Origin of the sequence: Cyanobium usitatum str. Tous (assembly GCF_963920485.1) — a bacterium.
Taxonomy (GTDB): Bacteria; Cyanobacteriota; Cyanobacteriia; order PCC-6307; family Cyanobiaceae; genus Cyanobium_A; species Cyanobium_A usitatum_A.
Map to the genome: position 1 here is coordinate 2047571 of NZ_OY986431.1, position 54097 is coordinate 2101667.

The following is a 54097-nucleotide window of genomic DNA, read 5'->3' on the forward strand; positions in this document are numbered from 1 at the left end:
CCCAAGCTCTGCAGCGTTGTCGCGGGCAAAATCCTGGGCTTGGTAGGGGCCGTAGAAGTCTTCGCCGCTGAGGGAGCTTTTGCAGCCGGCCATGTCGCGGCCAATGATGAAGTGGGTGCAGCCGTAGTTCTTGCGGATGATCATGTGCTGCAGAGCCTCCCGTGGGCCGGCCATGTGCATCGAGTAGGGCAAGTAGGCCCAGCGAATTCGGGCGTTATTCACCTCAGCCGCCAGCCGCTCGTAGGTCTGGAAGCGCACCTCGCCGGCAATGTCGTCGTCCTGGGTGGGGCCGCAGGTGGGGTGCACCAGCACCACACCCTGCTCACTGACGTTGGCCGCGTCCAATGCCCGGGTAAACAGCTCGTAGTGGGCGCGGTGAATGGGGTTGCGGCACTGGAAAGCCACGACGCTCTGGCCAGAGGGGAGGGTGGCGCGCACTTCAGCGGGCGTTTTGCAAGGGAAAACCCGGCTGGGCAGCTCCAGGCCCTGAATGCTGCCGCCGAGGTAGATGCGACCCCGCTCGGTGGCGATCATCTTCACCGCCGGATGCTCAATAGAGGTGGTGCCGTAGCAGCCCTGAGCCTCACGCGCCTTATCAGGCTCCCAGCGACTCTCCACCGTCAGCACTGCCAGCTCCTGACCGCGATAGGTGAGCAGCAGCTGGTCGCCCACAGCAATCGAAGCGTCATCGGTGTCGAAGACGATCGGCAGGCCAAACAACAGGCCGCTGGTGGTGCGGTGGCCAGCCACCACAGCTTCGTAGTCCTGCTGATGCATGAAGCCACGCAGGGGCGAGAACCCGCCCACCACCAGCAACTCAACGTCGCAGGCATTGCGATCGCTGCACTCGATCCTGCGGCTCACCCCGGCTAGCAGCGACTCGCGCTCAGCCGCTGGCACCGCCAAATTCACTAATGACCCACCGTGAGGCGCGATCAAGCCAGCGGATTCAGCAGCGGTCATGGGGGCCAATCAGACAGGGCTGGATTCTCCCAGACCGGGGAGTCAAGGCTCAAGTGCCAATAAAAAGCTCTGGCTCCCAATAAAAAAGGCCCCGGTGGGGCCTTGAAGAGGCAGGCAGGACCTGCTAGCTAGCGCCTAGGGCTCAAGACTGCTCTAGGCGGCCATAGAGCTGGCCGACGATCTTGACATCGACAACCGCCTTGGTGCCCATGTCGGAGTCGGAAGGCTGGATTGCAGTAAACACACCGGCAAACTCGCCAGTGCTGGCGTCGACCTTGGTAATGGAGAGGTTCATGGTGCCGGAGCCATCCACATAGCGCTTCACGGTTTCGCCAGTGAACTCATCTCCAGCAGGCACCAGGCCTACAGCGCTGCTGTAGCCGGTGGTTAGGCCCCGGCCCTTGGGGTCGAGGAAGTTGCTGGTGCGGTAGCTAGGAGCCCGGTAGGGACCTTCAAAGTCGGTGCTGGTGGTTAGAGATGAACCATCAGACGTGGCCAACAACTCCTTGCTGGAGAAGGTGAAGGGCACTTCCTCACCACCGGGTAGCAGCACGGTGATCGGCTGGAAGTCGATGCCGCCGAGCTCCTTGAAGCTGAGGCCATCGGCTGTCACGGCCAGATCGCCGTACACCTGATCAAGGCTGGAGGTAAAGCGCGTGAGAATTTTGCCGGCAACGAACTGTGCCTCCTGGCGCTTGTTGGCAGGCTCGCCCTTCACGTACACCTCGGCGGGGTGCATGCAGATTTCACGGAGCTGATATTTAGCTGCGGGATCGAGGGAGATCGAGCCGCGGGCCGAATCCGGCAGCGACGGGCAGTCGTTCGCCAAGCCGGTGTTGTGGATGTCTTCGTAGGTGAGATTGGCGCGATCCACGGCCTTGGCACCACCGCTGCACGCGGTCACCAGGGTCAGGCACAGCGCCAGCACAAGAGCCAGCAGAGGACGAAAACTCATGGGGAAACGCCGCAGAGACGGTGGATGGGAACTGGGCTGTCGCCGATCCTACCGGTGCAAATCTGCCATTCCCCGTACGATGTCGCGGCTCTCAACAACCTGTATGCGAGAGCCCGACGCGAGCGCAAAGCAAGAGCAGTCATGAGCCTCACCCCATCCCAGCAAGGCCGTCTCGCCAACCAGCTGCAGAAATTAGACGAGTTGGCAAGTGAGCTCGAAGGCCAGCCTGAAGCCCTGCTGACCCTGCTGCGCCAGCTCGAGCAGCTGCATCGCTCCGTCCAAGACGGCCCCTTCCGGGGCAGCCTTCCAGCCGACCGCAGCCAGTTGTTCAGCCTGCTGCAAAGTGTCGAGCGCAGTGGCGGCTGGCCCTACATCCCGAGGTTGCAACTGCGCACCTTTATGGATCTGCTCCAGAACGAAGCTGCTGCAGACGAGACCCTGCCCGCCGAAGAGACACTGGTGGCTTAGGGCCGCAAGGCGGTAAGCAACTGCTGGGCAATCGCCAGCTTTGAACCCGGCTCGATGCGTTGCTCGCCGCCCTGCCCTCCCAGCAGCCAACCGTGGTTGCTGTTCACGCCAAAGCCCGCATCGGCTTGATCGATCGGATTGGCGAACAGCAGGTCGCAGCCTTTACGGGCCCACTTGGCACGGGCCTGCGCCAATACATCGCCCGATTGGGCCGCGAAACCCAAAATCCGCTGACCGGGGTGCCGGCGGCTCACCAGGCCAGCCAAAAGATCGGGCACCGGCTGCCAGCCGGAGGCGAGCTCAAGGGCTAGCTCCTCCTTGCTCAGTTTGTGAGGGAGCGGTTGCTGGCGGCGGTGGTCGGCCACAGCCGCAGCCATGGCAATGGCATCGGCACAGGGCTGAAGACGCACCAAGGCCTGCTCCATATCGGCCGCCGTCTGGACGGGCACACAAGCCAAGCCATCCAGCAACTGGGAATCCGCGCTCAACGGACCATGCACCAAAGTCACCGCCGCCCCACGCAGCCGGGCGGCCTGGGCTAGCAGCACACCCATCAGCCCGCTGCTGGGGTTGGTGAGAAAGCGAGCCGGATCCAGTGGTTCGCGGGTGGGACCGGCAGTGACCAAAAGCCGCAAGCCAGCCCAGTCCCGCTGCCAGCCCCACAGCTGCAGACACTGCAAGGCCAGGAGCAGCTGTTGCGGCTCAGCCATGCGGCCGTCCCCCTGCCGGTCGCAGGCCAACAATCCCGCCGTAGGTCCCAGGGGCAACACCCGCTCAAAGCCCTGCAGCAGCTCCCAGTTGCGGCGCACTCCCGGGGAGGTCCACATCGATGTATTCATGGCCGCAGCAGCCAGCACCGGCGCCTCGGTAGCCAACAGGGTGCTGGCCAGCAGGCTGTCAGCCAACCCATGCACCCAACGACCCAGGCTGGTGGCACTCAAGGGCGCCACCAACACCAACTCAGCCCACTCCGCCAGCTCCACATGCAGGGGCCTGGCAGCACGATGACTCCACTGATCCGCGTCGAGGTTGCAGGGATTGCGGCTGAGGCTGGCAAGGGCAACCGGACTGACCAAATGGGCAGCCGACGGCGTAACCAGGCAGCGCACCTCGGCGCCGCACTGGACCAGGGAGCTCACCACCTGGGGCAGCTTGACCGCAGCGATGCTGCCGCTGATACCCACCAACACGCGGCGACCCGCCAGCGGGTGCGCCGGATCAGTCCTCATCAAAGGGTTCCTGATCCACCAGATGCACGTAGGGGCGAGCCAACTCCGGTTGGTGGATCGCCAGGGCACGCATCAGGTGCCAATCGGCTAAGCCGTCAAAGGCACTGGGGTAGTCGTCTTCCTCCAGTCGACGGGCGAGCTCGGCGATCGAAGCTTCATCGAAAGCGGCGAGCCGTTCGGGAGTGATCGACGCGTTCATGGAAGTTGCTGGGGTGGTGGGGTCGGGGATAATGGCCATCTAGGGACAAAGGAGGGCCCTAACCCGGGGATTTAGCTCAGCTGGTAGAGCGCTGCGATCGCACCGCAGAGGTCAGGGGTTCGAGTCCCCTATTCTCCATTTCTACTCAAAGAAGCGCTGCTGGTCAGCCCTATGGATTGGCATCCAGACGCCGAAGCCAAACTTAAGGAAGTGCCCTTTTTTGTACGTCCAGCGGTGCGGCGCCGCATCGAAACCATGGCACAGGAGGCCGGCCTTAATGCCATCGATGCCCCCTTCTATGAGCAGGCCAAGGCAAGGTTTGGCCAGAAGTGAACCGGCGATGCGGTAAAAGGGTGCATCAGTAGAACACCCATCGATGTCGCAGTCGAAACGCGAACAGGTGGTTAGCCACCTGCGGTACATCCGTCAGGAGCTCCGAGAAATGCACCAGGGCGTCATGGACGACGGCTTACTTCCAGAAGCCGGTGAGGTTCGAGGGGTTATGGCTCAGATGGAAGCTCTGCTTGAGCTCCTCGAGGGCAAATCCTCCCGCAAGAAGGACAGCGACGGCTGAGACCCAGTTCGGGAAGCACTTGGGAGACGTCAAGCCCCTGGGGACGCTCTGGCAAACGTCTGCGGGCGGTTGATCATTAGCCAGCCAGGCGCTTTGGTTGCTCAGTCCCCATCACCCAGCCCGAGCCATTGGCCTCGGGCTTTTTTATTGGAATCCCCTATAGGTAGCGTTAAAAGGCTGCACACACGCCAGAGATGGTGTATACAGGCTTTGGCAGGGCTCGGGCCGGGTGATGGGGATCACCGCCGTCAGCATCCCTGCCTCCCCTTTTGGCCCTCGCTGATAACCCTTCAGCCGTGATGGCCTCACCTCCCGGAAGTCGATATCAACAGACCGGCTTCCAGGAACGGGTTGCCCAGGCTCGGGCGGCCCTAGAGAGTTGGGCAGCCAATCCCTGGCGGCGACTATCGCTGTTGCTGATCGTGTTGCTGATCAGCTTCAGCATTGGCGGAGCCGTCGGCTCGATCACCGGCACCCTGGCCAAGCTCGACCCGGTGGGGGCCCTGATCTGCGTGGCGGCCATCGAGCTGGCCATTCGCGCCAGGGGCCCGCTGATACGTCGTGGTGGTGATGCACTCGTGCTGCAGTTGCTCGACATGACTCGGATCGGCTTGCTCTACGGCTTGCTGCTTGACGGCTTCAAGTTGCTCTAATTCAACTGCTGCAAAGCTTTTCAGGCCAACGGTTCTGCCGCAGCCAGCAGATAGAGCAGGGCCATGCGCACTGGGATGCCATTGCGCACCTGCTCCTCTACCAGTGAAACGGCGGGATCATCGAGCACATCTCCCGCCAGCTCCACGCCCCGATTCACCGGGCCCGGATGCAGCAGGGGCACGGACGGGCCGCAGAGGGCTAGGCGCGCTCGGGTGATGCCGAATTGCCGGTGATAGGTGTCGAGGCTGGTGAGCAGGTGCTGATGCATGCGCTCCTTCTGAAGTCTCAGAGTCATCACCGCATCGGCCCCCCCGACCAGGGCCTGCTCCAGGCTGCGCTCAATCCGCACCGGGCCCCGCGCCGCCACCGGATCGGCCGCCTGGCCTGGCGGGGGGGCGGCCACAAAGTCAGCGAAGGCATCCGGCAGCAGGGTGGGCGGGCCGCAGAGCACCACCTCGGCGCCGCAGGCGGTGAGGGCCCAGAGGTTGGAGCGGGCCACGCGGGAGTGGAGCACATCGCCCACGATCACGATGCGCTTGCCCCGCAGGGCCGCAGGCGTGGGGGCTTCAGGGGCGAAGTGGCGCGCCAGGGTGAACAAATCCAGCAATCCCTGGCTGGGGTGGCTGTGCAGGCCATCGCCGGCATTGAGCACCGCGACCCGCTCACCGGCCCGGTCGAGGTCGGCCGCCAGGCTCTGGGGCACCCCGGCGCAGCGATGGCGCACCACCAGCACGTTGGCGCCCATGGCCACGTAGGTGCGGGCCGTATCGAGCAGGCTCTCGCCCTTGCTCAAGGAGCTTGAGGAAGGAGAGAAGCTCTGCACATCGGCCGAGAGCCGCTTGGCCGCCAGCTCAAAGCTGCTGCGGGTGCGGGTGCTGGGCTCAAAGAACAGGCTGGTCATCAACCGCCCCTGCAGGGCCGGCAGCTTGCGAGCACCGGCCACCGGCAGGGCTCGAAAGCGCTGGGCCAGTGTCAGCACGGTGGTGAAATCATCCAGCGAAAAGGCCGCCAGATCCAGCACGTGGCGGTGGCTCCAGCTGCTCAAGGGGTGCGGCGGCTCACAGGATCAGGGTAGAGGCTGACTTGCGCTGGCGACACTGGACAGGTGCACGGGGCGGCCGATCACCCCTGACCCGCCTGCTGACGCTGCGGCTCGCCCGCCAATACCAGCGCCAGGGGAGGTCTTGGCCCTGGCTGATGCCGATGCGGCTGGTTTGCACCAGGTCGGCGGCGGCCAAAGCTGCCAACTCTGGCCGCCGCGGGGCTATCCACAGGCCCTGATCGGGATGCACCTGCTGGGCGTCGCGGGAGCGATCGATGCCAAAGCAGCGTGCCAATAGGGCAGGACCCGCCGCCAACCGCTCCGGCTTACCAGGAATAGCCACGGCGCGCAGCAACACCCCATTGGCCCAGTCGGGACGGTGCGTCACCACATTCACGCAGTGGTGAATGCCATAGCTCACATAGACATAAAACCGCCCAGGCTCACCAAACAGGGTTTCGTTGCTGGGGGAGCGGCGGCGGTAGCCGTGACAGGCGGGCTCGTCTTGCGAATACGCCTCCGTTTCCACAATCACGCCCCACAGCAACTCGCCATCCGCTTGGCGCTTCACCAGCAGGCAGCCGATGAGCTCGGGGGCAACCAGCTCAGCGGGACGGCAGAAGAAGGCCTTCGGCAATGGATTCACCACAAGATCAACGCCTTGCTCGCCACTGGGAGCAACCGCCAGCAGACTGAAATCCTTAATACCCAGACTTGGGTTCGCCATGCACACCGCCGGTTTCTCCCTCGCCACCGTGCTGATCTTTGGCAGCGGCTTATTCGTGCTTGCCACCCTGTTTTTTGGCACCAAAGGTGGCTACTACGACACCGACGACTACGACGGCAACGGCACGGCTCACTGACCCTGACTAGGCAGCCGCTCGGCCTCGGGGCAGTCTTCCGAGGTGATCACGTCATCAGGGCTGCCGCTGCGGCAGACGTAGGCCAGCCTGGTGCTGACTGCCCCGATCGAGTCGAGCCGCACGCTCTCCTCCCAGCTGTGGGTTTCGTCGTCGTCTTCAGCGTCGTAGCGCAGGGTGACGAGATCCCCCTCGACCTCCACCACCGTGGCCTCCTCAATCCAGCGCTGCTGGTCACGCAAAAACACCCACACCGGGCGCTGTTCGGCACAAAACTGATAAAGCTTGCGGTGCAGCATGGGCCGAGGCACTGCTGGCCTACAAACACTAGCCAGTCTCCCGGGTCTTCCTGCTGTTCACCATGATCCAATCCGCCAGCTCCAATGACGCCATTCGCCTGCAACTGCGCAGCTGGCCTGAGGTGGAGACCTATCTGGAAAATTGCAAGGGAGTAATCGTGCCCCTGGGCTCCACCGAGCAGCACGGCCCCACCGGCGCCATCGGCACCGATGCGCTCACCGCCGAAGCCGTGGCCCTGGAAGTGGGCCGCCGCACCGGCGTGCTGGTGACTCCGGCCCAGGCCTTCGGCATGGCCGAGCACCACTTGGGCTTTGCTGGCACCGTGAGCCTGCAACCCTCCACCCTGCTGGCGGTGCTGCACGACGTAGTGCTGTCGCTTGCCCGCCACGGCTTCGAGCGCATCTACGTGATCAATGGCCATGGCGGCAACATCGCCACCAGCAAGGCCGCTTTCGCCCAGGCCTATGCCAGCGCCACCGATCGGTGCCTGGCGGTGGCGCCGCGGCTGCGCTGCAAGCTGGCCAATTGGTTCATGGCTGGCCCGGTAATGCAGGAGGCGCGCAACCTTTATGGCTCGGAAGAAGGTCACCACGCCACCCCCAGCGAAATCGCCCTCACGTTGCACTTGGAGCCCAGCCTGCAGACCAAGCAGAGGCCCCTGCCTGATCCAGCCCCGGCCGGCCCCATCCACGGCCCTGAAGATTTCCGCCGCCGCCACCCAGATGGCCGCATGGGCTCCAACCCCTACCTGGCCCAGGCCAGCCACGGCGAGCGCTTCTTGGAGCTGGCCGCCACCGCCCTTGCCTCAGACCTGGAAGCCTTCCTGACCTGAGCGCTAGCGTCGGATTAGCTGGTAAATCCCGATGAGCAAGATCACCGCAGACGACGTGCGCAAGGTGGCCAAGCTGGCCCGCCTAGACCTGCCCGAGGCCAAGATCGCCACTTACACCGGCCAGCTCGAGCGCATCCTCGACTACGTAGCCCACCTTGAAACAGTTGACACCGAAGGAGTGCCAGCCACCACTCGAGCGGTGGAAGTGGTGAATGTATGCCGCGAAGATATGGTAACCCCTACGGAAGTGCGCGAAGAGCTACTAAATGAAGCCCCCCAACGGGAAGGGGATTTCATCCGCGTGCCCAAAATCGTGGCTAGCTGAGCAAGGTCAACTCTCCGGTTAACGCACTGGCGAAATCGCAGTGCGGTGAAGCAACTCCAGCACTCGCCTGCGGGCATGGCGGGTAGGCATTAAAGCTGCAATAGGCCTGAGCTTGCTGCGCTTCTTGCGATGGCTGCGAACGCCGAGGAAAATATCGTAAAGGAAATTAAATCCATCATTCTTGGTTTCAAACAAGCCAAGGCGCTGGGGCGAGCCTTTGGCGTCAAGCATTGGTTTAGTGGCGTGATAGGCAGGGCGGTATTCAAACCAGGGTATGGATGGCCACAGGTGATGAATAAGGTGATAATTCTGACCCATGATCAGCCAATTCATCAGTCTGCCCGGATAAACACGGGCGTTATGCCAGCGGTTGCGAGACTGGAAGGGGCGGTGGGGCAGGTAGTCGAAGAACAAGCCCAACGTCACTCCCACCATTAGGGCCGGAGCAAACCAGCAGTTGAAAATAAATTCGAGAAAGCCAAATTTCGCTGCAGCCACCACGATCGCCACGAAGATGGCCCGGGCTAGGCCCCACTCAAACAGTTCATAACGACGCCACAAACGGCGACGGAAGAAAAACAGCTCGTGATAGAAAAATCGTGGTGCAATCAACCACAGCGGACCAAAAGTGCTGACGATGTGATCAGGATCGTTCTTGGGATCATTGACGTGGGCGTGGTGCTGCAGGTGCACCCGGGTAAAAACGGGAAAGCTGAAGCCAAGCAGTAGGGCAGCGCCATGACCCATCACCGCATTCCAGAAGCGGTGCGGATGGGCCGCGTTGTGGCAGGCGTCGTGAATCACCGTGCCCTCTAAGTGCAGGGCCAGAAATCCGGTAGCCAGCAGCACGGGCAGGGGCCAACCAGCCACAAACCAGCCCCAAATCGTGAGAGCAGCTAAGCCATAGCCAGCCAAAAACAGCCCAACGGTGGGGTTCCAAGGCGCAGGCGGGTCAAGAAATTCCCTCGGCACAAGCCGCGAGGGAGATGCCATTGCCCCTTCGGAGACCACGGCAGTTGCAGAGGCGGCCAGAACCTGTGTCATCTCAGCTGAACCAGATCCCAGAACGTTGCATCAAGGCAACTTAAGAAAGTGATGATGCCCACCGGGGGACTTGAACCCCCACGACCAAAGCCACTGGTACCTAAAACCAGCGCGTCTACCAATTCCGCCAGGTGGGCAGAACGCGACTGTAGGGACAGATGCTGGGCGGCGCCCACAATGGGGGACTCCATGCCTTCTGGCCATGCTCGCCACCCTGGGCGGACTCCTGGCGCTGCTGCTGGGTCTCGCCATCCTGCTGCTGCCGCTGCTGGCCACCGAACTGAGCCGGCCGCGGGATTCGGCCTGGGGCGCCGTAGTGCTGCTGCTGGGACTGGTGCTTGTAACCAGTGCCGACCGGCTCACGGGCGCCCCGATGTTGGGCGTGCTTTGCGGTGGCCTGCTGATCGGCAGGCTCGCAGGCGAGGTGTCCCAGGGCCGCTGGCGGCAACTCACCGCTGAGGAGCAGCAGAGGCTTTGGTCGACGGAACGCTGGCAGACCAGCCTGCAACAGGCGGGCGCCAGCCTGGCCCATCTGCTCGCCGTGCTGACCACTGCCACTGCAGGTGTGAGCCAATGGCTGACCCAGCAACGCCAGCCCAAAACCAGTGGCAAGCGCTGGGTGCGCCCGGAAGAGCCAAGCGCCGTCAGCGAGATCGACAGCCTGGTCACGGCCGATATCCCGGAACCGCAACCGCTGGCCGAGCCCTCCAGCAGCCAGGCGGGATAATCAGTTCTGCTGCCCCCAGGCGACGTGACCGCCAGCCCTGCGCCCGTCTCCTACCCCCTCTCCTACAAGGAGACGCTCAACCTCCTGCAGACGCCCTTTGCGATGAGGGCCAATGCCAAGGTGCGCGAGCCGGAAATCCAAGCGTTCTGGGCCCAGCAACGGCTCTACGAGCGCCTGAGCCAGCAGAACCCGGGCGAGGCCTTCACCTTGCACGACGGCCCTCCCTACGCCAATGGGGCCCTGCATGTGGGCCATGCCCTCAACAAAATTCTTAAGGACATCATCAACAAAACCGCCCTGCTGCAGGGCAAGCGGGCGCGGTTTGTGCCTGGCTGGGATTGCCACGGCCTACCAATCGAACTCAAGGTGCTGCAGGGGCTGAGCAGCAGCGAACGGGCCGAGCTCACCCCGGTAACGCTGCGCCAGAAGGCCCACGCCTACGCCCTCGAGCAAGTGGAGGGCCAAAAGAGCGGCTTCCGCCGCTGGGGCATCTGGGCCGACTGGGAAACGCCCTATCTCACCCTGCACAAGAGCTACGAGGCCGCCCAGATCGGCGTTTTCGGCGCCATGGTGCTGGCCGGCCACATCTATCGAGGCCTCAAACCGGTGCACTGGAGCCCCAGCTCCCGCACCGCCCTGGCCGAAGCCGAACTCGAATATCCCGACGGCCACACCTCCCCCAGCGTTTTCGCGGCCTTCCCGGTGGTGGCGCTACCGGTGGCCCTGGCCGCCCAATTAGAAACCGCTGGCCTGGCTGCCGAAGCGGCCACAGGGGCCGGCGGCCTGGCAGTGGCTATCTGGACCACCACCCCCTGGACGCTGCCGGCCAACCTGGCGGTGTCGGTGAACGGGCGACTGGACTACGCAATCTGCGCAGTGGCTGCCCGGGGCGACGCCCCCAACCCAGCCGCCAGCCACCTAGTGGTAGCCGCTGAGCTGATTGAGAGCCTGCAAACCAGTCTGGGACTGGAGCTCACACCCCTTTTAAGCGTTAAGGGCAGCGAGCTGGAAGGAATCACTTACCGCCATCCACTGCTGGAGCGCACCAGCCCTGTGGTGATCGGCGGCGACTACATCACCACCGAGGCCGGCACAGGCCTGGTGCACACCGCCCCAGGCCACGGCGTAGACGACTTCAACACCGGCAAAAAATACGGCCTGCCGGTGCTCTGCCCGGTGGATGAGGCCGGCAACCTCACCGCCGAAGCCGGGCCCTTTGCCGGCACCAACGTGCTCAAGGACGCCAACCCCGCGATCCTTAGCGCCCTCGAAGCCACCGGCCTGCTGCTCAAGCAAGAGCGCTACGAACACCGCTACCCCTACGACTGGCGCACCAAAAAACCGACGATCTTCCGCGCCACCGAGCAGTGGTTTGCCTCAGTGGAGGGCTTCCGCGCCGCCGCTCTTGGCGCCATCGCCGAGGTGGAATGGCTGCCGGCCAGCGGCCGCAACCGGATTGAAGCGATGGTGAGCGAACGGGGCGACTGGTGCATCAGCCGCCAGCGCACCTGGGGCGTGCCGATCCCCGTTTTTTATCACCGCGAAACGGGCGAGGTGCTGCTCAACGAAGCCACCCTGGCCCACATCCAGGCCCTGATCGCCGAGCACGGCGCCGACGTGTGGTGGCAGCGCGATGAAGCCGGCCTGCTGCCTGAGGCATACGCCGCCGAAGCCAGCCAGTGGCGCAAGGGCAGCGACACCATGGACGTGTGGTTTGACTCCGGCTCCTCCTGGGCCGGCGTGCTCCAGGAGCGGGGCCTGCACTACCCAGCCGATCTCTACCTAGAAGGCAGCGATCAGCACCGCGGCTGGTTCCAGAGCAGCTTGCTCACCTCGGTGGCGGTTAACGGCCACGCCCCCTACAAGCGGGTGCTCACCCACGGCTTCACCCTCGATGAGAAGGGCCGCAAGATGAGCAAATCGCTGGGCAACGTCGTCGATCCGGCGGTACTGGTGGAGGGAGGCAAGAACGAAAAGCAGGAGCCGGCCTACGGCGCCGATGTGCTGCGGCTGTGGGTGAGCTCGGTGGATTACTCCGCCGACGTGCCACTGGGCCCGGGGATCGTCAAGCAGCTGGCGGATGTGTACCGCAAGGTGCGCAACACGGCCCGCTACCTGCTGGGCAACCTGCACGATTTTGCGCCCGAGCGCGATGCCGTGCCCTACGACCAGCTGCCCCTGCTGGATCAGTGGATGCTGCAGCGCACCGCCGCCCTGATCGACAGCGTGACGGGAGACTTCGAGCGCTATGAGTTTTACCGCTTCTTCCAGGCCCTGCAGAACTTCTGCGTCGTCGACCTCTCCAACGTCTACCTCGACATCGCCAAGGACCGCCTCTATGTGAGCGGCGCCGATGAGTTCCGCCGCCGCAGCTGCCAAACGGTGCTGAGCCTGGTGCTGGAGCGTCTCGCTGGACTGATCGCACCGGTGCTCTGCCATATGGCCGAGGACATCTGGCAAAACCTGCCTTACCCGGTAGCCGAAGCCTCGGTGTTCGAACGGGGCTGGCCCACGGCCCCCGCTGGGTGGCGCCAAGCGCAACTGGAGGCGCCGATGGAGCGAATCCTGGAGTTGCGATCTTTGGTGAATCGCCAACTGGAGAGCTGCCGCTCTAGCGGCCAGCTGGGTGCTTCGCTGGAGGCCCAGGTGCAATTGGAGCTGGAAGCAGGCAGCAGCGCAGACGAGGCCCTGGGCTGGCTGGCCAGCTCAAGCCACCCCAGCGTCGACAACCTGGCCGACTGGCTGCTGGTGTCGGGCCTGAAGAAAGGCGGCGTAGCCCCTGCCGAGCTATTGGCCGAAGCCAGCGCAAACGGCATCACGGTGCGCATTGCCAAGGCCGAAGGCCAAAAATGCGAGCGCTGCTGGCACTACGAAACCGACATCGGTCAGCACAGCGCCCATCCCAGCCTCTGCGGCCGCTGCGTGGAGGTTCTGTGTTGAACGCCAAGGCACTGATTGAGCAGCTGAAACTCCAGCCCCATCCGGAGGGTGGCTACTACCGCGAGACCTACCGGGCCAGCCAAATAGTCGACACATCCCGCGGACCCAGGGTTGCCAGCTCGGCGATCCTCTACTTACTAGCTGAAGGCGAGTGGTCGAGCTGGCATCGGATCTGCTCCGATGAGGCTTGGCACCACCATGGCGGCAGCGGCCTACTGATCTATCAACTCCGCCCGGATGGCCGGGCTTGCGTCAGCAAGCTTGGGCTTGATCTTGGCGTTGGAGAACTACCCCAGATCGTGGTGCCTGCCGGCAGCTGGTTCGCAGCTGAACCAGTGGCTGGGCACACCCCATGGAGCTTGGTGGGGTGCACGGTGGCCCCAGGCTTTGATTTCGTCGATTTCGAACTAGCCAGCCAGAGCCAGCTGCAACACCACGCCACCCAGCTGGAATCTTGTTGCCGTGATTGGCGCCGCCTAATTGCGATGGGCTGATCAGAGGACTCAAGCCCAACCGCCAGGCTCAAGGAAAACCTCAGGGGAAGCGGGCCCAACCAACAGCTGCTCAGCAGCAGGATTCAGGGGGGCCTGAAGTAGTTCAGCTGTTTCGATCACCGCCCCATCAGGCAGCACTGGCTGGTCGGGATCGAAATCGGTGGGATGGGTAGTGCTGCTCGAAAAACCCCGAAAAATCAGCAGCTCGTAGGGCTCAAGAGGGCCTGCCGCCAACTGAAGCTGGCCCCTGAGCCGCAGCACCCGATCAGGCCGCTCCCGGCTCAACTCTTCCAACCTGGCCAGCAGGGCCATCACAGATGCAGCGGAGAGGGTCATGGCGAGAGAGAAAGCAAGGGGCTGATCCTTAGAAATCGCCAGCGATTCGCCCCTGCTTGGGCAAGCGCACCAGCAGCCATTGCAACAGTCCCACCACATAGGCAACCAAACCCACGTATCCGATGAAGGCAGCCACGGCAGGGGTCCATTCGCCGCCAAAAATGAAGGCAAACAGCCCCTCGACATGCCGGTGCAGACCAAGGGGCGGCTGAATCCAAACGGCGCAACGGGGCTGGGCCAGGGCGCCAGGGCCCATACAGCCCAGGGCCGTGGCACTAAGCAAGGCGCCAAGTAGGGCCCACACCGTGAGACTCCAGCGCCAGATGCGCAGGGTCAGGGGTAAGGGACGCCAGGGCGGCAGGTCGGCCAGCTCCTCGTTGAGATCCACCCAGAACCAGACGCTCAGCACCACCAGCAGCTGGGCCAGCAGCAAAACCACAAAGCCGAGGGGCCGCCGGTCGGTGAGCAGCAGGGTTGCAAGCAGGAACAGGCTGGCCACCTTCCAATAAATCCCCAGCAGGCGCACCAAGGATCCCTCCTTGCGTACCGACGCCCAGATCAGGAGCACTAGGGGCAAGCCGACGCTGAACAGCATCGCCAGGCGGACATCGAGCCACACCAAGGAGCGGTAAAGAGGTTCTGGCAGGGCGGCGAGCACGCGTGTGGTTCGGTAAGGCGCCATTATCCGCGTCCCCGGCAAGCGATAGGGTCCGAGTTATGGCCGCCTTCTCCCTGCCCAGCTGGCTCTCCCGCACCTTCGGGGCCCGTCCTGCCCAGGCCTGGTGTCGCACCGCCCTAGCCAGCGAAACCTCGCTGCAGGCCTCGGTTGAAGACATAGCAACCCAGCTGCGGGGGGCCGGTCCAGCGGATCTGGCCTTGGTCTTCGCCGCAGCTAGCTACGCCAGCGACCTGCCCCGGCTGCTACCCCTATTGCAAGAGAAAGTCCAGGCCAGCCACTGGCTTGGCTGCCTGGGCGGTGGGGTGGTGGGCACCGATGCTGGCGGCAGCCCCCATGAGCTGGAGAACAAACCAGCCCTGAGTGTCACCCTGCTGCGCCTACCCGGCGCCGAGCTCCACCCTTTTGCGATTGATACCGACTGCCTGCCCGACCTCGACGGCCCGGCTGATCCCTGGCGCGCCCTGCTCAATGCGTCAGCAGCTCCCAGCCCCTCGATGCTGCTGTTGGTGGATCCCAGCTGCTCCCGCATCAACGATCTGATCAGTGGCCTGGATTACGCCTGTCCAGGGGCGGCGAAAGTTGGTGGGGTCGCCGGCCCCCACAGTGCCGGCCATGGCTCTCTGCTGTTTGGAGATCAGGTGGTTCGCGGTGCCGTCGGCTGCCTCATTGGTGGGGCCTGGCAACTCGATCCGGTGGTGGCCCAGGGCTGCCGGCCGATCGGTCCGGTTTTTGATGTGGAGCAAGTTCAGCGCAACGTGGTGCTGGAGGTAAGCCAGGGCCAGGCCCGCCGCAGCCCTGTGGCAGCGCTTCAGTCGATCCTCACGGATCTGAGTGCCGAGGAGCGGGAGCTGGTGAAGCACTCGCTATTTCTGGGCGTGGGCCGTAGCAACTTCAGCCTCAGCGCCGCAGACCCAGATGGCCCCACCTCTTTTCTGGTGCGCAACCTGCTTGGTGTCGACCCCCGCAACGGCGCCGTAGCCGTGGCTGAACGGATGCGGGTGGGGCAACAGGTGCAGTTCCAACTGCGCGATGCCAGCGCCTCCAGGCTGGAACTGCGCCAACTGCTGACCAGACAGCAACGGCGCAACCCGGAGCCCCTAGCCGCCCTGCTGTTTGCCTGCCTAGGCCGTGGCGTTGGGCTCTACGGCAGTGCCGACGGCGACGTGGAGCTGTGCCGGGAAGTGTTTGATCAGGTGCCCATCGCAGGATCGTTCTGCAACGGCGAAATCGGCCCGGTCGATGGCAGCACCTATCTGCACGGCTACACCGCCAGCCTGGCCTTCTTGGTGCCGCGCGCAGAGGGCTGATGGTGCGCCAGCACGTCAATCCACTCAGCCGCTTTTTCCAGCTACCCCGGCCCCTGCCGCCGCCAGCCGAGCTTTTCAGTCAGCCGGAGCTGCCTCTTCATCTCGACATTGGCTGCGCCCGCGGCCGCTTCCTGCTGGCCCTGGCCCAGCACCAGCCCAACTGCAACCATCTAGGTGTGGAAATCCGCCGGCCATTGGTGGATGGCGCCGAAGCCGACCGCCAGGCCCTGGGGCTCGGCAACCTCCACTACCTGTTCTGCAACGCCAACATCAGCCTGCAGGACTGGCTGGCGGCCCTACCCGCCGGGCTGCTGCAGCGGGTGACGATCCAGTTTCCGGATCCCTGGTTTAAGCAAAAGCATCAAAAGCGGCGGGTGCTGCAGCCCGCCCTGCTGCTGGCCCTGGCCGAGGCGCTGGGGCCGGGCCGTGAGCTGTTTATTCAGAGCGATGTGCTGGCGGTGATCACACCGATGGTGCAGCTGATCGAGGCCAGCGGCGGCTTCGATCGCCCGGCCGCAGATGGGCGCCCCTGGCGTGCCGGCAACCCCCTGGCGGTGCCAACCGAGCGCGAAACCTACGTGCTGAGCCAAGGGTTGCCTGTCTACCGAGTTCTCTACCAACGCAACGACCGCAACCTGGAAGATCAGCTCGAAGCGGTTGATAATCGGGCCTGAAGCCAGGCTGCACCCCCTTGAGCGCCCCCCCAATGCCAATTTTGCTGCGCTGGCAGGGCTGCCTGCAGCGCGCTGACAGTGGTCCGCTGGGGCGCCAGCTAACCCTGATAGCCGGCCTGGTGCTCTGCGCCCTGATGGCTGGCCTGCCCCTGGTAACCCGCAGCGGCCTCAGCCTGCTGGTGCTGGCAAGTGGCCTTCTATGGCTACTGCTGGCCCTAACCACTACCCCAGGCCCTCTGGTGGAGATCGACCGCTGGATTCTGGGAATCCTGGCCATCGCCCTGCTGGCCACAGGTTTCTCACCGGTGCCCCTGGCCGCCGCCAAGGGGCTGGTCAAACTTGTGAGCTACCTGGGCGTCTACGCCCTGATGCGCCAACTGCTAATCCTGGCTCCGGTCTGGTGGGACCGGATCGTGGCGGCGCTGCTGGCTGGAAACCTGGTCACCTGCGTGATCGGCATCCGCCAGCTCTACGGCGATAGCGGCGAACTAGCCCGCTGGGCTGACCCGAACTCCGTGGCCGATGGCACGGTGCGCATCTACAGCACCCTCGAAAACCCCAACCTGCTGGCGGGGTACCTGCTGCCGGTGCTGCCCCTAGCCCTCGTGGCCCTGCTGCGCTGGCCGGGGCGAGCCGGCAAGCTCTTTGCCCTCACTGCCCTGGTGCTGGGGGTAGTCGCCCTGGTGCTCACCTTCAGCCGCGGCGCCTGGATGGGTTTGGTGGCCGAGGCGGCAGTGATCTCACTGCTGCTTGCCGTGCGCGCCACCCGGGCCTGGCCCCTGCTCTGGCGGCGCCTGTTTCCCCTGCTGCTGCTAATTGGCGGCGCTGCCCTCTTAGTAGTTCTGGTTACCCAGGTGGAGCCGCTGCGGGTGCGGGTGATGAGCCTGGTAGCCGGCCGGCAAGACAGCTCCAACAACTTCCGCATCAACGTCTGGCTTGCAGCACTGGATATGGTCCAGGCCCGCCCGTGGCTTGGCATCGGCCCCGGCAACGACGCTTTTAACCAGATCTATCCACTGTTTCAGCAACCCAAGTTCAACGCACTCAGCGCCTACTCCATCCCCCTGGAGCTGGCGGTGGAAGCTGGCATTCCTGGCTTGCTGGCCGGGATTGGACTGCTGCTGGCCAGCCTGCGCAGCGCCACCAGCCTCTGGCGCAGTGATAGCTGCTTCAGCCTGCCGGCCCTGGCGGCGATCGCCGTAATTGTGGGGCTCACGGTGCAGGGACTCACCGACACGATCTTTTTCCGGCCGGAGGTACAACTGAGCGGCTGGTTTTGCATCGCCACCCTGGCTGCCGGAGCTAGCCGCGCCGAAGGCCGTGGCTGAACCAGGCCTGATTGCCGGCTTCGATGCCGGCCAAACCCACACCAGCTGTCGCGTCAGCGATGCCTGCAGTGGTGAAATGCTGGGTGAAGGCCAGGGGCCAGGGGTGTGCCATCTGGCCGCAGCCGACGGCCCCGCCCGCTTCTGCCAGGCCCTTCAAGTCAGCCTGGCGCAGGCGCGCCTGCACCTGCCACACACCGGCACGCCCCTGCTAGCCGCCGGCATTGGCGCCAGTGGCATCGAAGTGGGCAGCTCCGTCCAGGAGCTGGGCCGGCAGCTGGCGGCCGCGGCCCTGCAACTACCCCTTGAGCGCCTAGTAGTCACGGGAGATGAGCGCACTGCCCTGCGCGGAGCCATGGGCAACCAGCAGGGCGGTGCAGGCATCCTGGTGATCAGCGGCACCGGCTCGATTGCCGTGGGTCGCAACGGCGAGAATCGGGAGCACCGCTGCGGTGGCTGGGGCTGGCTGCTCGATGGCAGCGGTTCGGCGATGGATATCGGCCACGACGCCCTGATGGCAAGCGTACGCATGTCAGATGGCCGGGATCGGGACACCGCCCTGCGGCACACCCTCTGGAGCGCGCTGGCTGTAGGCAGCGCCCAGGAGCTGAAAGCGCTGGTGGTGCAGGCAGACTTCGGCCCAGCCGGCTTCGCCCGCCTGGCTCCCTATGTGGATCAGCTCGCCGAGGCCGGAGACGCCGAGGCGATGACGATCATCGAGCGATCCGGGGCCGGCCTGGCTGACCTGGTGGCCGGTGTGGCCGCAGCCCTAGGCCTATCGAGCCCCCGAGTGGCTGCGGTGGGGGGCGCGATCACCCATCTGGGCATGCTCCAGCGAGCCTGGTGCGCTGAGCTGGCCGCGCGACTGCCAGAGGCCACGCTCGTGGCGCCCCACCGGGACGCGTGCCACGGAGCTCTGCTGATGGCGGGCGACCTGTTGACGAACTCGGCAGACGCTCCAGGGGGTTCAGCCCGGTGCGCTTGAGGAATCGGTCCGCACCACTTGGCCTGAATCCTTTGGGCCCCGCATAATTCGACTAACGGCAGGGCTGGGCGGGATCGCATGGGAATGCACAACCTGCTTAAGTCACGCACAGGCAGACGTTGGCGCTGGCGCCGCTGCCTCCGGGATTTACGCCGTCAGCGGCCACCGCGCGGACTGGTTCCTGCCCTGCTGGGCACGACCTTAATTAGCAGTGGAGTAATCCTAAGCGCCGCCCTGAACAGCGAGCGCTTCAAGAATGATCTGCTTCGTCAGTTCGTCGAGGAAAAAATCAATCAGATTGCTCGCAATCTTGAGGCTGAAACCCTCGATTGGGCCGTCTGGAACGAGACCCACGATCATCTCCTAAATCGCAATCCCGACTACTACAAGGATCAATACAACCAGTACAGCTTTGCCCGCACACCGTTTGTGGTGTCCCTGAGCCGGCAAGGGAGCATTCACTCAAGCACCACCTGGGATTTCAAAACAAAGCAGCCTGTTCCACTTTCGTCTACCCAAGAAAAAGCGGTTCAGCAACAGATTCCCAGCAGAACGCCCCTGCAGGCGAGCACCTTCCTGGGGCGCTTCGAGGGGCGCCCCTTTCTGTTCTCAGCCCAGCCGGTGCGCTCCACCGACAGCAGCGCACCCCCGGCCGGCCGGCTGCTGTTCGTGCGCCCCCTTGACACCAATGATGTGTCCTTCAAGGACAGCGCCACCCTGAACCGGGCCCTAGGCGTGACCCGGGAGTTCTACGGCAAGCCCCCAGGCCGACAGCTAAATCCCCTGGCTCCGCTATACGTCACCGTGCCCCTACAGCGCTGGCAGGCCACCACGCCGATGCAGCTGGTGATCGAACGCCAGCCACGGGAACGCCTCCAGGCCCTGCGCACCATCGCCGGCCTGATCCTGATCGCCACCGTGCTGCTGGTGCTGGTGATGCTGCGCACCTATGCCCAAGGCCGACGCTTCCGGCTTCTCGAACTGCGCAATCAACGCACCCGCCTGCAGACCAGCCGCGATCTGAAAAAGCGCCGCAACCACGACGAGCTCACCGGACTGCTCAGTGAATCCGGACTGCTGCAGGCCACGGTCAGCCAAGCCAGCAGATTCACCGGGTTCACGCAGGCGATCGCCCATATCAATCTCGACCATTTCTCCCTGATCACCAACGGACTCGGCAAAAGCCAGGGGGATCAGGTGCTCCTCACCTTTGCCAGCCGCCTGAAGGAAACCATCCATCCCAGCGGGGCCATCTCCCGGATCGGCGGCGACAAATTCGCCTGCAGCCTCATCGGCACCAGCGTCTCGGCGCTGCGCACGGAAGTGTCGAGCCTCAGCCAGCACCTCAACGACCTCAAGATCGATATCAACGGCCAACCCCTCAACATCACCGTCAGCATCGGCGCCTCGTTGATCGAAGACTCCAACCATGCCCGGGCCATGCATGAAGCGAGCGTGGCCTGCTCCGTGGTCAAGGTGGAAGGGGGCCACGGCTATCAGTTCTATGGCGATGCCAAAGGAAGCACCAGCAGCTATCTGGCGATCCAGCAGGCCAACCAGGAACTGATCACAGCCATCCATGACAGGAGACTGGCGCTACACGCCCAACATGCCTGGCAACTCAATCAGGGCTCAGAACTGTCAGCCACCTATGTGGAACTGCTCTGCCGAATTCAGCACCCGGACACCGGCAAACCCTACTGGCGTGAAAATATCATCGATGCAGCACAGTTCTGTGGCAGCCTCCCGCTCTTCGATCAGACGATCATCGAGCTGGCCTGCAGCAATCTCAGCAACTTGAAGCAGCAGGGTGTTGGACCGGGCGCCCATTCCCAGATCGTCTATGCCATCAACATCACACCAGACACGCTGATCTCACCCTCCTTCGTGCAGTCGCTGGACCAGCTGGTCGACAGCCATGACCTCGACCCCAGCATGATCTGCCTAGAGATCACAGAACAGGCAGCATTGCGCAACCCGGGCGAAGCAGTTGTAGCGATGAAAAAATTGCGCCAACTTGGATTCCGGCTGGCCCTGGATGATTTCGGCACGGGCATGACATCCCTGGGCTATCTGCGCGACCTCCCCCTCGACTACGTGAAGATCGACAAGAGTTTCATCCGCAAGTCCTCCCAGGACAAAGCCAGCAACCTTGTTGTGCAGTTCGTGGTGGAACTCAGCAAGGAGATTGGTTTCCAGACCATCGCCGAAGGCGTGGAGGACATGGAGCAACTTCTGGAACTCCAGGCGGCGGGAATCTCGATTGCCCAGGGCTACCTGATCACCCGGCCCAGGCCATTTCTGTGCAAGCCCCAGGAGTGGATCTTCGCCCAGTCCGGGGCGCAGATCCTGACCGATCATCGCGAACCTACCTCGGTGGTCTGAACCAGATGGCGGCGGAGTGGATACCCCCCCATCCCGCCCAGCCACAGGTGATCGTGCGACCGTGTGACCTCGGCTTTGGCCTGTTCGCCGGGCGCCCCTTCGCCGCGGAGGAACACATTCTGGTCTTCACAGGACCGGAGCTCAGTTTCGAGTCGATGGTCGCCCGAGGGGAAGCCGAGGCCAATGCCCTCCAAATCGACGACTGCCTCTATCTCGACATCGGAGCCCCTGGGGTCTACGCCAACCACTCCTGCTGCCCCAACGCGGGCATCCGCCAGGACCGTCAGCTAGTTGCGCTGCGGCCTATCCAGGCCGGGGAGGAGATCCGCTACGACTACTCCACCACGATGTGGGAGGACCACTGGACCATGGACTGCCGCTGCGGCCAGGTGAACTGCCGTCGGCTGATTGCCGACTTTCATACCCTGCCGCCCCTGCTGCAGCGCCGCTACCTGCACCTGCAGGTGGTGCAGACCTTCATTGTCAGACGCCTACGGCGGCAGGTCAGGCCCCATTGAGGTGCTGCTCCGCTGCGGCGGCCAGCTGGCTTGACCAGTGGTCCACCAGCTGCTGATCGGCGGCCTCAACCATCACCCGCAGCAGCGGTTCGGTGCCGCTAGCGCGCACCAGCACCCGGCCCTGTCCCTCCATCGCAATCTCCGCCTGCTCCACGGCGAGCCGTAGCGGCTCGCAGGAGTGCCACTGCTGGCGCCGTTGCCGGTCTGGCACCGTCACATTCACCAGGGTCTGGGGGTAGGGCTTGAAACTGCTATCCATCCAGTCGGCCAGTGATTGGCCACTGCGGTGCAACAACGTGGCCACCTGCAAAGCGGTGAGCAGCCCATCGCCGCTCATGCCATGGCGGGCCGACAAAATATGGCCCGACTGCTCGCCACCGAGGCCAGAGCCCAACTGCTCCATCGCCTGGTGGACGTATTGATCACCAACGGCGGTGCGCTCGAGCACCCCTCCCTTGGCCTGCCAGGCACGCTCAAAGCCGAGGTTGGACATCACCGTGGCGACGATGCGATTGGCCGGTAACTGGCCCGCATCAAGCAGAGACGATCCCCACAGATAAAGGATCTGGTCGCCGTCGACCACCCGGCCCCGGCCATCCACCGCCAGCATCCGATCTGCATCGCCATCGAAACCAAAACCCATGCTGGCTCCGCTCTCCAGCACCGCGCGCCTGAGAGGCTCGAGGTGGGTGCTGCCGCAATCCACGTTGATGCGCGTTCCATCCGGCTTGCCGTGCAACACGGTGAGTTCTGCGCCTAAGGCCCGAAACACCGCCTCGCCACAGGCAGCAGCCGAGCCCCAACAGAGGTCCAGCACAATCTTGCAACCTTCCAGGCGCCGACCCATGACGCTCGCCACCAAGGACCGCTGGTAGTCGGCCAGTAAATCGGGGCGGTCCTGCACCACTCCTGTGCCCAAGAAGCCGCCGGAAGCACCTATTGCCGGGCCAGCCCCAACCCCCTGCAGCCCAGCCTCGATCGCCTGCTGCTGGCCGCGGCTCAGCTTGGCGCCGGAGGCGCCAAACACCTTGATGCCGTTGTCTTCAGGGGGGTTGTGGCTGGCGGACACCATCAGACCTCCAGCCGCGCCAAGACGGCGAATGGCGCCAGGAATCGCTGGCGTAGGGCATAGACCCAGGGTCCATACCTGCCTACCTGCAGCCGTGAGCCCGGCGGTGAGCGCCGCCACCAGCATCGGGCCACTGCTGCGGGAATCCATGCCGATCAGCACCGGCGCCCCCTGGGGCAACACCTGGCCGCACCAGAAGCCAACCTGCAAAGCCAAAGCCGGGCTCACCTGGGTTCCCACCCGGCCACGGATGCCATCGGTTCCGAAACCGGCCACACCACCCCGCAGGGGCAAGCCAACGGGATGGGGAGCCAGATCGGCCATGGGCAGCGGCAGATGCCTAGGTGGTACTCAGGTTACGTGGGCTGCTGCAAAGCGCTCGCCATGGCTGGCCTGGGCCATGTAGGGGCCGAAGCCCCTTCAGCGCCAGCGGCGGGGCCACCAGATCCAGAGCACCAGTTCGCCAATCGTCCAGAGCAGTAGCCCACCCACCACCCAGCCGGGCAACCAGCTCAATGGCCAAAAAGGGCGCAGCAGCAGCACCAGGCCCGATACCGCCAACACCCGCAGGGCCCGCAACCGCTGCTCAGCTCCAGGCAAGGTGGAGAGATAGGGGGGTAGGGAGGGCAGGCGCACCAGCTAAGCGGGATTCACACCTCCCCAGAATGGCGAAGCCGCGCCGCTATTGCCCTTGGCTCGCCTCCCCCTGCTGCTGGCCATCACCTGCTTGGGCAGCGGCGCCGCCTTAGGGGGCGGCAGGGCACTGCTGACCCTGATTCCCGCGCCAGACCCCAACACACCCACCCCAACCCTGGAGCGCCTGCGGCGGTTCTCGCCCGATCCGGAGCGGCGGCGCGAGGCCAGCTTGCTGCTGCAGCCGCGCCAGGCAAAAGGCGACTTAGCCGGCGAGCGCCGGTTGCTGCGCGGCCAGGGCTGGGGTGGCGATGAGCTAGCAGCCCTGGTGCTTAAACGCGATGCCCTGGCCGCCGAAGCCCTGGGTGATCAGGCAGCCGCCCAGCAACGCTGGCAGCAGCTGGTGCGGCGCTTCCCCGACACGCCCGCCGCGGCCGATGGGCTTTATGCCCTGGGCCGGCAGCAACCCCAGCTGCGGCAGAAACTACGCAGCCGCTTCGCCGCCCATCCCGCGGCCCTAGCGGCGGCCGTGGAGGCGGGCCCGAGCGACGCAGATCGCCTCCAGGCAGCCCTGCACCTGGCCCGGCACGGTGTGCGCTGGCCCGGTGCGGGGCCACGCTTGCGCCAGGCCTGCCAGAGCACGGCCGCAGCAGCCACCCCTAACCAGCGGGACCAATTGGCAAGGGGCCTGGCCCAGCTAGGCGACTCGGCCGCCGCCCTGAGCTGCCTCAAGGGCACTCCGCCCAGCCCAGAAACCCAGCTAGCCATCGGCCGAGCCCTGCTCAGTGGCGGCAGCGAGCAGCAGGCCCGGGCAGAAAGCCTGCTGCTGCAACTGGCCAAAGCCGCGCCGCGCTCCAGCCAGGCCAGCGAGGCCGCGGCCCTGCTGAGCGACCAGCCCGGGCCCAGGGCTCTCCAGGCCCTGAACGGGCTGCCCTCTGCTCTGCAAGACACGGCCCCGGTGCGGGCGCGGCGGGCGATGGAGAGTGGCGACATCGGCGCGACGCTGGCGGTGCTGCAGCGCTGGCCCAACGATCCAGCCAGCTGGGAACTGCAGTGGCAGCAAGCCCGTCAGGCCCTGCTCAAGCGCCAATGGGCAACGGCCACAACGCTGCTGAGTGCCCCGATCGGTCGTGAATTGCCGGTGGGGCTGGTGGGACGCCAGCGCTTCTGGCTGGGTTTCAGCCAGAAGCAGCAAGGGGCCACCGCCAAAGCAGAACGCACCTGGAGTGATCTGACCAAACAGCATCCCGGCGGCTACTACGGCTGGCGGGCGGCGGTGCGCCTAGGCCGCGGCGATCTCAACCTCGATCCCCGCAGCAGCCCGGCCCTTGTGCAACCCCGATGGCACCCCCTAGGCAGCGGCGACTGGCAGATCGACCGGCTCTGGCGCCTGGGCCAACCCCTGGAAGCCTGGGAGCACTGGCGCACGGGGCGGAGCTCCCCCCCCGCCAGTCCCCAGGAGCTGCTTGCGGAAGGCCGGCTACGCCGGGCCGTGGGAGACCACTGGATGGGACTCGGCCAACTCGAGCAAGCCAGCCTGCGCCTACCGCTGAATGCAAACTGCGCCCTGGTCCAACAGCTGGAGCGCGACCTGCAAACCGCCAGCTTCGTGGCGGAGCTCGAGCAGGCTGGCGCAACCGCCGGGGTGCCGGCAAACCTGCTGGCAGCCGTAGCCAAACAGGAATCGCGCTTCAGCCCGGGGGTGAGCTCCGGCGCCGGTGCCGTTGGCTTGTTGCAACTGATGCCTGCCACCGCCGCCGAACTAGCCGGCACGCCCCTGACAACCGATGCCCTCACCGACCCAGCCCGCAATGCCCAGCTAGGCGCGCTCTACCTAAAGCAACTGCTGGGCCAGTGGCAGGGCAACCCCGTGCTGATGGCTGCCAGCTACAACGCCGGCCCCGGTGCCACCTCTGGCTGGGTGACGCCCCAACTGCAACAGGAACCGGAGCTATGGATAGAAGCAATCCCCTACCCGGAAACCCGGCTTTACGTCAAAAAAGTGCTTGGCAACCTTTGGAGCTTCCAGCAGAGACCCCTAACTAGCTGCTAGCCACCGCTGGCCAGCCAGCGGCCCACCCATGCCCCTGACAACACCAGCACCCCCAGCACCCCTGCCAGCAGCACCGGCGGGGGTGCCACCCGAATCCGGGCAAGATCGAGGCGTGCCAACAACACGGTGGTGCCCAGGATCAGCACATTGGTAAGCACTTTGAGGTGGAGCAGATAGAGGCCCCCCACCGTGACGATCAACAGGCTGATCACCAGGCTCATCACCCGACTGGCGGCCATCAAATTGGAAATCCGCTGCAGCAGCAGGTCGGGCATGGTGCACACCACCACCACCAGCAAGGCGTGGAGACAGTCAAGTGACCAGAACAAGCTGGATAGCTGCCCCATCCCCGACGCTGCCGCACCCTCGAGCGGCTGGCTCCACTGCAGCCCCTCGTAAACGGATATCACCACCAGCACCAGCAGCATCGGCGCCCGCAAGGGCAGCAACAGCAGACGCAACATCGCCATCACGGGGGAGCCAGCACCAGGGAAATCGCATCCAGAGGGCAACTCGGAATGCACTGTTCGCACACCAAGCAGCGTTGCGCATCGAATTGCAGCTGCCAAGCCGGCTGGCTCAAGCTGAGGGCACCGCTGGGGCAAACGCTCGAGCAGATGCCGCAGTCGACACAGAGACTGCTGTCTACGGCTATCTGACCAGGCGCCCGGTTGATGCCAAGCCCCTGACTTTCTAGCCAGGCCTCCGCCGCCGTCAGTTCGTCTATGTCACCGGAGAGCTCCACCACCATGGTGCCGCTCTGGTTGGGGGAAATCTGGGCCCGCAGGATCTTGGCGGCGATATCGAAATCCACCGCCAGCCGATAGGTGATCGGCTGATGCACCGCTTCGCGGGGAAAGTGCAGGGTGAGGCGCCGTTTCACGAGGATCCGGTTCGCGAGAACAGCACGCTTACCTCCGCAAAACGCTAGCAAGCACTGGCAAAGTGCAGTCATGACCAACTCCACCCCGAATTCCGGCCTGGGGCCAAGCGAAAGGCTGCTGCTAGTCGTGCTGGCGGCCCTACTGGCAGCGGGCCTGCTGTGGTTCCGGGGCGGCCTGAATCCGGAGGCTCCCCTGGAGCGCTTGGCGCGCCAATCCCTGGATCTACCCGTGGCCTTGCGCAATGGCAAGCCAACGCTTGTGGAGTTCTACGCCGACTGGTGCGACGCCTGCCGCACCATGGCTCCGGCGATGGAAACGATCGAAGCCCAACACCGCGGCCAGCTCGATGTGGTGCTGCTCAACGTTGACAATCCGCGCTGGCAGCCGGAGCTGGAGCGCTACGAGGTCAACGGCATTCCCCAACTTGAGCTGTTCAATGCTGCCGGTGAAGCGGTGGGCCGCTCGATTGGCGCTCGCAGCCTGAGCGAATTGCGCGCCCTCAGCAGCGCCCTGATCGCCGGCGAACCCCTGCCACCCCTAGCCGGAGTGGGTGCCGTCAGCAACCTCAGCCAAGCCGCTGGCGAAGTTGCGGCAGCGGAGCCAGGTACTGCCACGATGGCCGGACCCCGCAGCCACGGTTGACGCCTGCCATGGATTCCCGTTTCCGCGTTGCCCTGATCGCCGCCACGCCCAACCCCCAGCAGTGCGTTTATGCGGGCATGCATCAGGACTACAGCGAGGGCTTTGTGGCGGCAGATCCCAGCAGCTGGCCCGAGGAGAGCAAGGCAGGGGAGGTCTGCATCAAACGACTTCTCGCCGGCGAGCGCGGTCACTACGGCCCCTTAGAACACGCCCAGATCGTGCTCAACGTTGGCTGGTTTCCCCACTCGGTGATGCAGCAGGCGCGTACCCACCGGGTGGGGGTGAGCTTTGACGTGCAATCGATGCGCTACACCGGCGATCGCATCTGCAAGGCCGCCAATGGTGAACTGGAACTGGAGGAGGTGTTCTATCTACGGCCCGTAGGTAGCTATAGCGACCGGCAAGGCAAAAAATACGCCTATAGCGAAGAGCAGCGCTGCATAGATTTAGAGCTCTGCAGTGCGGCGGCGGCTCGCTACCGCGACCTTTTGGCGGCTGGCTTCGCCGAGGAGCACGCCCGCGGCATCCTGCCCTTCGACTACCGCCAGCACTTCGTGGTGAGCTTCACCTTGCGGGCATTTCTGCACTTCCTTGACCTGCGGGCCAAGCTCGACGCCCAGCTCGAAATTCGCGAACTTTGTGAATTGATGTGGCCCCACCTCCAGGCTTGGACCCCCCAATTTGCTGACTGGTATGAAAAGAGCCGCTTGCATAAGGCCAGGCTCGCCCCATAGGGCAAGCCATTTGGCGCACCTCTCGGTGCGACGCCCAGGCTCGCCCCATAGGGCGAACCATTTGCGGGAAACTAGATGCGCGCCAGGGTCACCCGCTCAGGTTGGTGTTGGTACTTGCCAGCCCGATCTTGATAGGTGGTCTCGCAGGGATCGCCCTCAAAAAAGAGCAGCTGGCAAATTCCCTCATTTGCGTAAATTCGGCAGTCAGCACCCGAAGAATTACTGAACTCCAGGGTTAGGTGACCTTCCCAGCCGGCTTCCGCTGGCGTCGTATTAACAATGATGCCTAGCCGGGCGTATGTGCTCTTACCCAGGCAGATCACCGTGATATTTGATGGCACCTTCATCTTCTCCAGTGCTACTCCCAAGCCATAGGAATGGGCTGGCAAGATGAAATAGGAGCCATCCTCGTCATCGCGCAGGGGAGCGGGTTCGAGGTTTGCCGGGTTGAACCGCTTGGGGTTCATCACGGTGCCAGGCACATGCCGAAAGATCAAAAATTCCTTAGCCGACAACCGCAAGTCGTAGCCATAGGAAGAGCAGCCGTAGCTGAGCACCGGCGAGCCCGCCGTCTCGGGATCGAGGTGGCGCACCAGGCTCGACTGAAACGGCTGCAACATGCCTGCCGCAGCCTGCTCATTGATCCAGCGGTCGTTCTTCAGCATCAGAGACCTCGGCGCAACTGGGTGACTTGATCAGCCATGGCCATCAACTCAGGAGTCATGGCTGGCCCTGTCAAAATGACATCTAAATGGGCCGGTCGGCGCTCCAAGGTTGCTAGCACTTCAGCCTGATCGATGTAGCCCAACTCCACAGCCAAGCCCAGCTCGTCGAGCACCATCAGATCGACCGCACCACTGAGCAGCTGCTCGCGGCTGAAGGCCCACACCTGGCGCACCGCCTCCAACAACTCGAGCTCCTGGTGGGCAGCTGGCTCTGACAGACAGGCAGGCACGCCGGGCCGCAGCCATTGCAGACGCCCGCACAGCCAGACGCTGCTGCCGAGGCCCTGATCTACGCCGCCCTTAAGAAACTGAGTAACCAGCACCCGGCTGCCCAAGCCGGCACTACGCAGGGCCTGGCTGAGCACGGCACCGAAACTGCCGCGGAAAGGCGCCGTATGGATTTGCAATAAGCCCTCCGACTGGGCCACGAGCCGCAATGCCGGCGCAGCCGCCACGGCCAAAGGGCGATGGCCAGAGCGCTGAGGTTGGTGCTGGACCGCCGGAAAACCAGCTCCAGAGGAGGAGGTGAGGCCTGAGACGGGCAAGCTCGCGGTCATGAACAACCTGAATAAAAACCTGGAAAATCGAAAAACAGACCTGGAGCGCCGCGAGCAGCCCATGGCCCCGCGGAGCTGAATGTAGCGGGATCGGGCCGCTCCACAAGCAAACGACACCATCCCTAGCGGAAACATACGTACTGGTGCGCCGGTGGCGCCGGCGGTGTCATCTCAAACCGTGTGTATTGCTACAAGCCACCCCCCGGGTGATCCTTAAGGTCCCGGCACTTGCCCATACCTTGATGGTTGGCGCTACCCACGGATTTAGCCGTACCGCCAACACCCCATCGACGGGTGCCCCTGGCGTGGTGGCAGGCATGGGCAGCGCCGGCCAGGGCAACCCCACCCTGCTGGAAGTGATCCGGGGCCTGGCCGGCAGCAGTGTCGAGACGATCGAACGGGGCAAGACGATCTTTTTCCCCGGCGATCCAGCCGAGCGGGTCTATCTGCTGCGGCGCGGAGCGGTCCGGCTTTCGCGGGTATATGAATCCGGCGAGGAGATCACCGTGGCCCTGTTGCGTGAAAACAGCCTATTTGGTGTGCTGTCGCTGCTTACCGGCCAGCGCTCCGACCGCTTTTATCACGCTGTGGCCTTCACAAGGGTCGAGATGGTGACCGCACCAGCCACCTCGGTGCGCCGGGCGATCGAGCAGGACGCCAGCGTGGGCTTGCTGCTGCTGCAGGGCCTGTCTTCGCGGATCCTGCAGACCGAAACGATGATCGAAACCCTCACCCACCGCGACATGAGCTCGCGGCTGGTGAGCTTTCTGCTGGTGCTGTGCCGCGATTTCGGCGTTCCCAGCTCGGAAGGGATCACGATTGATCTGCGCCTCTCCCACCAGGCGATTGCCGAAGCGATTGGCTCCACCCGGGTCACAATCACTCGCCTGCTGGGCGACCTGCGCAACGACGGGCTGGTTCAGATCGACCGCAAAAAGATCACTGTGTTTGATCCAATCGCCCTAGCCAAGCGCTTCAGCTGAACGCCAGAGATACTGGGGCCCTTCGCGGACGTATGTGACGGGCTGGCTGCTGATCCTCGCTCTGCTCGCCCTGGGGGGAGTGCTCTCCACCCTGGGCGACCGACTCGGCAGCCTGGTGGGCAAGGCGCGCTTGAGCTTGTTGGGGATGCGGCCCCGCCGCACCGCCGTGTTGATCACGGTGCTCACCGGCAGCCTGATCAGTGCCATCTCCCTCGGCCTGATGCTGCTGGTGAGCGAGCGGCTGCGCACGGGCCTGTTTGAACTCGATCGACTGGAGCAACGGCTGCAAACCAGCCGCAGCCAACTGAGCCGCAGCAACAGCCAACTAGCCAGCAGCCGCCTGGAGGTGGCTCGGGCTGAACAGGGCAAACGCGAGGCCCAGACGCGCTTTGAGCAGGCCCAAGCCCGGGCCAGCAAATTGCGCCAGGAGCTGGCGCCACTTTTAGCCCAGCGCAACCAGCTGGAGCTGGAGCGCAGCCGTCTCAGCCAGGAGGTGAAGGGGCGGGATGCGGAAATCCGCCGCACCGAAGCGGAACTGGCCCAGGTGCGCCGCCGGATCAGCGCCGGTGCCAAAGAACTTAAGGACCTGGAGAGCAACCTGATTGCCCTGCGTCGCGGCGACGTGGTGCTCAGCAGCGGTCAGACCCTGGCCAGCGCCAAGGTGACCCTTGAGCGCCCCGAGCAGGCCACGGAGGTGATCACCGCCTTGCTGCAGCAGGCCAATCTCAACGCCTTCAGGCGGGTGCTGCCCGGCCAGCCCCCCGATCGCCAGATCCTGCTGGTACCAAAGAGCGACATCAGCAAGCTGGAGGGCCTGCTCGCCAAGCCCGGCAGCTGGGTGGTGAGCATTCTCTCGGCCGCCAACGTGCTGAGGGGCGAGCGCCAGGTGCTTGCCTTCCCAGACCTACGCCCCAACCGCCCAGTAGTTAAGGCAGGTGAAGTGCTGGCCAGCACCACGATCGAGGGCGACCTCACAGCCCTGGAGCCAGTTTCGCGGCGACTCAACCTGCTGCTGGCCGCTGCCTATGCCCGAGCCCAGCGCCAGGGCACGTTGGTGGAAGGGCTGCAGTTCGATGCGGCCAGCTTCAAACAGCTGGCCCGGGAGCTGAGCGAGCGCCAGTCCGGCCAGGTTGCCCAACTAGAAGCCCTCGCCATCAACAGCGCCAGCACCGCCGACCCAATTGCGGTGGAATTGCGCTGGTTGGCGGCCCCAGCTCCCGCCCAATCGGGGCCGGGCCCTCGCCGCCCATGACGGGCGCTGCGACGGGCCTGGTGGCAGGACTCGATCCCGGGCGCAGCAAATGCGGTCTAGTGCTGGCGGATCCTGCCGCTCGCCAGATCCGGCAGGCTGCCATCCTGCCCCCGCAAGCCTGCCTCGCCCTGCTCAAAAGCTGGCAGCAAGTGGGGCTTGGCCAGGTCGTGCTCGGCAATGGCACCGGTAGCCAAGACTGGCGCAGCCGGCTTGGCCAGCAGCGGCTGGCGCTAGCGGTGGTGAATGAAAGCGGCAGCACCCTGGCAGCCCGCGAGCGCTACTGGCAGCTGTGGCCCCCTAGGGGCTGGCGGCGGCTACTGCCGGCGGGCTTGCGCTTGCCCCCCCGGGATATCGACGATGTGGTGGCCCAGCTGCTGATTGAGCGCTATTGCGGGATGACCCTGAAGCGCAGCAACCAGGAGCTGCTGAGGCAATGGCCGCTGCCGGTCGCCGGCGGCTAAATCGGTTTAAAAACGGGCCCGAACCGTGAAGACGTAGTCACCGCCAGGCTCAAGCTGGTAGTCGACCTTGAGCAGGTAGCGCAGCAGGGCGTCCTGGATCAGAGCCCTGCCCAAAGAAGGCTCAACGCTGAGTTCACCGCGGTCAAAGGCCCAGCGGAAACTCCATTTGTAGCCGCCGGCACTCACCTCCCCCTCCAGCAGCCGCTGGCTGAAGCTCTGATGCAGCACCCGCAACTGGGCAGTGGTGGAGGGAAGACGTGCCATCGGCTCAGGCTGCCGTGCCCTGGGGCAGAAAACCGTTAATTCGGTTGCCAGCCCGCTCCAGGCCGAGGCGCTGGATCAGGCCAATACCTGCCTCCACCTCGCGCAGCACCTCCTCGAGCAGGGGCTGCTCGGCAGGCGTGAAGCGTCCAAGCACGTGACCAACGGTGCGGGCGCGGCGCTCGCCGGGATCTTGGGCGGGGGCGCCAATACCGATACGAAGCCGCGGAAAGTCCTGGGTACCTAGGTGGCTGATGGTGCTGCGCAGGCCGTTATGCCCGCCGGCACTGCCCGTAGCCCGCAGCCTCAACTTGCCGAGGGGCAGATCCATGTCGTCAACCACCACCAGCAACTGGGCGGGCTCGAAACCAAACCAGTCAAGGGCTGCGCGGATCGAGCGCCCACTTTCGTTCATATAGGTCTGGGGCATCAACAGCCTAAGCCGGGCAGGCCCCGAACCCACCTCCGCCACCAAGCCCTGAAGCTTTGGCTGCTGACGAAAAGATGACCCACCAGCGCAACTGGCTAGACGCTCAAGCGCCATAAAGCCCACGTTGTGGCGAGTACCTACGTACTTGGCTCCCGGGTTACCCAGGCCCACCACCAATTGCAACGACAACTCAGGCCGCGGGACCATCGAGAGGCTGCTCAATCAGCTCTGGAGCATCAGCCCCGGAGGCGTCAGCTGAAACCGGTTCGGCGGTGGTGATCGCCGTGCGCAGCTCCTTTTCGAACTCAGAAGAGGCCGATTGAAAACCCTTCAGAGTGCGCCCCAGGGTTTTACCGAGCTCAGGCAGCCGCTTTGGACCGAACACCAGCAGCCCGATGGCGGCAATTACCGCCAGCTCAGGCAGGCCAATGCCAAAAACATTCATCAGCCGAGGCCGTTCCAGTTGACCGTGATGCCCTCGAGCAGCAGGGACTTGTTGTACAGCTGCAGGATGATCAGCAGAAACACCAGGAAGAGCACCATAAAAATGCCCATCACGGGCGTGGTGCCCCAGCCGGGAACGACCTTGCCGTACTCAGAATTGAGTGGCCGCAGGATGTCTCCGAGGCGGGTGCGTTGGGCCATGTCTGCTGCAGCCTCTCGGGCATGGATTCGCTTTAAGTACTGTAAGGGCCTCGCGTACCGCGCCGCGGCGGTCCGTCGAGAGTTGTGACGCAACCCGTCACCTGCATCCCCCTTCCGCCTCCATGGACCCCACCGCCACCACCAGCTCCCCGGCCCTTTCCGTGGCCCTCGCCGTGCTGGCGGTGCTGCTTTCGCTCACCGGTTTTGGGGTGTATCAAGCCTTCGGGCCGCCCTCCAAGGGCCTCACCGACCCCTTTGACGACCACGACGACTAAGCGCTAGGCCAATGGGGGCGCACTCGCCAGAATCCCAGGCTCCACGGCGCCAGCAGCCAGGGATCTCCGGTGAGCTTGCCTTTGGCAACCAAGGGCTGATCAAGGCCATCGAGTCGCTCCAGCAGCTGCCAGCTCTCTCCCAGCTCCAGGTAGCGGCGGCAAGGGGAACAGTTCTGCACGGTGAGCACCACGTCCCCCGAGTCCCCTAGTGGCCGGCAGCCCAGCAGCAACAGCCCCTCGCCCAGGGGAGGCAGGGCCTGATGTCGTTTAAGCCGGCCCTGGGCCGCCGCCGGCCGCAGCCATAGCGGTTCCCTGAAGGCCACCGCCTGCTTGGGCACCTGGGCCCGGCACCAGCCTGCTGGGCAGGGCGCCAGGGCCAGCCGCAAGCGCTGCAGGCCGTTATCGGCGCCAGGATCGGGCCAGGTAGGCGCCCGCAGCAGCGACACACCCAACTGCTCCGCACTAGCAGACACCCCCTGGGGGCCATCGAGCAGCACCGCCAAGCCGCCGCTATTAGCCACAGAAGCGATCCAGCTGATCGCTGGCAGCTCCCAGCGGGCCTGCTCGCGGGCAGTGACCGGCTGAGCTGGCCGTTCCAGCACGCCACCGGAGGTATCCGCCGCCCAGCGCTGGGCCGGCTGGGCCAGGGGGATCTCCAGGCGCAGCAGCTCATGGCGCTGGCGCCAGTCAACGCTGAGCACAAGCTCGAGCCAGGGGGTATTGGCTAGTAAGCGCCCCTCCAGCCGCACCGCACTGGCCCCGCACTGGCCCCGCCACACAAAACTGGTGCACAGCTCGCCCTGCTCCAGCCAGCTCGGCTCGCCCTGCCACTGCCAGGCCAGCGGATGGTCCCGGTAGCCCGTGGCGATGTCCCAGGCATCCCAAAACTCACCGCGATCGGCAAAACGCCGCCAGGCCAGCGGGCCTGCCAACTGGGGCTGATCCTGGCTATCCCACAGCTGCTCGAGGCCCCCCGGCCCCAGCTCAAAACTCACCAAACCGTTGCCGCAGCGCCAGCCCTCTCGCCACACCGGCGCCTCAACCTGAGCTGCCTGAGAGGCCGCCGCTACGGCCGATCGCTCCAGGGGCAGGGCCGCCACGCCCGCCAAGGGGGGCAGCTGCAGCCACTGGCCGCCAGCCCGGGCCGGCTGGGCCGGCAGCTTCACGCCGCCCCAACTCCAGCTGCCCAACGGCACCCGCAGACTGCGGGCCCGTGGCGGCAGGGGCTGAAGCTGGGCGACCCACCAACTTTGCCCGGAACCGTCACCAGCTCCTAGCCAGGCCTGCAGAGCCCAATCCCGTTGCAGGCAGGCGCTGCGGCGCGCTGCCCGCCACTGGGGCTCGGCCTGCTCGAACACCTCCGGAATCGAGGTGCCGGGCAAAATGTCGTGAAACTGCTGAAAAAGCAGCGTTCGCCAATCGACCGTTTCAGGCTCGCCGGCTAGGGCCTGGGCCAGCTCCGCCTCCCGCAGCAGCCGCTCGAGCGTGCGGTTGTGGCGCTTCTGATCGGGGCGCGAGGTGGCGCAGCCGCGGTGCAGCTCCAGGTAAAGCTCGTCGCGCCACACCGGCAGCCGGGGCGCCAGCGGCTCGAGGGCAGCCAAATAATCCCGCAAGCTGCCGTGGTGCTGGGGCGCAGCCTCAGCTTGCTGCTGCCAGAGCCGCAGTTGCTCCAGCATTTCGGCGCTGGGGCCACCACCGTGGTCGCCCACCCCGGGCAGCCACAGGGCCGAATCAACCCCGGTCGCGCCTTGCCAAGCCAAGCGATAGCTCTCCATCGCCACGGGATCGCCATCGGTGCCGATCGGGGCGTTGATCAGGGCCAGCAGCTCGGAACCGCAGCGGCTGCGCCAGCGAAACAGCCGGTGGGGGAAGGGATTGGTGGCGTTCCAGGCCATTTTGTGGGTGCAAAACCAACGTACGCCGGTGCTGCGAGCCACGGCCGGCAGGCCGCTGGCAAAACCAAAGCTGTCGGGCAACCAGGCCAAATAGTGCTCCAGCTCAGGAAAGCTGGCGGCGCTGAATTGCTGGCCCAGCTGAAACTGGCGCAGCAGTGAGGAGCTGCTGATCAGCACGCAGTCGCTCTCCACCCAGGGGCCGTTGATCGGTTCAAAGCGACCGGCGGCCACCGCGCGCTGCAGGCGGGCGAACAGGGCCGGCCGGTGTTGCTGCAGCCAGGCGTAAAGGGCCGGTGTGGAGTGGCCGAAATGCAACTCCTCGAAGCGCTCGATCAGATCAAGGGCAGAGGTGAAGGTGCGCTCGGCCGCTTGCCAGGTGTCGGCCACCGGCCAGAGCCAGGCCAGATCAAGGTGGGCATGGCCCAACACATGAAAGCGGCCTGTCGGCGGCTCGCCGCTGCGCAGCTGGGCAAGCTCAGCCTTGGTTTCAGCCAACAAACCCGCCGGGTCGGCTGGATCCAGGGGCTCGAGCTCAAGACGGCTCTCGATCAGGGCACCGTCGTCGTGCACGGGGCTGCGCAGGCGTAACTCCAGCTCCAGGGCCTCCCCCTGCCACCAGCGCTCGGGCAGCAACCAGCGGCAGGCGGTGTCAAACAGGTCGCCGCCATGCACCGGCGCACCATCCACCCGCAGCTCCACCTGATCGGCCCACCAGCGCAGCACCAGCCGGGCCTGAGCCACGGGCTCCGGCTGCTGGAGCTGCAGCCAGGTCGCCGGGCAAACCAGCCGCAGCCGCAGCTCCCGCCACTGGCCACCCCGCGGCCAAATCACCAGCCCCCGCGCTGCCCAATCCGGGCGACCTTGCTGGCCCCAAGGATCGTCAAGGGCTGGGCCAAAACGCCCACCCGCCTGCACGCAGCGCCAAAGGGGTTGGAGATCCCAGCGCGAATGGGTTGGCCGCAAACGTGACTGAATCGTTTCAATCCGTGGGGGCTGCCCTAGTCCTGAGGCCTCAGGCATCGTTGGATGGAAAGCCGAGTCCCATAGGATGATCCCGCAGCTGCGGGGTCGACGAGGCCCTTAAACGCGCCTGTCACTCCCTGTCACCCGCTCGCCGTTCCCCAAGGCCGAACCATGCTCGCCCTCAAGATCTCGGTTTATTCGGTCGTCTTCTTCTTTATCGGGATCTTTGTGTTCGGCTTTTTGGCCAGCGACCCGAGCCGCACGCCGAGCCGTAAAGACCTGGAAGATTGATCAGCTGGCACTAGGCAAGCAAGGTCCTGATTCTGTTTGTGGGATGATCCCCAAAATGACCTGCTGCGACTGATTTAATCGTGCCGATTTCAGACACGCTTCCTTCAGCACTTCGGGCTCAAGAAGGTCTAAAGGGCTGATGGATTTGGCTGGCAATTCCCACCTAGTGCCTCTGGGGAAACGGCCTTTAAGGAGGCTCGCTCGCCAACTATTAACAGCTGCTTGCCTATCCGCCCTATTTGCTCCAGAGGCTCTGGCAAGTGATACCCCCCCCAGCCAGCCAGGGGTAGTTAAAGCAGCTAGTTCAGTTAACCCTGCTCCCAACTTTGCTGTAATCAAGGCGGATCAGCAGGGCTACGACCAGCAACTGGGCCGCTTTGTTGCCACCGGCAACGTGGAAGCCCGCTTCAACGGCTGGCGCCTGCTGGCAGATCGAGTCGAACTGGCAGAACCCAGCCGCAGTGTCTACGCCAGCGGGCAAATTCGCCTGATCAAAGGAGATCAATACCTGCAGGCAAGCCGTCTGCGCTACAGCGACCTAGAAGGCAGCGGCGAACTTGACGACGTCTATGGCGTCATCGACCAAGACACCCTTGCCCGGGACATCAATTCTCAAGAGGAGAACTCTCAAGAAGTCATATCTCAAGAACTCAAGGCCAAAACGAACATTCAGCCATCTGAAGTCAGCCAACCAGCGTTTGCCTGTCCGCCACTCAGCTCAGATCCTGGCAATAGAACCCTGGTGCGGCTGCTGCCACCGGGTCGCAGCAGCCTGCCCACCATGCCAGCACCAGCCGGCTGCCCTGGCAGTGAGCTCTCCACTCCCGCTCTATCTCTAAATAGGGCACTGGAGTCAGTTGCTTTTGGCCCACCCCAGGCGGGCGGCCCGCAGCAGGGGCAATCCAGTCGAAACCCCAACAGCTCAACTAGCAAAGCACCCGAAATTGAACAACTGCCAGACGTGGATTCAAAGGTCAGAGATGTTGTTTTCCAGCAGAGCTGGAGCATCCGCTTCAAGCTTGATCTGGCTGCCGTAATCGACACCACCGACTCGCTCAACAGCAAGGGACAGGGCTACCGCCCACCCAAAGACAAAAAAGGCACGATCAGCCGAATCCGCTTTCAAGGAGCCCAAATCAAAATCCGAGGCAACCGCTGGACTGCCGAGCAGATCGCCTTCACCAATGACCCTTTCACACCAGCAGCTTCATGGGTTCTGGCCCGCAAAGTGGTGGCCGTAATGGATGGGAAAGGAAAGACACGCATCAACAGCCGCAGCACTCAGATTTTGCTGGACGGCAAGATCTCCCTGCCGGCGATTACCAACACAACAATCGGCGCTGAGGAAGGTCGGCTTGCATTCGACACCGACAAACAAGACCGCGATGGTTTTTTTCTCGGCTACAACCTGGAGCCAATCAAGCTGGGGCAATGGGGAAGCTTGCAGCTCCAGCCCCAGCTGAATGTGCAGCGGGCTCTAGAAGGGCGCACCAGCAGTTACGCGCTTCCCGGACAAAACCTGGCCAGTCCGGGCAGCGAACAGACAGCCAAGATTGGCGACATGTTTGGCCTGCTGGCGGCACTCAATCTGCCCGTGGGCTGGCTCACTCTGAATGCCGAGGCGAGTCTATCTACCTTTAATCCCAATAATTTCCGAGCCGGAACCCGTAGCACTACGAGCTTGACAGCTCCCTTGAGCCTGCCCGGCCATACAAGTGCCAATGCCAGCGCATTTGGCTCGTACAGAGAGCGGATTTACAACGGCAGCCTTGGGCTGCAAACAGTAGTTTACTCCTACGGTGCCAATCTAGCAGGGAACGCGATATTAAACCAGTACAAAAATCCAGAAAACTCTCGCAAAGCCCCCTTCTTTGCTCCCGTCAATCTCAACTGGGCAGTCCAGTCAGGCTCCTATCAAGCCGAGCTTTTTGAGACAGATACCCTAGATACGATATGGCGCAGCTATGCCAACCTGGCAGCAAGCACAACTTTGCAGCTCTGGCAGGGCTCTGCCCTTGACGCCAGCGAAGATCCCAAGCGAGGCTTTCGTTATTCCCCCATACCGGTCGCACCCAGCTTCGGAATCAACTTCGGAGCCAGTGGCTACGTGGCCACCTATAGCGATGGAGCAAACCAGAACACCCTCACCCTGTGGGGCGGGCCTTCGTTCACGCTGGGGCAGTTTGATCGGCCCGTATTCGATTACACCCGCTTTTCTGCCTCAATCGCCGGCACCTTTTTAAATGGAGCCAGCCCCTTTGGCTTTGATCGCACGGTAGATCTGCGCACCCTTAGTTTTCAAGCAGCCCAACAGATCTACGGCCCAATTGTGCTGGAAGCTGGTGCCACCTTCAACATTGACAATGGCTCCGAATTCTATGGCGACGTTTCCTATTCCTATGTGGAATTAAAACTGCAACGCCGCTCCTACGAGCTCGGGGTCTACTACAGCCCCTATGACGGCATCGGCGGCATCCGCGTCAAACTCAACGACTTCAACTTCACTGGCAGTGGCACACCCTTCGTGTCCAGGCCTAGAAGCCGTTGATATAGGGCAATGATGCAGCTGTGCGAGTTAGCTCGCCGGCGTGGGCCAGCAACTGGGAGGTGGCATCCCATTGCCCAGAAGCCAGCATCTGCTGGGGACCGGCCTGGAGTTCTAGCTGCCAAAGCTGGCCCTGGGAGTCCTCCAGGGAGGCCGTAGCCAGCGACAAGTTCAGCTCTTGGGCAGGATCGGCGATCAGCTGCTCTTGCAGGCTCAGCACGCTGGCGTGGGATGCGGTGAAACAGGGAATTCCCAAGGCCAGACAGTTGCCATAGAAGATCTCAGCAAAGCTTTCCCCCACCACCGCCCGGATACCCCAGCGCATCAGCGCCTGGGGAGCATGCTCACGACTTGAGCCACAACCAAAGTTGCGGTTCACAACCAGCACAGAGGCTCCCTGCAGCTCTGCTCGATCGAAGGGATGCTCCCCAGAGAGCTCGGCCCGATCATCGGCAAACACCTGCTCACCAAGCCCGTCAAAGGTGACACATTTAAGAAAGCGGGCTGGAATGATTCGGTCGGTGTCAATGTCATCGCCAGCGATGACAACGGCGCGCCCGCGCACAGCCGCGATAGGACCAAAGGGGAAGCTGGAGGTGGTCATGGCCGCGGTCATGGCGTGGTGTTAATCATCTGGCGCACATCACACACTTTGCCGGCAATTGCGGCCGCAGCCACCATCGCCGGACTCATCAGCAGGGTGCGTCCGCTAGCCGAGCCCTGGCGACCCTTGAAGTTGCGATTACTTGAACTAGCACTGATCTGACGGCCCTCAAGCCGGTCTGGATTCATGGCCAGGCACATCGAACAGCCGGGCTCACGCCACTCAAAGCCTGCCTCCCTAAACACCTGATCAAGTCCCTCCGCTACCGCAGCCGCCGCCACCTGTTCAGAACCAGGCACCACAAACGCCTTGATGCCCGGAGCCACATGGCGCCCCTTGGCCACCGCCGCAGCCGCCTGCAAATCGGACAGGCGCCCATTGGTGCAGCTGCCAATGAAGCAAACATCCACCGCTGTGCCGGCAATCGCAGTGCCGGGCTGCAGATCCATATAGCGGTAGGCCTCCTGGGCCAGGGGCCGTTCATCTGGCTCTGTCTGCTCCAAGGTTGGCACCGTTTCATCAACACCGATTCCCTGGCCGGGGGTGATCCCCCAGGTGACCGTCGGCGCAATGGCCGCAGCATCGAAGCGCACCTCATCATCAAAAGCTGCGTCTGCGCCACTGGCCAGGCCACGCCACCAGGCCACGGCCCGCTCCCAGGCTTCAGCCTTAGGGGCATAGGGCCGGCCTTGCAGGTAGGCAAAGGTGACGGCGTCGGGGTTGACGTAGCCGCAGCGGGCACCGCCCTCGATCGCCATGTTGCAGAGGGTCATGCGCTCCTCCATCGCCAAAGCATCGATGGCGGGGCCGGCGAATTCGTAGGCGTAGCCCACACCACCTTTGACACCCAACACCCGGATGATGTGCAGCACCAAGTCTTTGGCATAGACGCCAGGCTGCAGCTGCCCTTCTACCCAAATCCGCCGCACCTTGAGCTTGCCCATCGACAGGCTCTGGCTGGCCAGCACATCGCGCACCTGGCTGGTGCCAATGCCAAAGGCAATCGCTCCAAAAGCCCCGTGGGTGGAGGTGTGGGAGTCGCCGCAGGCGACGGTCATACCCGGCTGGGTTAGACCCAATTCGGGGGCAATCACATGCACGATTCCCTGGCGGCCGCTGCCGAGGCCATGCAAAGGGATGGCGTAGTCACTGCAGTTGCGCTCGAGGGTGGCGAGCATCTCCTCCGCCAGGGGATCAGCGAAGGGGCGCGCCTGGGAGGTGGTGGGCACGATGTGATCAACCGTGGCCACGGTGCGCTCCGGGAGTCGCACCGGCAGGCCCAGATCTTTCAAGGCTGCAAAGGCCTGGGGGCTGGTCACCTCATGAATCAGGTGCAAACCGATAAACAATTGGGTGGAGCCGCCAGGCAACTGGGCCACCCGATGCAGATCCCAGACCTTGTCGTAGAGGGTGCCGGCACTCACGCAAGGTCCGTTCGACTGAAGCTTCAGCCTAAAGCTGCGCCCCGGGGCAGTCGGCCAGCCGCAGGCGCAAGCGATGGAGCGCCTCACCGGTAGTCAAGCGCTGAATCCAGGCCCGGCCCCGCGTGGCGCCAAAGCGCACTGCCTCGCTGCTGCCACCATCCGGGCCGGCAATGGCGATATGCACAAGTCCCACCGGCTTCTCAGTGCTGCCACCCCCGGGGCCGGCGATGCCGGTCACAGCAATGGCCCAGGTGGCACCAGTCGCACGGCGGGCGCCCTCAGCCATGGCGAGGGCCACCGGATCGCTCACGGCGCCGTGGCTCTCAAGCAGGGCCTGCGGCACCCCAAGCAACGCCTGCTTAATCGAGTTGGCGTAGGCAATCACGCCACCAACAAAGCCATCAGAGGCTCCGGGCACCGCCGCCAGGGCCGCCCCCAGCCCACCGCCAGTGCAGCTCTCAGCTACCGCCAGCGTCTCACCGCGGCGGCGCAGCTGCTCGAGCACCACGCTGGCCAGGCTGTCGCCATCGGCGCCGAAGCAGGCCCTACCGGAGCGGGCCCGGATCTGGGCCTCAAGCGGAGCCAGCAGAATCTGGGCTTCAGCAACGCTGGCTGCCCTGGCCGTGAGGCGCAGCTTCACCTCACCGGCGCCGGCGTAGGGCGCCACAGTTGGGTTTTCGAGCGCCAGCAGATCGGCCATCTGCTCAGCCAGAGCCGACTCGGAGACGCCCCAAAAGCGCAACATGCGACTGGCGAACACCCCCTCAGCCAAACCAGCTGAGCGCAGCCATGGCTCTGCGGTGCCAAACCACATCGCCTCCATTTCGCTTGGCACGCCAGGGAAAGTGAGCACGGTGAATCCGGGCTGGATGCCCGGGGCCGCCGGCGGGGTCCAGATCATGCCGGGGGCGGTGCCGGTGGGATTTGGCAACACCGCCGCCCCTTCTGGCAGAAATGCCTGCTTGCGGTTGCTGGGGGAACAGAAACGGCCGCGGGCGCCGATGCGGGCCTGGATGGCGCTCCAGATCTCTGGGTGCTCCACCAGGGGCGTGTCAAAAGCAGCAGCGATAGCTTCGGTGGTTAGGTCGTCTGGGGTCGGGCCAAGGCCGCCGGTAGTGATCAACACCCGGCAGCGCCCTGCCGCTTCCCGCACCGCTGCCATCAGGCGCGGGCGGTTGTCGCCAACCACGCTCTGGCGCTGGTGGGCGATGCCCAGGGCTGCCAGCTGCTCGGCCAGCCAGCGGGCATTGCCATTAGTGATGTTGCCGAGCAGCAGCTCGGTGCCGATGCAGAGGATCTCGGCTGTCACAGCCTCACAGCTCCCGGTTGGCCGCAGGCTGCTGCAAGGCCCGGCGAGTACTAACCAGCACCCAGATCAACACCGCAGTAGCCAGGGCCAGCCAGAGAAAGCGCAATTCCGCATTCACCAGCACCAGGGCCAGGGAGCCCAACCACTGGGTGAAGGCATAAATCAGCAACACGGTGCGGCGATGACTCAGTCCCGTCCTCAGCAGCCGGTGGTGCAGGTGGCGCCGATCGGGATAGAAGGGAGAGTGGCCTTCGCTGAGGCGACCCATGATCACAGCCGACATGTCGGCCAAGGGCAGCGACAGGATCAACAGAGGTAGCAGCAGGCTGACGCTGGTGAGCCCCTTGGCCGGGCCGACGATGCTGATCGCCGCCAGAGCAAAGCCCAAGAAATAGGAGCCGCCGTCGCCCATAAAGATGCGGGCAGGGTTGAAGTTGTGGCGCAGGAAACCGAGGCAGCTGCCGGCCAGCGCCGCGGCCAGCAGGCCAGCAGCAGGCTGATGCAGGCTGAAGCTCACCGACAACAAACCCACTGCAGCGATACCGCTCACGCCCGCTGCCAGACCATCAAGACCATCGAGCCAGTTGATGGCGTTGGTGATACCCACCAACCAGATCACCGTTGCCAGCAGGCTTAGCCACTCTGGCAATGGCAGCAGCAGATCAGAGCCTCCCCACCAGCCCATGGGGATCTCGATATTGCCGATGCGCACGCCCTCGTTCCAGGCAACCATCGAAATGGCCAACTGGCCGGCCAAGCGGGGCAGGGGCGGCAGGGCATAGAGATCATCTGCCAGCCCGATCAAGAAAAAGCAAAGGGCGCCGGCCAGGGTGGTCCAGATCAGCTGGTCCTTCTCAGCGGGCAGGTTGGCGAACCCACCCAAGGCCCAGATAAGGCCCAGGGCTGCACTGAAGGCGATAACAATGCCGACCCCGCCAAGGCGCACCATCGGTGAGGTGTGCTGCTTGCGCGCATCGGGAGCATCCACCAATCCCCAGCGCAGTCCGAGCCCGCGTACCACTGGCACCACTAGAGCCGTGCACAGAGCAGCAACGGCAAAAGTGAGCAAGGCGGCCGCGTTGGGGCTGTAGGCGAGGGTCACTGAACCAGACCGAAGCAAGCCGAAAAATGGCCTTCAGCACCCACCTTACGGGCGTTGAACTGGATCAAGCGTGCTGAAGCTCACGCGCTGCTGCGTAAAGGGGGAAGCGCTCACAGAGAGCCGCAACCCGATCGCGGCAGCGCTGCTCAATGGCGCTGTCTTCGGGATTGAGCAAGCGATCGGCGATCACATCGGCCACCTCGCGGAAGGCGGCCTCGTCAAAACCGCGGGTGGTGCAGGCAGCGGTGCCCAGGCGCAGGCCGCTGGTCACGAAGGGCGACTGGGGATCGAAGGGCACGGTGTTCTTGTTGGCTGTGATGTGGACATCACTCACCAGCAGGTCGGCCACCTTGCCAGTCATGCCGATGCCGCGCAGATCCAGCAACACGATGTGGTTGTCGGTGCCACCGCTCACCACGGCGATGCCGCGCTCCTGGATGCGCTCGGCGAGGGCCTGGGCGTTGGCCACCACCTGCTGGCTGTAGACGCGGAAGCTGGGCTGTAGGGCCTCACCAAAGGCCACCGCCTTGGCGGCGATCACGTGCTCGAGCGGGCCGCCCTGGCTACCGGGGAACACGGCCTTATCGAACTGCTTGCCGAACTCGGCATCGCGGCAGAGGATCAGGCCGCCGCGGGGCCCCCGCAGGGTCTTATGGGTGGTGGTGGTCACCACGTCGCAATGGGGCACCGGATTGGGGTGCACGCCCGCCGCCACCAGGCCGGCGATGTGGGCCATATCGGCCAGCAGGTAGGCGCCCACCTCATCGGCGATGGCGCGGAAGACCGCAAAATCAATGCTGCGGGGATAGGCGGAATAGCCGCAGACGATCAGCTTGGGCTTGTGCTCCAGGGCCAGCTGGCGGATGGTGTCGAAGTTGAGCTGCTGGCTGTCGGGGTCGACGCCGTAGTGCACGGCCTTGAACCACTTGCCGCTCACATTCACCGGCGAGCCGTGGGTGAGGTGGCCGCCGTGGCTGAGATCCATGCCCAGGATCGTGTCGCCGGGCTGCAGCAGCGCCAGGAAGACGGCGAAGTTGGCCTGGGCGCCGCTGTGGGGCTGCACATTGGCCCAGGCGGCACCAAACAGCTCCTTGGCCCGCTCGATCGCCAGCTCCTCGATCGCATCGACATGCTCACAGCCGCCGTAGTAGCGCTTGGATGGCAGGCCTTCGGCATATTTATTTGTGAGCACCGAGCCCTGCGCCTCCATTACGGCCCGGGAGGCAAAGTTCTCAGAGGCGATCAGCTCCAGGTGGGTTTCCTGGCGCTGCAGCTCCTTTTCAATCAGCCCGGCGATGGCGGGATCTCCGGCAGCTAGGGACTGGTTGAGGGCAGCACCGCCGGGGTTGGCCATGGTTAAGGGTTAATTCGTCCGATGATCGTAAAGACCGGCGCCCGGCAAGGGATACCTCCATGTCGAAGCCAAGCCACAAAAAAACCGCCCAAAGAGCGGTTTTGAAAGAAGCGCGCCTGGAGAGATTCGAACTCCCGACCCTCTGATCCGTAGTCAGATGCTCTAATCCGCTGAGCTACAAGCGCATAGGCCCATTCTCACCGCACGGAGGGCCCATCCGTCAAACACCCCGTCCTCGCCTCCCCATCAATGCCCATCCGCTGGTACGGCCCCGCCAACCCCGAAGACCCCACTTACAGGCACTTCGAACGGATCGTGAACCTGACACTCCACGCCGCCCTATTCGCCGCCCTGAATAGCGGCCTCTGGTTGGTACAGGAAATGCGTCACCCCTGGGCCCACCTCAACTGGCTCAGCCTGGGTTGGTTGCTGGTGTTGCTGGTGCACGCTGGCGCTGTAGTGGCTCTGCGTCCAACCCCCCGGCCATGACCCTCTCCGCCACAGACCTAAAAGAACTGGAACTGGCCCTGGCAGATCGCCTTTATATGCAAGTAGCCAGTTGGCATCTCTACCTCGGCGACGCCGGCCTGGCCCAGGTCCTGGCGATCGAATGTTCCGCCCGGCTGGACCAGGGGGCGGAGGTGTGCGCGCGCCAGGCCCTTGAGGCGGTGCAGGTGCCGATCGGGGCCGGTTCCACCCGGCTGCCCCTGGCTCGGCTGGTGCCCGCCGGCCAGCTGCGGGACCTCGAAGAGGTGCTGGAGCAGTTTTGCCGATAAGGTTGCCCCAACTGGCGACGGGCTGTGCTGGTCATTGAGGTCACCAACGCCCGCGATGTGGTGCGACAACGCCTAGGTCGCTTGGGCGGACGCCTAATTGGCAAGGTGGTGGACGCCGAGGCCCAGGTTGAAAAAGCCCTGATTCAGGAGCTAGAGACGGCCTTCAAGGAATTCGGCATTGAGGCACGCATCTTTTCGGTGGACGGCCCCCGCATGCTGGGTCGCTCCCACCTAGAGATTCCAGTACAGGTGCGAGCTGAACGGGACGTTCGCCTCGACCCTTAGCGCCTCGCGCCAATGCGAGGCAAGCGATCGCGCAACTGGTCGGTCAGATCCTTGACCTCTGGCACCTGGGCAAGGCTGGCCACCACGCCATAGATCAACACGCCCACTCCGCCGGCAAAGCTGCACTCCAGCAGCCGGCCCCAAAGACCAATGGGCCAGGCCACAGTTACCGACACGCCCCAGGCCGCCAGTCCGGCCAGTACGGCAGCACCGAACAGCTGCATCGTGTCGCGCAGCCACAGCCGCAGTGGCAGCCCGCCGAGCTTTGTCTGCAGCGCCAGCAGCAAACCAACACAGGTGATCAGATTCACCGCCACGGTGGCCAGCACCAGGCCGGCGGCGCCGCAATAGAGCCCAGGCAGCAGCTGGCCCTGGCCGGGCACTGGTCCGCCCACGAAAGCCCAACAGAAGATTGCATTCAGCCCGATCCCCGCCAGCGACCAGCGGAACGGGGTAACCCCATCGCCGAGGGCGTAGAACACCCGCACCAGCACATCGCGGGCCAGATAGGCGGGCATGCCGATGCCGTAGGCCATCAGCAGGTTGCCCACCAACTCCGCAGCACCGGCATTGAAAGCCCCCCGCTCATAGATCAGCGCCACGATGGGCAAAGCCAGCGCCACCATCAAGGCCCCCAAGGGCAGCATGCTGGCGTTGGAGAGCATCAGCCCCTGGCGGATACGACCAACCAGCTCAGGTCGATCGTCCGGTGCCGTCAGCCGGGCATAAACCGGCAATAGCGGCACCAGCAGGGCATTGGAGAGCAGCCCGAGGGGCGTTTGCACCAGCAGGTTGGCGTAGCCCAGACCCGCCGCCGCCGCCGGGATGCCCGAAGCGAAAAACAAGGACACAAACACATTGATCTGCAGCATCCCCGAGGAGAGGGTGGCGGGCCCCATCACCTGCAGCACCTCGCGCACACCGGGGTCCCGCCAGTCCCACACCAGCTGAAAGCGTTGCAGCCCTTGCCGGGCCAGGGCTGGCAGCTGAATCAGCCACTGCAGCACCGCCCCCAAAGTGGTCGAGCCGGCCAGCACCACGCCGCCGAGCACGGCCGTGGTGGGCAGGGTGATCGCTGCACCGAGCTGCCACCACAGCACGGCGATACCAGCGATCACGGCCACGCTCGAGAGCAAGGGGCTCACCGAGGGCAACCAAAACTCATCAGCAGCATTAAGGGCTCCAAAGCCCAGGCCGATCAGCCCGGCAAATAGGGCCATCGGCGCCATCCAACGCAGCTGCAGCACGGCGATGTCGTGGCGGGTGGCATCCAGGCCCGGGCCCACCAGGGTGATCAGGGGGCCAGCGAACACCAACAGCAACACCGTCACCCCGAGCAACCCCGCCCCCACCAGGGTGTTGATTGCGGCCAGCACGTAGGCGCCCTCCTGGCGGGGCCGGCGGGCCAGCACGCTCACCATGGCGCTGTGGAAAGGTCCGTTGATGCCGCCCAGCAGGATCAGCAGAAAGCCGGGCAGCACGTAGGCGTAGTTGTAGGCGTCGTAAGCAGCGCCAACGCCGAAGGCCGCTGCAATGGCCTGCTGCCGCACCAGGCCGGCCAACTTGCTGAGGGCAGTGGCCACTGCCACAACCAGGGCAATGCGCCTGAGGGACTTTGCCATCCAATGGGACCCAAGGCCCGGGAGTTGGCGGCAGTATGGCCGGCCTGCTCCAATCCACCCCAGCCTGCCCGCCATGGCCACCTGCGTGCTCAGCCTCGGCCCCTTGGTGGAAGGCACCTTGGTGAAGCGCTACAAGCGCTTCCTGGCCGACATCGAACTAGAAAACGGCGAGCTGGTCACGGCCCACTGCGCCAACACCGGGCCAATGACCGGAGTGCTGCACCCCGGCGGCCGGGTGCGCTTGCGCCACGCCCCCTCCCCCAGCCGCAAGCTGGCCTGGACCTGGGAGCAGGCCCAGGTGGCTGGCGCCGATGGCACGCCCATCTGGGTGGGCATCAACACGGCCCTGCCCAACCATCTGGTGCGGGCCACGATTGAGGCCGGTTGCCTAGAGCCCTGGCTGGGGCCGATCGCCGCCATCCGGGCCGAGGTGCCCTATGGCGAAGGGCGCCGCAGCCGCATAGACCTGCTGCTCACCCCAGCGGAAAACGCCGCCGATCCCAGGCCGATCTACCTGGAGGTGAAAAACACCACCTGGAGCGAAGGGCAGCTGGCCCTTTTCCCAGACACCGTTACTGAACGGGGCCAAAAACACCTGGTGGAGCTGATGGCCCTGCTGCCAGAGAGCCGGGCCGTGCTGGTGCCCTGCCTTAGCCGCGGCGATGTGAGCCGCTTTGCCCCGGGCGACGCGGCCGACCCGCGCTACGGCGAACTGTTTCGCCAGGCCCTAGCGGCGGGCGTGGAGGTACTGCCCTGCCGCTACAGCTTCAGCGCCAGCGAGGTGAACTGGCATGGAATTGGGGCGGTGGAAACCCACGGCCCCGCCTAAGGCGCTGGCTAAGCGCCACAATCCCGCGATGCTCCCGTTCCACTGGCTCACCCAGACCATCGCCCTCGGCCTGGGCATTTCCTTCAGCCCACTCAACATCGCTCTGGTGGCGCTGCTGCTGCTGGGCCCCAACCCGCTGCGACGCTGCTCCACCTACCTGGGGGGCTGGATACTCGCCAACGGTGGCGCGCTCACAACGGTGGTGCTGGTAGGCAGTCGCTTCAGTTGGGCCATGCAGCTGGGCAGCCGCGGCCAGGTGCTGATGGACCTGATCGGTGCCGGCGCCCTGGTGGCCCTGGGGCTGTTCCAGCTAACCCCTGCGGCAGCCATCGGGGAGGAGAGCTGGGCGATGCAACTGATGGGCCAGCTACCCGAGCTCGACTGGTTTCCCCTGCTCGGGCTGGGAGCTGGCTGTGCCTTGATCAGCCCGGAAAATCTGGTTTTTTACGCCAAGGAAGGCGGCATGTTGCTCACCAACCACACCTCCCTGCGCGGCGACCTGGAGGTGGGGGCCGTATTTGTGGCCGTAACCACCTCGCTACTGCTGCTGCCACCACTGGCCTGGCTGCTGAGCGGCGGCAGGCTGCGCCAGCCCCTGAGCCGCCTCAACGACTGGCTTGTGCATCGGGCCGAATGGCTGGTGGGGGTATTTGCCCTGGTGCTGGGGGTCTATCTGGGCTGGCAGGGAATTGAGGGGCTCCATCAGATGACCCTGGGAGCCGCAGCTCTGACCTAAGGGGCCCATAGAGTTGATTGACCGAGACCTCGACGCTGTGGATACCCGCGCCTTCAAACGCTCCTTGCACCACTCGGAGCGTTACAACCGCCGAGGCTTCGGTTTGGGCAATGAGGTGGCAGGAAGCCTGGAGCAGGCCTACCAAAGCGATCTGATCGCCAAGCTGCGGGAAAGCGGCTACTCGCTCGAGAGCGGCCGGCTCACCGTGCGGCTGGCGGAAGCTTTTGGGTTCTGCTGGGGCGTAGAGCGGGCGGTGGCGATGGCCTACGAAACCCGGCGCCACTACCCCACTGAACGGATCTGGATCACCAACGAAATCATCCACAACCCTTCGGTCAACGATCACCTGCGCGACATGAACGTGCTGTTCATCTCCGTGGAAGACGGCATGAAAGATTTTTCGGAGGTTGCCAGCGGTGATGTGGTGATCCTGCCCGCCTTCGGCGCCACCGTGCAAGAGATGCAGCTGCTGAGCGAGCGGGGCTGCCACATCGTTGACACAACCTGCCCCTGGGTCTCCAAGGTGTGGAACACGGTGGAAAAGCACAAAAAGCACTCCTTCACCTCGATCATTCACGGCAAGGTGAAGCACGAGGAAACCCTCGCCACCAGCAGCTTCGCCGGCATCTACCTGGTGGTGCTCGACCTGGCCGAAGCCCAGATGGTGAGCGAATACATCCTCGGCAACGGCGATCGGCAATCCTTCATGGACCGCTTCGCTAAAGCCTGCTCGCCCGGCTTCGACCCCGACCGCGATCTGATCCGGGTGGGCGTCGCCAACCAGACCACCATGCTGAAGAGCGAAACCGAAGAGATTGGCCGCCTGTTCGAGCGCACCATGCTGCAGCGCTTCGGCCCCATCGAGCTCAATGAGCACTTCCTGGCCTTCAACACCATTTGCGACGCCACCCAGGAGCGCCAGGACGCCATTTTCGCCCTAGTTGATGAGCCCCTCGACCTGATGGTGGTGATCGGCGGTTACAACTCCTCCAATACCACCCACCTGCAGGAGATCGCCGTCAGCCGCGGCATCCGCTCCTTCCACATCGACACCCCCGAGCGCATTGGCCCTGGCAACCGCATCGAGCACATGCCCCTAGGGGGCGTGCTGGAAATCGAGCAGCCCTTCCTGCCTGAAGGCCCAATCCGAGTGGGCATAACCTCCGGGGCCTCCACCCCCGACCGAGTGGTGGAGGACGTGATCGAGCGGCTGATCGAACTCTGCGAAGCCTGAACCGAACCAAGGTGTTCGGGTGTCACAGCGGACGGCACGCGGGTCCACCGGGAGCTTTACATTGATTAAAGAACGCCTTGAATAAGTCCGGCATCTTGCTGCCAGGGCTGGTCAAACGCCAGGAGTTGCCTTTGTCGTTGTCAACCGCATCAGCCCATCCGTCGTGCAAGGCAGAGCTGGACTCCGGTCTGCTGCTGCGCGACAGCGATGATCCGCGGGTGCGGCGCTATGCAAGTGCCTTTGCAGACGTAATGGAAATGCGGGCCAGCTCGCCCGTTGTCTCCCAATACCTCGATCACCACGAGGGCTGGTTTCGCCGTTGCGCTGCCCCGATGAGTGTGGAAGCACTAGGCACGCGGGGTTACGCCCTGACTTTGGGCACCTTTGGCAACTTCGGTTTCGAGGTGGAGCCCACCATCGGCCTGGAATTGCTGCCCCAAGACCAGGGGCTGTACCGAATCTTGACCGTGCCCCACCCCGGCGGCGATCCCAAGCTTGAAGGGCTTTACGACGTCGAGTTCAACGCCTCGCTGCAACTGGACCAAGCCAATGATGCTGCCGTCGCTTCCAACGATCCCAGGCCCCAAACTTTGGTGCGCTGGGAGCTCGACCTGAGCGTCTGGGTACGCCTACCCGGGGTGATCACCCTGCTGCCTGATGGGCTGGTGCAGTCGAGCGGCGACCACCTGCTGCGTCAGATCGTGAGGCAGATCTCTCGCCGGCTCACCTGGAAGGTGCAGGAAGATTTTCACGGCAGCCACGATCTTGAGTGCCCGCCCCGGCGAAGCGCCCAGTTCTAAATCAACTGGGCTGTCTTTCAAATTTGGAACCTCGCCTAACCCTCAAGCAGGGCGGTTTTCCCAGATTTTATTGAGGATCTGAAAGCCACTCACCGCCTGCCACAGGAACAAAGTCATCATCGCCATGTTGAGGCCCACATGGACCTTGCGGGCGATCAGATTGCCCTGCTGCATCAGGGAGGTAAGCGACACCGCCAGGGCTACCAAGCAGGTCATGCCAATGCCCACAAGCAGGTGGGGGCCTACAAATAATTTGCCGTTATTGAGGTAGGTAACGGCCATGCCGCCGAAGGTGCCCAGCACGGTGATCGCCAGGATCAGGCTGCCGATCTGGAAATGGCGCTTGGCAAACTGCCCCTTGATCAGCTGCTTGCGGGTCTCAGGATCCGCGGTGCGGGTTTTCTTAGCCCTGATGCCAAGCAGCATCCCGTAGCTGGAGAGGGCCAACAGGCCCAGCATCAGCAGGGGATGGAGGAAGTTGAGGTTGTAGGCGAGGGCTTCGGGCAGGGCGTCAGAAGGGGCCAAGGGATGGCTGCGGCAAGTGCGCAGCAGAACAGGACTTATGAATCGAAACTACAACTCACTGCGCCCCAGCAAGGGCGTTAATGAAGAAAATGACGGCGACCAGTTACCACCATCGCCAAGCCAAGGGCATTGCAGGCAGTGATCGAATCGGCGTCGCGCACGCTGCCGCCAGGCTGAATCACAGCAGTGATGCCCTGACCAGCCGCCAGCCGCACGGTGTCATCGAAGGGGAAGAAGCCATCGCTAGCAAGCACCGCGCCCCTGGCCCGATCCCCGGCCGCTGCCAAGGCCAGCCTGGCTGAGCCAACCCGATTCATCTGGCCGGCGCCAATGCCCAGGCTCTGACCACCCTTGGCCACGGTGATGGCATTGGAGCGCACGTGGCGGGCCAGCTTCCAGGCAAAACCGAGGTCGTCGAGCTCCTGGGCTGTGGGCTGACGTTCGCTCACCACCTGCCAGGCCGCTCCATCAACCGGTTGATCGTCTAGCTCCTGTACCAGTACCCCGCCCAGCAGGGTGCGCAGCTGGCGCCTGGACGCCAGAGCGATCGCCGCAGGATTCAATTCCAGCAGGCGCAGATTGGCTTTCGTCGCCAGCCGCTCCGATGCCGGTCCATCAAAGCCAGGCGCCACTACACATTCAAGGAACAGGCTGGTCAGCAATTCGGCGGTGGCTAGATCCACCACACAGTTGATCGCCACAATGCCGCCGAAGGCTGAAAGCCGATCGGCGTCAAGGGCCCGGCTGAGGGCAGCTGCGCCGTTGTGGCCGATGGCCACGCCGCACGGGTTGGTGTGCTTGACCACAACCGCCGCGGGCTGGGCCCCAGGGCCGTAGCCAAACTCCCGCACGGTGGCGAGGGCCGCATCGAGATCGATCAAGTTGTTGTAGCTGAGCTCCTTGCCCTGAAGTTGCACCGCGGCGCCCCAGCCGGCAGCGGGCTCGCTGTGCCAGGTGGCCTGTTGGTGGGGGTTTTCTCCGTAGCGCAGGCTCTGGCGGGCGGGCAGTTCCAGTCGCAGGGGCGCCGCCACCGCTGATGGGACCTCTGATGGGACCTCGACTGCGCCGGCTAGTTGGCCTGCCAGCCAGCTGCTTATCGCCGTGTCGTAGCTAGCGGTGTGCTGGAAAGCTTCCAGCGCCAGCTGGCGCCGCAGGGCGGCGCTGATGGCTCCGGTGCGCAGAGACTCAAGAAAGGGTCCGTATTGGCTGGGGCTGGTCAGCACCACCACATCGGCGTGATTTTTGGCCGCTGCCCGCACCATGGCCGGGCCGCCGATATCGATGTTCTCGATGGCGGTATCGAATGCCACCTCGGGGTTGGCAACGGTTTCTCGAAATGGGTAGAGGTTGACCACCACCACGTCGATCGGCGCAATGCCCTGGGCATCCAGATCAGCCTGGTGGCTGGGCTCGCAGCGGCGGGCCAGGATGCCGCCATGGATATGTGGGTGCAGGGTCTTAACCCGGCCGCCCAAGATCTCAGGGGCGCCGGTGTGCTCCGCCACCTTGGTGACCTCAAGCCCGGCCGCCTTGAGGGCCGCAGCGGTGCCACCACTAGAGATCAATCGATAGCCAGCCTCCAGCAGCCCCTCGGCCAAGGGCACCAGGCCCTCCTTATTGGAGACGCTGAGAAGGGCCGTGGGGGCCATGGCTGCCAAACGTGCAGGTTTAGGGCCAACCTACGCAGCAACAGATCCCCCGTCATGAGTAGCCAAACCAGCCGGCCCGATGACCAACTAATCCGCAGTGGCCCGGACCTGGGCGACCGGCGCCTGGTGCTGCTGCACGGCTGGGGAGCGGATGCCGACGACCTACTCGACCTGGCCGAGTTGCTGGTGGGGCCAGCGGTGAGCGTGGTGGCCCTGCGGGCACCACTGCCGCATCCCAGCGGTAGCGGCCGGCAGTGGTACGATCTGCAACAGCCAAATTGGCCCCAGCTGCCTGCCGCTCGAACCCAGCTGCTAGAGCGGCTCCTGGCCCTAGCCGTAGAAGTGCCCCTGCAGCAAACCGCTCTGCTGGGCTTCTCCCAAGGCGCAGCAATGGCCCTTGATGTGGCCACAGCCGGCAGCGGCCTCCCCCTGGCCGCTCTGATCGGCTGCAGCGGCTACCCCCATCCCGGCTGGCAGCCAGCCGCAGCATCCCTGCCAAAAATCCTGCTCACCCATGGCGAACAGGATCCTGTCGTGCCCTTCGGAGCCAGTGAGGCCCTGAAAAAGCAGTTGCAACTGGGTGGCATCGACACCGAACTGGTTGGCTTTACAGGCGGCCACACAATTGACAGCTGCCTGTTTCCTGCCCTGAGGAGCTACTTGGCAGGCCAGTGGTCATGATGAACAACCATCGGCCCACCTGAGTTACGCCAGGGCAAAGCCAAGCTCAAACGA

63 protein-coding genes and 3 tRNA genes (2 of these 66 cut by a window edge) are annotated in these 54097 nt (G+C 64.3%); 34 read left to right on the top strand and 32 right to left on the bottom strand.

The window, feature by feature from the left end:
- On the bottom strand, positions 1-963 hold the 5' portion of the coding sequence (gene sat / locus U9970_RS11125; protein ID WP_322764254.1) for a sulfate adenylyltransferase. It extends 201 nt beyond the left edge of the window; only the first 963 of its 1164 coding nucleotides appear in the window; the start codon lies at positions 961-963; the stop codon falls past the left edge of the window.
- A 142-nt stretch (positions 964-1105) separates the two neighbouring features.
- Positions 1106-1918, bottom strand: coding sequence for a photosystem II manganese-stabilizing polypeptide (psbO, locus tag U9970_RS11130; RefSeq protein WP_255024262.1), 813 nt, complete (start codon positions 1916-1918; stop codon positions 1106-1108).
- A 141-nt stretch (positions 1919-2059) separates the two neighbouring features.
- Between psbO and U9970_RS11135 the strand changes: the two genes are divergently transcribed.
- Positions 2060-2386: a hypothetical protein gene (locus tag U9970_RS11135; protein WP_322764255.1), complete on the top strand. Its 327-nt coding sequence runs from the start codon at positions 2060-2062 to the stop codon at positions 2384-2386.
- On the opposite strand, the gene coaBC is transcribed toward U9970_RS11135, so the two are convergent.
- Complete coding sequence (coaBC, locus tag U9970_RS11140; RefSeq protein ID WP_322764256.1) at positions 2383-3615, bottom strand: bifunctional phosphopantothenoylcysteine decarboxylase/phosphopantothenate--cysteine ligase CoaBC; 1233 nt, start codon at positions 3613-3615, stop codon at positions 2383-2385. The two genes, U9970_RS11135 and coaBC, sit on opposite strands and share 4 nt — an antisense overlap.
- Positions 3605-3853 carry a protein IsiD gene (gene isiD, locus U9970_RS11145; RefSeq protein ID WP_322764257.1) on the bottom strand — a complete coding sequence of 83 codons (249 nt, stop codon included), beginning with the start codon at positions 3851-3853 and terminating at the stop codon, positions 3605-3607. Before isiD ends, coaBC begins: the two co-directional genes overlap by 11 nt.
- Positions 3854-3879: 26 nt before the next feature.
- Here isiD and U9970_RS11150 point away from each other — a divergent pair.
- From U9970_RS11150 to U9970_RS11165, 4 genes are all read left to right on the top strand, one after another.
- A tRNA-Ala gene (locus U9970_RS11150) sits at positions 3880-3952 on the top strand.
- Between the two features lie 33 nt (positions 3953-3985).
- Complete coding sequence (locus U9970_RS11155) at positions 3986-4147, top strand: PCP reductase family protein (RefSeq protein WP_255024265.1); 162 nt, start codon at positions 3986-3988, stop codon at positions 4145-4147.
- 43 nt (positions 4148-4190) lie between these two features.
- Positions 4191-4388: a hypothetical protein gene (locus tag U9970_RS11160; protein ID WP_094559179.1), complete on the top strand. Its 198-nt coding sequence runs from the start codon at positions 4191-4193 to the stop codon at positions 4386-4388.
- Positions 4389-4687: 299 nt separating this feature from the next.
- On the top strand, positions 4688-5041 hold the full coding sequence (locus U9970_RS11165; protein ID WP_322764258.1) for a DUF565 domain-containing protein: 354 nt from the start codon (positions 4688-4690) through the stop codon (positions 5039-5041).
- Between the two features lie 20 nt (positions 5042-5061).
- Here U9970_RS11165 and U9970_RS11170 read toward each other — a convergent pair whose 3' ends face one another.
- The gene (locus tag U9970_RS11170) at positions 5062-6087 is read right to left on the bottom strand and encodes an aspartate carbamoyltransferase catalytic subunit (protein WP_322764259.1); all 1026 of its coding nucleotides are present in this window, start codon (positions 6085-6087) and stop codon (positions 5062-5064) included.
- A 13-nt stretch (positions 6088-6100) separates the two neighbouring features.
- Positions 6101-6811, bottom strand: coding sequence for a DNA-3-methyladenine glycosylase (locus U9970_RS11175; protein ID WP_407653038.1), 711 nt, complete (start codon positions 6809-6811; stop codon positions 6101-6103).
- Here U9970_RS11175 and U9970_RS11180 point away from each other — a divergent pair.
- Positions 6810-6947, top strand: a complete 138-nt coding sequence (locus U9970_RS11180) for a hypothetical protein (protein ID WP_255024269.1) — start codon at positions 6810-6812, stop codon at positions 6945-6947. The genes U9970_RS11175 and U9970_RS11180 overlap by 2 nt on opposite strands.
- On the opposite strand, the gene U9970_RS11185 is transcribed toward U9970_RS11180, so the two are convergent.
- Entirely contained in the window at positions 6941-7243 is a 303-nt protein-coding gene (locus U9970_RS11185; RefSeq protein ID WP_254935112.1) for a glycine/sarcosine/betaine reductase component B subunit, read from the bottom strand. The two genes, U9970_RS11180 and U9970_RS11185, sit on opposite strands and share 7 nt — an antisense overlap.
- A gap of 62 nt (positions 7244-7305) precedes the next feature.
- On the opposite strand from U9970_RS11185, the gene U9970_RS11190 reads away from it, so the two are divergent.
- Entirely contained in the window at positions 7306-8076 is a 771-nt protein-coding gene (locus U9970_RS11190; protein ID WP_322764260.1) for a creatininase family protein, read from the top strand.
- A 31-nt stretch (positions 8077-8107) separates the two neighbouring features.
- Positions 8108-8401: an Asp-tRNA(Asn)/Glu-tRNA(Gln) amidotransferase subunit GatC gene (gene gatC / locus U9970_RS11195; RefSeq protein WP_322764261.1), complete on the top strand. Its 294-nt coding sequence runs from the start codon at positions 8108-8110 to the stop codon at positions 8399-8401.
- Positions 8402-8419: 18 nt separating this feature from the next.
- Here the strand turns inward: gatC and crtR are convergent, their stop codons facing one another.
- The gene (gene crtR, locus U9970_RS11200) at positions 8420-9445 is read right to left on the bottom strand and encodes a beta-carotene hydroxylase (protein ID WP_407653039.1); all 1026 of its coding nucleotides are present in this window, start codon (positions 9443-9445) and stop codon (positions 8420-8422) included.
- A gap of 55 nt (positions 9446-9500) precedes the next feature.
- Positions 9501-9582, bottom strand: a tRNA-Leu gene (locus U9970_RS11205).
- A 65-nt stretch (positions 9583-9647) separates the two neighbouring features.
- Here U9970_RS11205 and U9970_RS11210 point away from each other — a divergent pair.
- The 3 genes from U9970_RS11210 to U9970_RS11220 are packed head-to-tail and all read left to right on the top strand — an operon-like array spanning position 9648 to position 13606.
- Positions 9648-10172 carry a Ycf66 family protein gene (locus tag U9970_RS11210; RefSeq protein ID WP_322764262.1) on the top strand — a complete coding sequence of 175 codons (525 nt, stop codon included), beginning with the start codon at positions 9648-9650 and terminating at the stop codon, positions 10170-10172.
- A 24-nt stretch (positions 10173-10196) separates the two neighbouring features.
- Positions 10197-13112, top strand: coding sequence for an isoleucine--tRNA ligase (ileS, locus tag U9970_RS11215; RefSeq protein WP_407653040.1), 2916 nt, complete (start codon positions 10197-10199; stop codon positions 13110-13112).
- Positions 13109-13606: a cupin domain-containing protein gene (locus tag U9970_RS11220; protein WP_322764263.1), complete on the top strand. Its 498-nt coding sequence runs from the start codon at positions 13109-13111 to the stop codon at positions 13604-13606. The genes ileS and U9970_RS11220 overlap by 4 nt, the downstream gene beginning before the upstream one ends.
- Positions 13607-13615: 9 nt before the next feature.
- Here the strand turns inward: U9970_RS11220 and U9970_RS11225 are convergent, their stop codons facing one another.
- Together U9970_RS11225 and U9970_RS11230 are read right to left on the bottom strand one after the other, a co-directional pair.
- Positions 13616-13942, bottom strand: a complete 327-nt coding sequence (locus tag U9970_RS11225) for a DUF7734 family protein (protein ID WP_322764264.1) — start codon at positions 13940-13942, stop codon at positions 13616-13618.
- A 28-nt stretch (positions 13943-13970) separates the two neighbouring features.
- Positions 13971-14588, bottom strand: coding sequence for a DUF3177 family protein (locus tag U9970_RS11230; RefSeq protein WP_322766116.1), 618 nt, complete (start codon positions 14586-14588; stop codon positions 13971-13973).
- 71 nt (positions 14589-14659) lie between these two features.
- Between U9970_RS11230 and U9970_RS11235 the strand changes: the two genes are divergently transcribed.
- From U9970_RS11235 to U9970_RS11260, 6 genes are all read left to right on the top strand, one after another.
- Entirely contained in the window at positions 14660-15928 is a 1269-nt protein-coding gene (locus U9970_RS11235) for an FIST signal transduction protein (RefSeq protein WP_322764265.1), read from the top strand.
- A gap of 2 nt (positions 15929-15930) precedes the next feature.
- The gene (gene trmB, locus U9970_RS11240; protein ID WP_322766117.1) at positions 15931-16602 is read left to right on the top strand and encodes a tRNA (guanosine(46)-N7)-methyltransferase TrmB; all 672 of its coding nucleotides are present in this window, start codon (positions 15931-15933) and stop codon (positions 16600-16602) included.
- A 32-nt stretch (positions 16603-16634) separates the two neighbouring features.
- Positions 16635-17930, top strand: coding sequence for an IctB family putative bicarbonate transporter (locus tag U9970_RS11245; RefSeq protein ID WP_322766118.1), 1296 nt, complete (start codon positions 16635-16637; stop codon positions 17928-17930).
- Positions 17923-18912 (top strand): BadF/BadG/BcrA/BcrD ATPase family protein, encoded by a 990-nt coding sequence (locus U9970_RS11250; protein ID WP_322764266.1) that lies wholly within the window; start codon positions 17923-17925, stop codon positions 18910-18912. Before U9970_RS11245 ends, U9970_RS11250 begins: the two co-directional genes overlap by 8 nt.
- Before the next feature lie 78 nt (positions 18913-18990).
- The gene (locus U9970_RS11255; protein ID WP_322764267.1) at positions 18991-21297 is read left to right on the top strand and encodes a sensor domain-containing diguanylate cyclase; all 2307 of its coding nucleotides are present in this window, start codon (positions 18991-18993) and stop codon (positions 21295-21297) included.
- A gap of 5 nt (positions 21298-21302) precedes the next feature.
- On the top strand, positions 21303-21815 hold the full coding sequence (locus U9970_RS11260) for an SET domain-containing protein (protein WP_322764268.1): 513 nt from the start codon (positions 21303-21305) through the stop codon (positions 21813-21815).
- Here the strand turns inward: U9970_RS11260 and glmM are convergent.
- Together glmM and U9970_RS11270 are read right to left on the bottom strand one after the other, a co-directional pair.
- Positions 21802-23208 (bottom strand): phosphoglucosamine mutase, encoded by a 1407-nt coding sequence (gene glmM, locus U9970_RS11265; RefSeq protein WP_322764269.1) that lies wholly within the window; start codon positions 23206-23208, stop codon positions 21802-21804. The genes U9970_RS11260 and glmM overlap by 14 nt on opposite strands.
- A gap of 96 nt (positions 23209-23304) precedes the next feature.
- Positions 23305-23520, bottom strand: a complete 216-nt coding sequence (locus tag U9970_RS11270; RefSeq protein ID WP_322764270.1) for a hypothetical protein — start codon at positions 23518-23520, stop codon at positions 23305-23307.
- A 55-nt stretch (positions 23521-23575) separates the two neighbouring features.
- Between U9970_RS11270 and U9970_RS11275 the strand changes: the two genes are divergently transcribed.
- Positions 23576-25570, top strand: a complete 1995-nt coding sequence (locus tag U9970_RS11275) for a lytic transglycosylase domain-containing protein (protein WP_322764271.1) — start codon at positions 23576-23578, stop codon at positions 25568-25570.
- Here the strand turns inward: U9970_RS11275 and U9970_RS11280 are convergent.
- Both U9970_RS11280 and U9970_RS11285 read right to left on the bottom strand, forming a co-directional pair.
- Positions 25567-26040, bottom strand: a complete 474-nt coding sequence (locus tag U9970_RS11280; protein ID WP_106632293.1) for a hypothetical protein — start codon at positions 26038-26040, stop codon at positions 25567-25569. The two genes, U9970_RS11275 and U9970_RS11280, sit on opposite strands and share 4 nt — an antisense overlap.
- The gene (locus U9970_RS11285) at positions 26040-26453 is read right to left on the bottom strand and encodes an NIL domain-containing protein (protein WP_322764272.1); all 414 of its coding nucleotides are present in this window, start codon (positions 26451-26453) and stop codon (positions 26040-26042) included. The genes U9970_RS11280 and U9970_RS11285 overlap by 1 nt, the downstream gene beginning before the upstream one ends.
- 70 nt (positions 26454-26523) lie before the next feature.
- Between U9970_RS11285 and U9970_RS11290 the strand changes: the two genes are divergently transcribed.
- Both U9970_RS11290 and thyX read left to right on the top strand, forming a co-directional pair.
- Positions 26524-27096, top strand: coding sequence for a thioredoxin domain-containing protein (locus U9970_RS11290; RefSeq protein WP_322764273.1), 573 nt, complete (start codon positions 26524-26526; stop codon positions 27094-27096).
- An 8-nt stretch (positions 27097-27104) separates the two neighbouring features.
- Entirely contained in the window at positions 27105-27830 is a 726-nt protein-coding gene (gene thyX, locus U9970_RS11295) for an FAD-dependent thymidylate synthase (protein ID WP_322764274.1), read from the top strand.
- A gap of 71 nt (positions 27831-27901) precedes the next feature.
- Here thyX and dcd read toward each other — a convergent pair whose 3' ends face one another.
- Together dcd and U9970_RS11305 are read right to left on the bottom strand one after the other, a co-directional pair.
- On the bottom strand, positions 27902-28495 hold the full coding sequence (gene dcd, locus U9970_RS11300) for a dCTP deaminase (RefSeq protein ID WP_322764275.1): 594 nt from the start codon (positions 28493-28495) through the stop codon (positions 27902-27904).
- Positions 28495-29112 carry a cob(I)yrinic acid a,c-diamide adenosyltransferase gene (locus U9970_RS11305; RefSeq protein WP_322764276.1) on the bottom strand — a complete coding sequence of 206 codons (618 nt, stop codon included), beginning with the start codon at positions 29110-29112 and terminating at the stop codon, positions 28495-28497. The genes dcd and U9970_RS11305 overlap by 1 nt, the downstream gene beginning before the upstream one ends.
- Positions 29113-29354: 242 nt before the next feature.
- Here U9970_RS11305 and ntcA point away from each other — a divergent pair, with 242 nt between their 5' ends.
- From ntcA to U9970_RS11320, 3 genes are read left to right on the top strand one after another with little or no spacing between them, the layout of a single operon-like run.
- Positions 29355-30095 (top strand): global nitrogen regulator NtcA, encoded by a 741-nt coding sequence (gene ntcA, locus U9970_RS11310; protein ID WP_106632287.1) that lies wholly within the window; start codon positions 29355-29357, stop codon positions 30093-30095.
- Between the two features lie 34 nt (positions 30096-30129).
- A complete protein-coding gene (locus tag U9970_RS11315; RefSeq protein ID WP_322764277.1) occupies positions 30130-31347 on the top strand; it encodes a DUF3084 domain-containing protein in 1218 nt (405 codons plus the stop codon).
- Complete coding sequence (locus tag U9970_RS11320; RefSeq protein ID WP_322764278.1) at positions 31344-31808, top strand: RuvC family protein; 465 nt, start codon at positions 31344-31346, stop codon at positions 31806-31808. Before U9970_RS11315 ends, U9970_RS11320 begins: the two co-directional genes overlap by 4 nt.
- A 6-nt stretch (positions 31809-31814) precedes the next feature.
- Here U9970_RS11320 and U9970_RS11325 read toward each other — a convergent pair whose 3' ends face one another.
- The 4 genes from U9970_RS11325 to psbH are packed head-to-tail and all read right to left on the bottom strand — an operon-like array spanning position 31815 to position 33144.
- Positions 31815-32072, bottom strand: coding sequence for a DUF3146 family protein (locus U9970_RS11325; RefSeq protein WP_322764279.1), 258 nt, complete (start codon positions 32070-32072; stop codon positions 31815-31817).
- A 4-nt stretch (positions 32073-32076) separates the two neighbouring features.
- Positions 32077-32706 (bottom strand): aminoacyl-tRNA hydrolase, encoded by a 630-nt coding sequence (gene pth / locus U9970_RS11330; RefSeq protein ID WP_322764280.1) that lies wholly within the window; start codon positions 32704-32706, stop codon positions 32077-32079.
- The gene (locus U9970_RS11335; RefSeq protein ID WP_322764281.1) at positions 32690-32944 is read right to left on the bottom strand and encodes a TatA/E family twin arginine-targeting protein translocase; all 255 of its coding nucleotides are present in this window, start codon (positions 32942-32944) and stop codon (positions 32690-32692) included. The genes pth and U9970_RS11335 overlap by 17 nt, the downstream gene beginning before the upstream one ends.
- Entirely contained in the window at positions 32944-33144 is a 201-nt protein-coding gene (gene psbH / locus U9970_RS11340) for a photosystem II reaction center phosphoprotein PsbH (protein ID WP_094559148.1), read from the bottom strand. Before psbH ends, U9970_RS11335 begins: the two co-directional genes overlap by 1 nt.
- Positions 33145-33266: 122 nt before the next feature.
- Here psbH and psbN point away from each other — a divergent pair, with 122 nt between their 5' ends.
- Positions 33267-33419, top strand: coding sequence for a photosystem II reaction center protein PsbN (psbN, locus tag U9970_RS11345; RefSeq protein WP_106632281.1), 153 nt, complete (start codon positions 33267-33269; stop codon positions 33417-33419).
- Here the strand turns inward: psbN and U9970_RS11350 are convergent.
- Entirely contained in the window at positions 33416-36334 is a 2919-nt protein-coding gene (locus U9970_RS11350) for an alpha-mannosidase (protein ID WP_322764282.1), read from the bottom strand. The two genes, psbN and U9970_RS11350, sit on opposite strands and share 4 nt — an antisense overlap.
- 114 nt (positions 36335-36448) lie before the next feature.
- On the opposite strand from U9970_RS11350, the gene U9970_RS11355 reads away from it, so the two are divergent.
- Together U9970_RS11355 and U9970_RS11360 are read left to right on the top strand one after the other, a co-directional pair.
- Positions 36449-36568 carry a photosystem II reaction center protein I gene (locus tag U9970_RS11355; RefSeq protein WP_006172424.1) on the top strand — a complete coding sequence of 40 codons (120 nt, stop codon included), beginning with the start codon at positions 36449-36451 and terminating at the stop codon, positions 36566-36568.
- A gap of 145 nt (positions 36569-36713) precedes the next feature.
- Entirely contained in the window at positions 36714-39116 is a 2403-nt protein-coding gene (locus U9970_RS11360) for a DUF3769 domain-containing protein (RefSeq protein WP_322764283.1), read from the top strand.
- On the opposite strand, the gene U9970_RS11365 is transcribed toward U9970_RS11360, so the two are convergent.
- From U9970_RS11365 to U9970_RS11390, 6 genes are all read right to left on the bottom strand, one after another.
- The gene (locus U9970_RS11365) at positions 39103-39717 is read right to left on the bottom strand and encodes a 3-isopropylmalate dehydratase small subunit (protein WP_322764284.1); all 615 of its coding nucleotides are present in this window, start codon (positions 39715-39717) and stop codon (positions 39103-39105) included. The two genes, U9970_RS11360 and U9970_RS11365, sit on opposite strands and share 14 nt — an antisense overlap.
- An 8-nt stretch (positions 39718-39725) precedes the next feature.
- Positions 39726-41141, bottom strand: a complete 1416-nt coding sequence (gene leuC, locus U9970_RS11370; RefSeq protein WP_322764285.1) for a 3-isopropylmalate dehydratase large subunit — start codon at positions 41139-41141, stop codon at positions 39726-39728.
- A 28-nt stretch (positions 41142-41169) separates the two neighbouring features.
- Positions 41170-42450: a competence/damage-inducible protein A gene (locus U9970_RS11375; protein ID WP_322764286.1), complete on the bottom strand. Its 1281-nt coding sequence runs from the start codon at positions 42448-42450 to the stop codon at positions 41170-41172.
- A gap of 4 nt (positions 42451-42454) precedes the next feature.
- Complete coding sequence (locus U9970_RS11380; RefSeq protein ID WP_322764287.1) at positions 42455-43552, bottom strand: glycosyltransferase family 4 protein; 1098 nt, start codon at positions 43550-43552, stop codon at positions 42455-42457.
- A gap of 64 nt (positions 43553-43616) precedes the next feature.
- Positions 43617-44906 carry a serine hydroxymethyltransferase gene (glyA, locus tag U9970_RS11385; protein WP_322764288.1) on the bottom strand — a complete coding sequence of 430 codons (1290 nt, stop codon included), beginning with the start codon at positions 44904-44906 and terminating at the stop codon, positions 43617-43619.
- Positions 44907-45017: 111 nt separating this feature from the next.
- Positions 45018-45091, bottom strand: a tRNA-Arg gene (locus U9970_RS11390).
- A 64-nt stretch (positions 45092-45155) separates the two neighbouring features.
- Here U9970_RS11390 and U9970_RS11395 point away from each other — a divergent pair.
- Genes U9970_RS11395 through U9970_RS11405 form a run of 3 tightly spaced genes read left to right on the top strand, consistent with a single transcriptional unit; the run spans position 45156 to position 45967 of the window.
- Positions 45156-45395, top strand: a complete 240-nt coding sequence (locus U9970_RS11395; protein ID WP_322764289.1) for a hypothetical protein — start codon at positions 45156-45158, stop codon at positions 45393-45395.
- Positions 45392-45682, top strand: a complete 291-nt coding sequence (locus tag U9970_RS11400) for a DUF3181 family protein (RefSeq protein ID WP_322764290.1) — start codon at positions 45392-45394, stop codon at positions 45680-45682. The genes U9970_RS11395 and U9970_RS11400 overlap by 4 nt, the downstream gene beginning before the upstream one ends.
- 24 nt (positions 45683-45706) lie before the next feature.
- The gene (locus U9970_RS11405) at positions 45707-45967 is read left to right on the top strand and encodes a cytochrome-c oxidase (RefSeq protein WP_254935140.1); all 261 of its coding nucleotides are present in this window, start codon (positions 45707-45709) and stop codon (positions 45965-45967) included.
- Here U9970_RS11405 and murJ read toward each other — a convergent pair.
- The gene (murJ, locus tag U9970_RS11410) at positions 45964-47589 is read right to left on the bottom strand and encodes a murein biosynthesis integral membrane protein MurJ (protein WP_322764291.1); all 1626 of its coding nucleotides are present in this window, start codon (positions 47587-47589) and stop codon (positions 45964-45966) included. The genes U9970_RS11405 and murJ overlap by 4 nt on opposite strands.
- 73 nt (positions 47590-47662) lie before the next feature.
- Here murJ and sfsA point away from each other — a divergent pair, with 73 nt between their 5' ends.
- From sfsA to U9970_RS11430, 4 genes are all read left to right on the top strand, one after another.
- A complete protein-coding gene (sfsA, locus tag U9970_RS11415) occupies positions 47663-48418 on the top strand; it encodes a DNA/RNA nuclease SfsA (RefSeq protein ID WP_322764292.1) in 756 nt (251 codons plus the stop codon).
- Positions 48381-49154 (top strand): GAP family protein, encoded by a 774-nt coding sequence (locus U9970_RS11420; protein ID WP_322764293.1) that lies wholly within the window; start codon positions 48381-48383, stop codon positions 49152-49154. The genes sfsA and U9970_RS11420 overlap by 38 nt, the downstream gene beginning before the upstream one ends.
- Positions 49155-49191: 37 nt before the next feature.
- Positions 49192-50388, top strand: a complete 1197-nt coding sequence (locus U9970_RS11425; RefSeq protein WP_255024523.1) for a 4-hydroxy-3-methylbut-2-enyl diphosphate reductase — start codon at positions 49192-49194, stop codon at positions 50386-50388.
- A gap of 137 nt (positions 50389-50525) precedes the next feature.
- Positions 50526-51188: a DUF1997 domain-containing protein gene (locus U9970_RS11430; protein ID WP_407653119.1), complete on the top strand. Its 663-nt coding sequence runs from the start codon at positions 50526-50528 to the stop codon at positions 51186-51188.
- A 42-nt stretch (positions 51189-51230) separates the two neighbouring features.
- Here U9970_RS11430 and U9970_RS11435 read toward each other — a convergent pair whose 3' ends face one another.
- A complete protein-coding gene (locus tag U9970_RS11435; RefSeq protein WP_322766120.1) occupies positions 51231-51695 on the bottom strand; it encodes a DUF4079 domain-containing protein in 465 nt (154 codons plus the stop codon).
- Positions 51696-51790: 95 nt separating this feature from the next.
- On the bottom strand, positions 51791-53362 hold the full coding sequence (purH, locus tag U9970_RS11440) for a bifunctional phosphoribosylaminoimidazolecarboxamide formyltransferase/IMP cyclohydrolase (RefSeq protein WP_322764294.1): 1572 nt from the start codon (positions 53360-53362) through the stop codon (positions 51791-51793).
- Positions 53363-53416: 54 nt separating this feature from the next.
- Here purH and U9970_RS11445 point away from each other — a divergent pair, with 54 nt between their 5' ends.
- Positions 53417-54043, top strand: coding sequence for an alpha/beta hydrolase (locus U9970_RS11445; RefSeq protein WP_322764295.1), 627 nt, complete (start codon positions 53417-53419; stop codon positions 54041-54043).
- Positions 54044-54089: 46 nt separating this feature from the next.
- Here U9970_RS11445 and U9970_RS11450 read toward each other — a convergent pair whose 3' ends face one another.
- On the bottom strand, positions 54090-54097 hold the final stretch of the coding sequence (locus U9970_RS11450) for a DUF3155 domain-containing protein (RefSeq protein WP_106632267.1). Its footprint extends 364 nt past the window's final position; the window shows 8 of its 372 coding nt (coding positions 365-372); its start codon lies beyond the right edge, outside the window — the gene reads right to left on this strand; the stop codon is at positions 54090-54092.

Bases quoted from the DNA above. Each gene is read 5' to 3' on its own strand.
- murJ (WP_322764291.1), bottom strand. From the start codon at position 47,589: ATGGCAAAGTCCCTCAGGCGCATTGCCCTGGTTGTGGCAGTGGCCACT.
- U9970_RS11280 (WP_106632293.1), bottom strand. From the start codon at position 26,040: ATGGCGATGTTGCGTCTGCTGTTGCTGCCCTTGCGGGCGCCGATGCTG.
- U9970_RS11245 (WP_322766118.1), top strand. From the start codon at position 16,635: ATGCCAATTTTGCTGCGCTGGCAGGGCTGCCTGCAGCGCGCTGACAGT.
- U9970_RS11365 (WP_322764284.1), bottom strand. From the start codon at position 39,717: ATGACCACCTCCAGCTTCCCCTTTGGTCCTATCGCGGCTGTGCGCGGG.
- U9970_RS11165 (WP_322764258.1), top strand. From the start codon at position 4,688: ATGGCCTCACCTCCCGGAAGTCGATATCAACAGACCGGCTTCCAGGAA.
- U9970_RS11235 (WP_322764265.1), top strand. From the start codon at position 14,660: ATGGCCGCCTTCTCCCTGCCCAGCTGGCTCTCCCGCACCTTCGGGGCC.
- U9970_RS11400 (WP_322764290.1), top strand. From the start codon at position 45,392: ATGACCCTCTCCGCCACAGACCTAAAAGAACTGGAACTGGCCCTGGCA.
- gatC (WP_322764261.1), top strand. From the start codon at position 8,108: ATGAGCAAGATCACCGCAGACGACGTGCGCAAGGTGGCCAAGCTGGCC.
- glyA (WP_322764288.1), bottom strand. From the start codon at position 44,906: ATGGCCAACCCCGGCGGTGCTGCCCTCAACCAGTCCCTAGCTGCCGGA.
- purH (WP_322764294.1), bottom strand. From the start codon at position 53,362: ATGGCCCCCACGGCCCTTCTCAGCGTCTCCAATAAGGAGGGCCTGGTG.
- U9970_RS11255 (WP_322764267.1), top strand. From the start codon at position 18,991: ATGGGAATGCACAACCTGCTTAAGTCACGCACAGGCAGACGTTGGCGC.
- U9970_RS11160 (WP_094559179.1), top strand. From the start codon at position 4,191: ATGTCGCAGTCGAAACGCGAACAGGTGGTTAGCCACCTGCGGTACATC.
- U9970_RS11355 (WP_006172424.1), top strand. From the start codon at position 36,449: ATGCTCGCCCTCAAGATCTCGGTTTATTCGGTCGTCTTCTTCTTTATC.
- U9970_RS11180 (WP_255024269.1), top strand. From the start codon at position 6,810: ATGCACACCGCCGGTTTCTCCCTCGCCACCGTGCTGATCTTTGGCAGC.
- dcd (WP_322764275.1), bottom strand. From the start codon at position 28,495: ATGCTGAAGAACGACCGCTGGATCAATGAGCAGGCTGCGGCAGGCATG.
- psbN (WP_106632281.1), top strand. From the start codon at position 33,267: ATGGACCCCACCGCCACCACCAGCTCCCCGGCCCTTTCCGTGGCCCTC.
- psbO (WP_255024262.1), bottom strand. From the start codon at position 1,918: ATGAGTTTTCGTCCTCTGCTGGCTCTTGTGCTGGCGCTGTGCCTGACC.
- U9970_RS11395 (WP_322764289.1), top strand. From the start codon at position 45,156: ATGCCCATCCGCTGGTACGGCCCCGCCAACCCCGAAGACCCCACTTAC.
- U9970_RS11210 (WP_322764262.1), top strand. From the start codon at position 9,648: ATGCTCGCCACCCTGGGCGGACTCCTGGCGCTGCTGCTGGGTCTCGCC.
- psbH (WP_094559148.1), bottom strand. From the start codon at position 33,144: ATGGCCCAACGCACCCGCCTCGGAGACATCCTGCGGCCACTCAATTCT.
- thyX (WP_322764274.1), top strand. From the start codon at position 27,105: ATGGATTCCCGTTTCCGCGTTGCCCTGATCGCCGCCACGCCCAACCCC.
- U9970_RS11155 (WP_255024265.1), top strand. From the start codon at position 3,986: ATGGATTGGCATCCAGACGCCGAAGCCAAACTTAAGGAAGTGCCCTTT.
- pth (WP_322764280.1), bottom strand. From the start codon at position 32,706: ATGGTCCCGCGGCCTGAGTTGTCGTTGCAATTGGTGGTGGGCCTGGGT.
- U9970_RS11305 (WP_322764276.1), bottom strand. From the start codon at position 29,112: ATGACCGCGAGCTTGCCCGTCTCAGGCCTCACCTCCTCCTCTGGAGCT.
- U9970_RS11260 (WP_322764268.1), top strand. From the start codon at position 21,303: ATGGCGGCGGAGTGGATACCCCCCCATCCCGCCCAGCCACAGGTGATC.
- isiD (WP_322764257.1), bottom strand. From the start codon at position 3,853: ATGGCCATTATCCCCGACCCCACCACCCCAGCAACTTCCATGAACGCG.
- U9970_RS11445 (WP_322764295.1), top strand. From the start codon at position 53,417: ATGAGTAGCCAAACCAGCCGGCCCGATGACCAACTAATCCGCAGTGGC.
- U9970_RS11350 (WP_322764282.1), bottom strand. From the start codon at position 36,334: ATGCCTGAGGCCTCAGGACTAGGGCAGCCCCCACGGATTGAAACGATT.
- glmM (WP_322764269.1), bottom strand. From the start codon at position 23,208: ATGGCCGATCTGGCTCCCCATCCCGTTGGCTTGCCCCTGCGGGGTGGT.
- U9970_RS11190 (WP_322764260.1), top strand. From the start codon at position 7,306: ATGATCCAATCCGCCAGCTCCAATGACGCCATTCGCCTGCAACTGCGC.
- U9970_RS11225 (WP_322764264.1), bottom strand. From the start codon at position 13,942: ATGACCCTCTCCGCTGCATCTGTGATGGCCCTGCTGGCCAGGTTGGAA.
- sfsA (WP_322764292.1), top strand. From the start codon at position 47,663: ATGGCCACCTGCGTGCTCAGCCTCGGCCCCTTGGTGGAAGGCACCTTG.
- U9970_RS11290 (WP_322764273.1), top strand. From the start codon at position 26,524: ATGACCAACTCCACCCCGAATTCCGGCCTGGGGCCAAGCGAAAGGCTG.
- U9970_RS11325 (WP_322764279.1), bottom strand. From the start codon at position 32,072: ATGGCACGTCTTCCCTCCACCACTGCCCAGTTGCGGGTGCTGCATCAG.
- U9970_RS11185 (WP_254935112.1), bottom strand. From the start codon at position 7,243: ATGCTGCACCGCAAGCTTTATCAGTTTTGTGCCGAACAGCGCCCGGTG.
- U9970_RS11335 (WP_322764281.1), bottom strand. From the start codon at position 32,944: ATGAATGTTTTTGGCATTGGCCTGCCTGAGCTGGCGGTAATTGCCGCC.
- ntcA (WP_106632287.1), top strand. From the start codon at position 29,355: ATGGTTGGCGCTACCCACGGATTTAGCCGTACCGCCAACACCCCATCG.
- U9970_RS11175 (WP_407653038.1), bottom strand. From the start codon at position 6,811: ATGGCGAACCCAAGTCTGGGTATTAAGGATTTCAGTCTGCTGGCGGTT.
- crtR (WP_407653039.1), bottom strand. From the start codon at position 9,445: ATGACACAGGTTCTGGCCGCCTCTGCAACTGCCGTGGTCTCCGAAGGG.
- coaBC (WP_322764256.1), bottom strand. From the start codon at position 3,615: ATGAGGACTGATCCGGCGCACCCGCTGGCGGGTCGCCGCGTGTTGGTG.
- U9970_RS11320 (WP_322764278.1), top strand. From the start codon at position 31,344: ATGACGGGCGCTGCGACGGGCCTGGTGGCAGGACTCGATCCCGGGCGC.
- U9970_RS11135 (WP_322764255.1), top strand. From the start codon at position 2,060: ATGAGCCTCACCCCATCCCAGCAAGGCCGTCTCGCCAACCAGCTGCAG.
- U9970_RS11420 (WP_322764293.1), top strand. From the start codon at position 48,381: ATGGAATTGGGGCGGTGGAAACCCACGGCCCCGCCTAAGGCGCTGGCT.